Below are 54,740 nucleotides of genomic sequence, written 5' to 3'. Positions count from 1 at the left end.
CCAGGCGAAGATGCTGGAAAAATCGACCTGGGTGGGTGCCTCCTTCGCCAGCAAAGCACGCGCGATGCATCTGGGTGACGAGCCCGAAGCGCCGATCCACGGCAAGGCGACGGTCGAAGAGGCCAAGGCGCTGGTTGAGGAGGGCGTGCCGGTGGCGCCGCTGATCGTGCCGGTGGTGCCGCCCGAGGCTTGCAATTGATTTGCGCCGCGCTGGGCTTTACCAGCGACGGCGGCGTGGCCCGGTAGCTCAGCAGGATAGAGCAAGCGATTCCTAATCGAGAGGTCGGAGGTTCGAATCCTCTCCGGGTCACCACCTTCGCCTTGCCATCGCCGCGCTGCACGATAGCTTGTCGCACCGGCAAGGGCGCCGGCGGGCGCAACGGAAGGGTTTAAATGCAACAACGGCCACTGCAGTCGGCGCCGCGCTCGATGCTTCGTGGGCGCCAGAATCGACGTTTGCATGGCTCGGTCGCGCAACAGCTTGCGGTCGGCATTCTGCGCGGCGAGTTTCCCGAAGGCCATGTTTTTCCGGGCGAAATCGAATTCAGTGAGCAACTGGGCATTTCGCGCTCGGCGCTGCGCGAGGCGTTTCGCATCCTTTCCGCGAAGGGGCTGGTCGAAAGCCGGCCGAAGGCGGGAACGCGGGTGTCGGCGCGCCATTACTGGAGCCTGCTCGATCCCGATCTGCTCGCCTGGCAGTTTGAATCCGAGCCGTCGCGCAAGTTTCTGAGCGACTTGTTCGAATTGCGCATGGTGGTGGAGCCGGCCGCTGCCGCCATGGCCGCGGCGCGACGCACCCCCGCACAGGTTGCGGCGATGGAAGCTGCGCTGGACGAGATGGCGGCGCACGGTCTGGCGACCGAAACGGGGCGCACGGCCGACCAGCGCTTTCACACCATCCTGCTCGAAGCCACGGGCAATGAGGCCGTGCTGGCACTGGCCAGCTCGATTATGTCTGCCATCGCCTGGACGACGATCTTCAAGCAGCGCAACACGCCCGATCCGCGCGACCCGATGCCCGAGCATCGCGCGCTTCACGCTGCCATCGCCGCAGGCAATGCCAAGCGCGCGGAAGCGGCGATGGCCGAGCTGGTTCGGCTGGCGCTGGCCGATACCGAAATCGCCCTGCGCTGATCTGCGGCTTCAGTCCCCGGACTTTGGCACGTCGACGACGGCGCTGCGCGGCGGCGCCTCATCGAGCAGGTTGCGAACGAAATAGTCGCGGAACTTGCGCCAGAAAAAGGGCTGGAACACCCGGTGGGTGGTGTTGGGCAGGATCACCAGATCGACATCGCGATGCGCCTGGATCAGCGCATTGGCGAGGCGGTAGCTTTCGGTGACCGGCACATTGTCGTCGATATCACCATGGACCAGCAGCAGCTTGCCCTGCAGGTTCGCGGCGACCGACATATTGGCGTTGCGCTCCCACACCGACGGATCGGGCGTGCTCATCGACGTTTCCGGCCACCACGCCTTGTCGAGCCGCAGGTCGTGATTGCCCGAAGATGCCACCGCGACCTTGAAGAATTCGGGGCGGCGCAGGATGAAGCGGGCGGCATCATAGCCGCCGGCGGAGCCGCCATAGACGCCGACACGATCGGTATCGAGCTGCGGATAGCGTGCGGCCATCTGGCGGATCATGGCGATATGATCGTCGAGCCCCACCTCGCCCAGATTCTGGAAGGCCGGCATGCGGAACGCCTGGCCGCGACGCGAGGTGCCACGCCCGTCGATCATCACCACGATCGCGCCGATCTGGGCGACACTCGACGGGGTGTTGAAGACCGTGCCGCTCCAGCTGACCGGAACATCGGTGGTGGTGGGGCCGGTATAGACGGCGTCGATCACCGGATAGCGGCGTTTCGGATCGAAATGCGCCGGACGGTAGATCATGCCGTAGAGCGGTGTCTTGCCATCGGCGGCCACGCCCTGGAACGGCTCGGGCGGCGTATAGCCGGTTGCGAGCAGCGCCGACGCATCGGCACGGCCGAGTTCGCGAACGATATGGCCGTCGCGCGTGTCGCGCACCACGGTGCGCGGCAGGGTGGTGGGGCTCGACATCACATCGATCGCCCATTTGCCGTCGTGGGATGTCGTAATGTCGTGGTCGAGCGGTTCGGGGGTGAGCAGCACCGGCTGGGTGCCGTCCAGCCCGATCCGATAGAGCTGGCGCCAATAGGGATTGCGATCGTGTTCGCGACCGACGCCCGTGACCAGGATCGCGCGGCCGGGCGCATCGACATGCTCGATGCTGATGACTTCCCACGCGCCGCGAGTGAGGGGAATGCCGCCATCGGGGTCGTTCGGGCGGACCAGATAGAGCTGCGCCCAGCCGGTGCGTTCCGACACGTCCAGTTCGCCACCGAGTTCGGGAGCGGGATAGAGGCCGCTGGAGGTGGTGGTCACGACCGGCTTTCCCGTTTCGCGCGCGACGACATGCACCGCGCCGGTATCGGGATCAGCCTGATAGACGGCCAGTTGCCCATAGCCGCGCTGGACCCATAGTGCGCGGGGCTTGCCGGCCACCCAGTCCTGATCGGGATCATAGGGGTAGAGCAGTGCTTCGGCCGGGATCTGCAGCGGTACCAGCTTCGCCTTGCCCTTGCGCACCGCCTGTTCGACATCGATCGCATAGCGGGTCGCCAGCGGCAGCTTCTCGGCGCCGGCCAGCGGATAAATATAGTGGAAGCTGCGGGGGTAAAAGCTGCCGGGCGGGTTCTGCTGGGTGATGCTCAGCGGCTTCACGTCGCGTGTGTCGAGCCGCCAGGTCAGGATGTGGCGGCTGTCCGGCGACCAGCGGATCGACACCGGCATCTTCGGGTCTTCGGTCCCCTGCGCCAGAATGTCGGCGAGCTGGGGTATGCCGCGCCCATATGGCTGCTCGCGCGTGCCGTCGGTCGTCAGTGCGACTTCCCGGCCGGTCTTCACTTCGACGGCGAACAGGTTGAAATCGCGCGCGACGATGCGAAAGCGCCCGTCGGGCGACAGCGCTTCGGGTTCGGGCTGCGGCTTGGGCGTCTCGCTGAGCGTGCCGTCCGCCGTATAGCGCCAGCGCTTGTCGAGCGCGCCGAAGGCGAACGCGCCGGTGGCGGGATCGAACTCGGGCGAGTCGAACGCGAGTTGCGCGCGTTCGATCGGCTTGCCGGTTGCCCGCGACAGCAGTGCGAGCAGCGTTGCTTCGGTAGTGATGTCGCGCGCGTCGCCGGCGGCGGGATCGAACCAGCTCAGCGTTCGGGCACCGGCCTTGCCATGGCGGTAGAAGATGGCGGTGTGCTCGCCCAGGAACTGCGCGCGCAGATTATGGTCGACGATCAGCCGGTCGAGGCCGTCGGACTGGTAGAGATCGGCGCGCTGATAGCGTGCCTCGATCGGCGGTAGCGGGGCGGGGGCGGTGGTTGGTGACGGTGTCGTCTGGGCGATGGCGAGCCCGGGCGTGCCCAGCACCATCGCTGCACCGAGCAGGCCGCGACGGAATTTCGTGGCGCGATCACGCCCCGGCAGGCACGTTTTCGGACACGGCATTTGTGCTTCTCCCCACCCCGCGCGGGTAAAGCAGTGCCCTCGCGGTCGGTCAAGGATATTATACCGTATAAACTTGGGGCGAGGTCGGTTGCCCGTACCTCGCTCCCGATGTTGCGCTACCGACTTAGTGGTTGTCGCGCGGCAGGCCCTTGGTCTGGGCGATGCGCTGGAACTGCTCGGCGCCCTCCAGGATCGCGCCGGTGTTCATCTGGCCGACGACGCTGCGCTGGATTGCCTGCCACGGCGTCTGCGATTCGGGGTAGGGATAGCCGCCCGCCTCGGCCAGTGCGGCGCGGCGTTCGGCCAGTTCTTCATCCGAGATCAGAACGTCCGCCGTGCCGCGTCCCAGGTCGATCCGCACCCGGTCGCCGGTGCGCAGCAGCGCCAGGCCACCCCCCGCCGCCGCTTCGGGCGAGGCGTTGAGGATCGACGGGCTGCCCGATGTCCCCGACTGGCGACCGTCGCCGATGCAGGGCAGGGCATGGACGCCCTCGCGGATCAGATAGGCGGGCGGGCGCATGTTCACGACTTCCGCTGCACCCGGATAGCCGATCGGTCCCGCGCCGCGCATGAACAACAGTGTCTCCGGCGTGATGCCCAGCGCAGGATCGTCGATACGTTGATGATAGTCTTCCGGCCCATCAAACACGACAGCAGACCCTTCGAACGCCTCCGGATCGTTGGGGTTCGACAGGTAGCGCGCGCGGAATTCCTCCGATATCACGCTGGTCTTCATGATTGCCGCGTCGAACAGATTGCCGCACAGCACGACGAAGCCGGCATCTTCCTTCAGCGGTTGGTCATAGCGGCGAATGACCTTCTCGTCTTCGATCACGGCGTCGCGATTGTTGTCGCCAAAGGTGCGGCCGTTCACCGTCAGCGCGTCCTCGCGGATGAGGCCCTGGCGGATCAGCTCGGCCGCCACCGCCGGAACGCCGCCCGCGCGGTAGAAATCCTCGCCGAGATATTCACCGGCCGGCTGCAGATTCACCAGCAGCGGGATTTTGTGGCCATAGGTCTGCCAGTCGTCGAGCGACAGTTCCACGCCCATGTGACGGGCGATGGCAGCCAAGTGGATCGGCGCGTTGGTGGAGCCGCCGATCGCCGAGTTGACGACAATGGCGTTGAGGAACGCATCGCGCGTCATGATGTCGCTCGGCTTCACGTCCTCACGCACCAGGTCGACGATGCGCAGGCCGGTTCGATAGGCGACTTCCTGCCGGTCACGATAGGGCGCGGGAATCGCCGCAGAACCCGGCAGCGACATGCCCAGCGCTTCGGTCAGCGAGTTCATCGTCGTCGCGGTGCCCATGGTGTTGCAATAGCCGGTGGACGGAGCCGAAGAGGCGACGAGCTTGATGAAGCCATCGTCGTCGATCTCGCCGGCCGCGAGCATCTGGCGCGCCTTCCACACGATCGTACCCGACCCGGTGCGCTCGCCGCGGTGCCAGCCGTTGAGCATCGGGCCGACGGACAGAGCGATGGCGGGGATGTTCACCGTCGCCGCTGCCATAAGGCAGGCGGGGGTGGTCTTGTCACAGCCGATCGTCAGCACCACGCCGTCGAGCGGATAGCCGTAGATCAGCTCGACCAGTGCGAGATAGGAGAGGTTGCGGTCAAGCGCCGCGGTCGGACGCTTGCCGGTTTCCTGAATCGGGTGGACGGGAAATTCGATGGCGATGCCGTCAGCCTCGCGAATACCTTCGCGCACGCGCTCCGCTAGCACCATGTGATGGCGGTTGCAGGGGCTCAGATCAGACCCGGTCTGGGCAATACCGATAATCGGCTTGCCCGAACGCAGCTCCTCCAGGCTCAGCCCGAAATTCAGATAACGCTCCAGATAGAGCGCGGTCATGTCGATATTGTCGGGATTGTCGAACCAGGCACGCGAACGGAGCTTGGGGGGCTGGGCGGAATCAGTCATGGCGGTAGGCGTGCCTCAGTATTCGGGGGTGTTCAGCCGGTCGTCGACAGACGGAACACCATGCGGTGGTGGTAGGGATGTGCGGGATCGACTCGGGCCGAGCCAAACGCGGGCTGGTTGGGCGTGTCCGGGAACTTCTGCGGTTCGAGTGCGATGCCATCGCCCATGCGATACAGGTGTCCGCCCTTGCCGATCAGCGTGCCGTCTAGAAAATTGCCGGTGTATACCTGCAGGCCTGGTTCGGTGCTGAGCACTTCGAGTACGCGGCCCGAGGCGGGATCCTCCAGCCGAACCGCCAACTTGGGCTCAGCGGTCAAGCCGGCGTCGAGCACAAAATTATGGTCATAGCCGCGGCCGAACACGATCTGCGGATCGCGGCCGTCGCGGATGCCGTCCTCGATGACGCGGGGCTTGGTGAAATCGAATGCCGTGCCAGCAACCGCCTTCAGTTCGCCGGTCGGGATCAGCGCGGCGTTGACTGGCGTGTAGCGGCTGGCGGGGATCGTCATCCGATGTTGCAGAATGCCGCCGGCGGCGCCTTCGCCAGCCAGGTTGAAGATCGCATGGTTGGTCAGGTTGACGACCGTGGGCGCGTCGCTCTTCGCATCATAATCGATCGTCAGATTGCCCTTTTCGTCGAGCGAATAGGTCGCCCGAACTTCCAGCGTGCCAGGATAGCCCTGGTCGCCTGCGGGGCTGGTGAGCGCGAAAGTGACGCTAGCCACCGGCCCCTGCTTCACCGACACGATCCGCCAGTTGAGCTTGTCATAGCCCTTGGCGCCGCCATGCAGCGAGTTCGTCTTATCGTTGAGCGGGAGCTGATAAGTCTTGCCATCCAGCGTGAAGCGGCCGCCGGCGATCCGGTTGGCATAGCGGCCGACGCTTGCGCCCCAGAAATTGGGATGATCAGCATAGCTCTGGGCATCATCATAGCCGAGTTCGATATCGGCGAGGTGGCCGTGGCGATCGGGTGCCTGCAGCGATTGCAGCGTGGCGCCGAAGGTAATGATCCGGGCGCTGACACCGTTGCCTGCGCGCAGCGTTACTGCTTCGACCTGGGTGCCGTCGGTCAGGGTGCCGAAGGGCTTGCGCTCCGCATCAACCGCACGGGCCGGCATAGCGGCGCACAGAGCAGTGAGCGCCAGGCTGGCGGCGGCGCAGTACGCGCGATGGATATTCATTTCCCCTCCAATCGTTGACCATTGGCCTGTTCGTATATAGTCGGACAAGATGCAAGCATAGCCCCAGGGGCGCTTTTTTGGGAGAGGGAGCATGGCGGTCGGTCCGGTAAACAAGGCTGGAGTAATGGGGGCCGCTCCGCCGCGTCCGGGGGCATCTTATGCGCCCGCGCTGACGCTGCTGGCGAGCCTTTTCTTCATGTGGGGCTTCATCACGGTCATCAACAACACGCTGCTGCCGCATCTGCGCAGCGTGTTCGATCTTAGCTACACGCAGACTACACTCATCGAATCGGTTTGGTTCATTGCCTATTTCGTGGCTTCCATCCCTTCGGCGAAGCTGATCGAGCGGATCGGCTATCAGAAATCGCTGGTGATCGGGCTGCTCATCATGGCGGCCGGGGCGCTGGGCATGATGCTGGCGGCGAGCATTCCTTCTTATGGCGTCACGCTGGTGATGCTGTTCGTCATCGCCAGTGGCATCACGCTGCTGCAGGTGGCGGCCAACCCCTATGTCGCGGTGGTCGGCAGGCCCGAGACGGCATCGTCGCGACTCAACCTGGTGCAGGCGATGAACTCGGCGGGCACGATGCTCGCGCCGGCCTTTGGCGCCTATCTGATTCTCGGCCGCTCCAAGGGCGGCACCGTCCATGCCGGTACGGTGCTGACCCCGGCCGAGCGGCTGGCCGATGCGCATTCGGTGATTCTGCCCTATGGCCTGGTTGCCGTGGTGCTGATCGTGCTGGCAATCGTCATCGCGCGCTTCCCGCTGCCGGCGATGGGTTCGGCCACGTCGCGTGTCAGCAAGGAGGCCCGGAAGCAGCATTCGCTGTGGCGTCACCGCAACCTGGTGTTCGGCGTGCCTGCGATCTTCATCTATCTAATCGCGGAAATCGGCGTCGCGAATCTGTTCGTCAATTTCGTCAGCCAGCCCGACATCGCCAACCTGACGCATGAGCAGGCCGGCAATTATCTCACCTTCCTGTGGGGCGGCATGATGGTCGGTCGCTTCCTGGGTTCTGCGATCATGCAGAAGGTACGGGCGGAGACCGTATTGGCGGCGTTCTCGATCGGCGCATTCGTCGTCATGCTCATTACCACTTTTGCGCATGGTCCGACGGCGATGTGGTCGCTGATCCTGGTCGGTCTGTTCCACTCGATCATGTTCCCGACGATCTTCACGCTCGGCATTCGCGGGCTGGGCCCGTTGACCGAGGAAGGCTCGGGGCTGCTGATCATGGCGATCGCGGGTGGCGCGCTCGTGATTGTTCAGGGCAAGATCGCCGATAGCTATGGCCTGCAGATCTCGTTCCTGCTGACCGCGATCTGTGAACTCTACATTCTGTTCTATGCGTTGTGGGGCGCGCGCCCGACGAACGCCTTTCCGGAGGAATAATCGTAATGGTGCGTTCGCTGGTACAGTTCCGCAGCGGAGATACCGGGCAGCGTGGCGTAGCTGCGCTGCATGAGGATGGCTCGGCGCGTGTCGTGCCCGGTGCGGAAACGACGCTGGCGCTGGCGCAGCGGGCGCTCGCAGCTGGCCAGACGCTTGCCGAGGCGGTTGCTGCGGCAGGCGAGGGGGCGGGGATCGATCTCGCCACCGTCACGCTGCTGGCGCCGATCGACCATCCCGACAGCGCCCACCTGCTGATGACCGGCACCGGCCTGACGCACCTTGGTTCGGCGGAGGGGCGCGACAAGATGCACCGCTCGATGAGCGACGCTGCGCACCAGACCGATTCGATGAAGATGTTTCTGATGGGCGTCGAAGGCGGCAAGCCCGCTGCGGGCGAGACAGGCGTGCAGCCGGAATGGTTCTACAAGGGCGACGGCAGCATGCTGATCGCGCCAGGCGCGCCGCTGCCCTCGCCTGCCTTCGCCCTGGATGCGGGCGAGGAGCCGGAAATCGCCGGTATCTACCTGATCGACGCCGATGGTACGCCGGTTCGACTGGGATTTGCGCTGGCGAACGAATTTTCGGATCATGTCACCGAGCGCGGCAATTACCTCTGGCTTGCCCATTCGAAGCTTCGCCCAGCGGCGCTCGGCCCCGAATTGCTGCTCGGCGACCTGCCGCAGCATGTCGAGGGCACCAGCCGAATCCTGCGTGATGGCGCCGTGCTTTGGGAAAAGCCGTTCCTTTCCGGCGAGGCGAACATGTCGCACAGCATCGCCAATCTGGAACATCACCACTTTAAGTATCCGCTGTTCCGTCGCCCGGGCGACCTGCACGTGCATTTCTTCGGCACCGCCACGCTCTCGTTCAGCGAAGGGATACGGACCGAACCGGGCGATGTGTTCGAAATTGCCGCAGCACCATTCGCAATGCCGGTAAGCAACCCGATCGGTACTGCGCCCGAAGCGATGGTCACGATAAAGCAGCTCTGATTCTTCTGCATTATTCGGATACTCCCGCATTTTATGGAAGATGCGGATATGCTTCGGAATATGTATGTGGCGACTATCGCCCGTGTTGATATTCCGGAGGGGTAATGGGTATCGCAGTGCGCACGCTTTCGGAGCAGGTCGTCGAAATCGTGCGCGATCAGATTGTCGAAGGGCGTTTCGGGCTGCACGGCCCGATCCGCCAGGATGCGCTCGCCAATCAACTGGGCGTCAGCAAGATCCCGTTGCGAGAGGCGCTGGCAAAGCTCGAACAGGAAGGCTTTGTCGGCAGCACTGCCAATCGGGGTTTTTTTGTGCGCCGCATGTCGCTTGCAGAGGCGGAGGAGCTGTTCGCGCTCCGCCTTCAGATCGAACCGGGCGCTGCTGCGTTCGCTGCCGAACGCGCCGATGCCGCCGCGCGGCGGTCGGCGCAACTGGCCTATGAGAAGCTCGATTACGCCGTGCATCATCGCCGTAGCGATGTCGCACGGGATAATCGCGCTTTCCATTTGGCATTGGTGCGGGCAGGCGAGCGGCGGCTGACCATCGAGCTGGTCGAGCGGCTGGCGGCTCTCGCCGAGCGCTATGTCGTGGCTTATCTGGAACCTGCCGGCCGCCGGAAGCCCAGCCATCACGAACATCGCGCGATTCTGGATGCCTGGCTCGCGCATGATGCGGCGAGCGTGGAAACGCAGTTGACCAGCCATATCAGCGGCGTGCTGGAGTGTCTGCGCCGGCATCTGCCCGTCGATTAACGCGGCGACGCGCTTTCCAGACAAAAAATGGAGGCAGTCCGGCAGCGCACCATATCCCCAGAGCGGTGCCCGCCAAACTGCCTCCCAGCGTCTCTCGTTCCCCGGGGGTGAGGCGTAAGAGCGGGGAGAGAGGAAAGTATTTCCGAGCCCATTTCCGAACCCTGCCGGGCCGGCTGGCGGATGGTCAAAAGCCCTCCGCCAACGCATGTCCGTGCGTGTTCTTAGAAGCGGGTACCGACGCCGAAGCCGAACACCAGCGGGTTCAGCGTCACGCTCGCCTTGTTGATGGCGCCGCCGGTATCCAGGCGAGCGGTGGTGCTCATGTCGATATATTTGACGTCGAGGTTCAGGAAGAACTTCTTGTTGATGTCGACATCGACGCCGGCTTGCAGGGCATAGCTGAAGCTGTCCTTCAGGCTCAGCTTGGTGTTGCCCAGCGCCTTGTTGAGCGAGTCCGTCGTCTTGGTCGAGTAGAAGGTCGTGTAGTTCACGCCAGCACCGATATAGGGGCGGACTGCCGCCTTCGGCATGAAGTGATACTGAAGCGTCAGCGTCGGCGGCAGTACCCAGGTGTGGGCGACGTCGCCCAGCGCGGAAACCCCGCCGCGGCCCTGAATGTCATGGCGCGTGCTGCTGACGATCAATTCGGCACCGATATTGTCGGTCGCCATATAGGTGAAGTCGACTTCCGGCATCACGGCGTTTCCAACGCCGAGCCGGGCAGTCGGCACCGCGGGATTAATGCCGCTCGACGACTCATTCGGGGTCACGACAATACCGCGCAACCGAACCAGCCAGTCGCCTGCAGCAATGCCTGCCGTGTCCTGCGCCTGCGCAGTTGCGGTTGTGGCCAGCAGGCCGGCTGCAGCCAGACCGGCAAGTAGCGAAGTACGCATGTTTCTTTCTCCTCGTGTTCAACGAGGGTGGGATTACGACCGGCGGCGGCGGCGTTTTTTGATTCCGCGCAAGAATGACGCCTAGGTAATCTTCACAGGTCCGGTCGTTTCTGTGCTGAAAAGGCATGGGATCAATACGTAACGACTGCCCATCGCGCGCGCGGCATGCAACGCGTGAGGGAGGCTGATATGTACATGGACCGGGAACAGCCAGCATTGGGCGGAAGCGACTGGATGATGCCGTCGCGCTGTGCGGCATGTGGCGTGCGGATGGCTTCGCTCTGCGGCGGCCTGGAATCCGAGGCGCTTGAAGCGCTCAACCGTCTGGGCCGCAAGCGCGTGTTGCGCCGGGGCGAAGCGCTGATCTGGCAGGGCGATACTGCCGAGCAGGTGGGTATCCTGCACCGCGGGCTGGTCAAGTTGACCGCCTCGCTGGAGGATGGCCGCGAGCAGATGCTGGGTCTGGCCTTTCCGGCCGATTTCGTCGGCGCGATCGCCGATCGCCCTTCCAGCCACTGCGTTACCGCCCTCACCGATACCGAATTGTGCGTGTTTCCGCGCAGCGCGCTGCCGGGGCTGGTCGAGGCATATCCGCAGATCGGACAGGCTTTGCTTGAACGGGCCTATGATGAACTCGACCATATGCGTCGCTGGATGCTGTTGCTCGGTCGCAAATCGGCGGAGGAGCGCGTCGCCAGCCTGTTGCTGCAATTCGCCGCGCGCGGCGACAGAGCGCCGGGGGACCGCGTGCCGTTGCCGCTGACCCGCCAGCAAATGGCGGAGCTGCTGGGGCTGACGATCGAAACGGTGAGCCGCAAGTTGACGGCGATGAAGCGCGAAGGCGTGGTCTCTTTGCCCGACCTGCGAAGCTTTGTGATTCTCGACAAACCCGCCTTGCTTCGCATTGCTGCCGAGCATCCGTAACTAACCGCATGTCTGGCGACGATAAGGGCGCATAGCCTTTCAATATTCCCGAAGAAGTTCTGGGTGGATTGGGAGGCGATCATGAAGAATGTTCTCGTTCTGATGCATGACGACGCCGGTCAGGAGGCGCGTTTTCAAGCAGCGCTGGATCTGACACGTGGTCTTGAGGGGCATTTGCGCTGTCTCGACATCGTCATGGTGCCGACCTTTGTCGGCGATTACGCCGAAATGGGTGGCAGTGCAGCGTTGCTTGCCGACGAGCAGGTGCGCGAGGCGGCGAACCGCGAGCGCATCGAAGCGCGGTTGCGGGCCGAGGACGTGCCCTATGACTGGATCGACGTCACCGGTTTTGCCAGCCCGTGCCTGCGCGATGCCACGGCTTTGGCTGACCTGGTCGTGCTGAACCTCGAGCTTGAGGCGCAATATCCGGACATGCGCGACCTGATCGGCGACACGATTCTGAAGACCGGCAAACCGATCGTCGCGGTACCGGAATCGGCGCGCGGCTTCGACATTTACGGCCATGCCCTTGTTGCCTGGGACGGCTCGCGTGCAGCGGAGGCCGCGCTGCGGGCGGCGGTGCCGCTACTGAAGCATGCCGGCACGGTGACGATCATCACCGCGCAGGACGGATCGATCGGTACTCCGGCTGCGGAGGCGGCGGAATATCTGTCCCGCCACGGCATCAGGCCGGTGCTGAACGATGTCTCGGCGGAAAACGGGGCGGGGCGGGCGATTCTCGGCCAGGTCCGGTCGCTCCATGCCTCCTATCTGGTGATGGGCGGCTTCGGCCATGCCCGCTTCCTGGAATCGACCTTTGGCGGTGTGACGCAGCGGATGCTGGGCGAGTGCCCGGTGCCATTGTTTCTCGCGCATTGACCCGAAAGCAGCCGCCAAGACCGAATCGGGGATCGCAAAGAGCCAGGGTAACGAAGGCGAAGGATTCGCGAATCGGGGTGAAGTTGCCCGAACAAGAAGGTGTCTAACGGCACCCGGCAATAGCTGAAATGCAAGCGGGGCGGGCATGTCGACATGCCCGCCCCGTGCCATGTCCGCCCCGGTTCGGGGCGGGACGATGGTGCTTACTTGACGTGCTTGGCAAGGTGCTTGTTCATCTCGAACATGGTCACCTTGTCGGCGCCGAAGATCGGCTTCAGCGTGTCGTCGGCGAGAATTTCCCGCTTGTTTGCAGGGTTTTGGAGGTTGTGCTTCTTGATGTACTCCCAAACCTTGCTGACGATTTCGCTGCGCGGCAGGTCGGCGGTGCCGACGATCTTCGCCAGTTCGGGCGAAGGGGTGACGGGCTTGGCAATGCCGCCGCGTGCTTTGGTTTCGGCCATCTTCATTTTCTCCTGTTACTGCCCGTTCAAGGGCCTATTCCTTCGTCAGCGCCGCGGGCTTGTGAGAGGCTCCTCCCCCTTGTCGCACCGGACGATGTACTGCGGGACGCAACGCGTTGCACGTCCCTGCGCTTCTTTGATCGCGGGAAATCGCTTCTGTCCAGTCGTCTGTGCATCTTTCCGCGTCGGTGAGAGCGCGAGAGACGCCGCGGCGTTGCCGTGAGGACACGGCCGAAAGCGTGTGAGGGGTGGTTTCAGGGCTTGCGATCTGCCGGGCAGGCGCCATGGTGCCTGTGCTTTCGGTGAGCGGGGGACGTGGTGATGCGCAAGGGCGGATGGCTGGTACTGGCGCTGCTGGCGGGCGGTTGCGGGGATGGCGGGACGAGCGGCACCAACTATGCCGATCCGCCACCCATGGCAGAGATCGTCGCCACCCCTTCGCCGCGCGCAAGCGCTACGCCGGCCGACGCTGAGCCGGAAGCGCCGGACAATGCCGCCGTCGCCGAGGGAAATGGCGCGTAGCGGCTGGACATCGGCTGCCGCTTGCGCCAATGCTGGCGTTGTGAAGACCAACGCGCTCCTTTGCCTGCGACTTATCCGCCCTTAGGGGCTGGCATCGCAGGCGCGCGTCTCCCCTAAGGGCGAATTCCGGACCTTCCCGAACGCATATCGGCTGCGCTAGGCGCGGGCCGACCTTATCAGAGAGACACGGCACATGTTGCGTGACCCCAGCGTCAAATATCGTCCCTTCCCGCAGGTGAACCTGCCCGACCGGCAATGGCCGAGCCGCACCATCACCAAGGCGCCGCGTTGGCTGTCGACCGACATGCGCGACGGCAACCAGGCGCTGATCGATCCGATGGACGGCGAGAAGAAGACTCGCTTCTTCGAACTGCTGGTGAAGGTGGGGTTGAAGGAGATCGAGGTCGGCTTCCCCAGCGCGGGCGCAACCGAGTTCGACTTCATCTCCGGCCTGGTGCGCGAGGGCAAGGTTCCCGACGATGTGACGATTCAGGTGCTCACCCAGTCGCGCCGCGACCTGATCGAAACCAGCTTCCAGTCGCTGAAAGGCGCGAAGCAGGCGATCGTCCATCTCTACAACGCAGTATCGCCCGCTTGGCGCCGCATCGTGTTCAACATGGACCGCGACGAAGTGCGCCAGATCGCCGTCGAAGGCGCCAAGGTGCTGCGCGACGAAGCTGCCAAACAGCCCGATACCGACTGGCATTTCGAATATAGCCCGGAGACATTCTCCACCGCGGAACTCGATTTCTCGGTCGAGGTGTGCGAGGCGGTGATGGAAATATTGTACCCCACGCCGGAAAAGCCGCTGATCCTCAACCTGCCGGCGACGGTCGAGGCGGCGACGCCCAATATCTATGCCGACCAGATCGAATGGTTTTGCCGCAACATTCGCAACCGCGACAGTGTCGTCATTAGCCTGCACACGCACAACGACCGCGGTACCGGGGTCGCCGCGTCGGAACTGGGGCTGCTGGCGGGCGCCGACCGCGTCGAAGGCTGCCTGTTCGGCAATGGCGAGCGCACCGGCAATGTCGATCTGGTGACGCTGGCGCTCAACATGTACACGCAGGGCCTCGACCCGGGGCTCGACTTCTCGGATATCGACGAGGTCATCCAGACCGTCGAATATTGCAATCAGCTGCCGGTACACCCGCGCCATCCTTACGCGGGCGACCTGGTGTTCACGGCGTTCTCGGGCAGCCACCAGGACGCGATCAAAAAGGGCTTCGCATCGCAGGCAGCGCGCAACGACCAGATCTGGGACGTGCCCTATCTGCCGATCGACCCCAAGGATCTCGGCCGCGATTACGAGGCAGTGATCCGCGTCAATTCGCAGTCGGGCAAGGGCGGCGTCGCCTGGGTGCTCGAGCAGGACAAGGGGCTGAAGTTGCCCAAGCGGATGCAGGCCGAATTCTCCAAGCACGTCCAGGCGCTGGCCGACGAGACCAGCCGCGAACTCAATGCCGCGGACATCTGGGGCCTGTTCGAGCGTGTCTATCTGCCGGGCGAGAAGGACCGGATCGCGCTTGTCGATTATGAAGAGACGGGCAGCGCCGGTAGCCGCGTGTTCGTCGGCCATATCGCGATCGACGGCGCGACCCAGTCGATCTCGGGCCGCGGCAATGGCCTGATTTCGGGCGTGATCGATGCGCTGGCGGGTTCTACCGGGCCGCGGCTCGACGTGGTCGACTATAGCGAGCACGCGATCGGCATCGGTGCCGATGCGCAGGCGGCGGCCTATGTCGAATGCCGCACCGAAGACGGGCGGACGGTGTTCGGTGTCGGCATCGATGCCGACATCGCGACGGCGTCGGTGCGGGCGGTATTGAGCGCCGCCAACCGCGCGTGAGCCTTTAGCACCTTCCCGAGCGAGGTTCGGGAAGGCGTTGCACTCAATGCACGGTCGCGCCGGCGCGCACGCGGCGTGTGGTTGCTGTCGGCGCGACCACAGTCCGTTCGAACCGGAACGCGCCCGCACGCTCGGCGAGCGCAGTGACTTCGCCCGACAGGTTGCGGATCGCGGCCGAAGTTTCCTCGACCATCGCCGCATTCTGCTGAGTCACAAGGTCCATGGCCTTCATCGCCGTAGAGACCTGCGTGACAGCCGCGGACTGGGCGTGGTTGTCATGGTCGATCGCGGCGATCAGATCATGCACGGCCTCAACGTCGCCCGAAATCGTGTCGAGCGCATGGTCGGTGGCATGGACCGCATCGGCAGCCTGAAGAATGTCGGCCTGCGTTTCGCTGAGCATGTCGCGAGCCTGCTTGGCCTGGTCCTCGGCGCGCAGGGCCAGCGCTGCCACCAGATCGGCAACGACCATGAAGCCGCGCCCGGACTCGCCGGCGCGGCCGGCCTCGACGGCGGCATTCATCGCCAGAACGCGGGTCTGGAACGCGATCTTGTCGAGCCCCTCGATAACGCCGTCGATGTTCTTGGCGCTGCCGCTGGCGCGGTCCATCGCTTCCACGGCGCGCTCGGTGGTGCCACGGCCTTCCCGCAGCGCGGTGGTCGCTTCGCCCGCGCGCTTCACGGTGTTGTCGGCAGCGATCATCGTCGCGCGCAGCCGCTCCTCGATCTTGCTCAGTGCTTCCGTGGCCTGCGCCAGATTGGCGGCGCTGCTCTCGGTGCGATGCGCAAGATCTTCGGAGCCATGCGCGACCTCCTGCGAGGTGGTGCGGATATTCTCGGCGCTGTCGCTAACCAGCTGCACCTTGCCGCGCAGTGCCGCGATGGCATCGTTGATGTTGTGCCGCAGGACTTCATATTCCTCAGGGAACTGCCGGTCGATGGTGCGCGTCAGATCGCCTTCGCGCAGGGCGAGCAGACCCTGGCCAAGCACTTCGGTGACCGTCCGCTGTTCCTCGAGCTTGCGCGCATCGGCCTCGCTTCGCGCAGCGGCTGCGGCGCGATAATGTTCGAGCCCGGTTGCGATATGGCCGATCTCGTCCTTGTGGTCCTGATAGGGCACGGTTTCGTTGGCGCCCGTCGCGAGCCGGTCGGTGAGGTCGGACAGCTTGCCCAGCGGGTTCAGCACGCGGCGATACATGGTGATGTAGAAGTGGAGCGCCTGCGCAGCCACGATCAACGCCAGCAACACGACGATGCCAATCGCGAACCAGAACTCGTTTGAACCGGCCGATTCGATCGCGGACTGGTGATCGGTCGCCATCCGGACGAGCTTGTCGATTTCCCCGCGGTGCTCCGCATAGGCCTGCGACAGGCGCGCGTAGCTCGCATCCACTGCGGCGCGATCGCCGCTGCGGATCGCGGGCAGCAACTTCTGTTCCAGCTCATCCCAGAAGCGTTGGGCGGCCGGGTGGGCATGCGCCAGCAGCTGGTTGCGCAGCGCTTCGTCCACCCGTGCGGTGTGCCAATATTGGTTGCGCGCCAGATAGTCCTTGTGCAGCGCCTCCAGACGTCCCTCATGCGCGCCCAGGGCGCCCGGGTCGCGCGCGAGCAGCGTCGCTTCCAGATAGGGTTCGATGATATATTCTGGCGGCGGCAGAATGTCGGCGATCAGTTCTGCATTCACTTGCTGGCGCAGCTGCATTTCGCCGCCCATGCGAATGCGATCCAGCCGCCACGCAGCAAACAAGCCGCCGGCGATCAGTATCGCCATCATGGCGAGCGCACTGTTTCGCACGAACTGGGCAATCGACATCGGGATCCTTCCGGGTACGCATCTTCGTTCCCGGGCAAGGCGGTCCTGCAATCCGGGAGCACTTTCCGAATTATAGGGCGAAGTGCGGGCAAAGCGGACTGCGTCTAGGCACTATTCCTGATGTCCGCAGTGCCGTCACGGACGGTCGAGATGCATGAAATCGCGTTCGAAAGCAACGAAGTGTGCGCCGGCGTCGACATGGATCACCTGACCCGTCACCGCCTCGGCGCGGGCCAGGTACAGCACCGCTTCGGCGATATCGGCGGCACCCGGCAGGCGACGCAGCGGCATCCGGTCGGCAAGCCTCGCCATTTGCGGCTTGCTATAGTCGGCGGTGGCGATGGTGAGGCCGGGCGCCACCGCATTCACCCGGATATGTGGCGCCAACACCCGCGCCGTGGTTTCGGTCAGGCCGGCCAGCGCCTGTTTTGACAAGGTATAGGCGAACTGGTCCGCATGCGGATTGCGGATCCGCTGGTCGAGAATGTTGACGATCGCGCGTCCGCTCGGACCGTTGGCCGAAAACGCCTGGGTAAGCAGGGCAGGGGCCGCGCAGTTGACCGAGAAATGGGCGATCAGTGCATCGGCATCCACGTCTTCCAGCCTGTCCTGCCCGAAGATTGCGGCGTTATTCACCAATAGATCGGGCGCGCGGCCGAAGCGGGCAGTGACTTCGCGCATCAGCCGCGCTGGTGTGGCAAGATCGGCAAAATCGGCGGCGAATGCCTCCCATTCGCAACCGGCCTGCGTCAGCGCTTCAGCGAGGCCCGGTTCCAGCTGGTTGCGGCTGGAATGCAGCGCCAGGGCATAGCCGGCCTCCGCCAGCCGCGCTGCGATGGCGGCACCCAGCCGACGCTGTCCGCCAGTGATCAGCGCCAGCGGTTTGCTCACGCCCGGCCCATCAGGCGCAGCACTTCCTCGCGGCTGCGCTTGTCGTCGCGGAACACACCCATCATCCGGCTGGTCACCATGCCCACGCCGGGTGTCCGCACGCCGCGGGCCGTCATGCAGCCATGCTGCGCCTCGATCACCACCGCCACGCCATAGGGCCGGAGATGCTCCCAGATACAGTCGGCCACTTCTGCCGTGAGCCGTTCCTGCACCTGCAGGCGACGGGCGAAGGCGTGGAGCACGCGGGCGAGCTTGGAGATACCGACAACATGGTTCCGTGGCAGATAGGCAATCGAGGCCTTGCCGGTAATCGGCGCCATATGGTGCTCGCAATGCGATTGGAAGGGAATGTCGTTCAGCAGCACGATTTCGTCATAGCCGCCGACTTCCTCGAATACCCGGTGGAGATGCCGCGCCGGATCTTCGGCATAGCCGGAGCAATATTCCTTCCATGCCCGCGCCACGCGCTCGGGCGTGTCGAGCAGGCCTTCGCGCGAGGGATCATCGCCGGCCCAGCGGATAAGGGTGCGGACCGCTTCCGATACTTCCGCGGGCACAGGGATTTTAGGGGGCGGAGCAACGATGTCGCCGTCTTCCGGCCCGTCGTGAAAATCATCCGCGTGCGACATCGTTCTTCATCCCGTACATTTGACGCTACGGCATTGGCCGCCCGCCGCTCCAACAGTTTTCCCGATCGATCGTCAAGCAGCCTGAAACCGCGAAAATCCGGGACTTTCCGGCTGGGCTACGGTTGACGCGAACGGAAATCCAGCGTTAGTTTCGCAGACAAGATAAACAAAGTCGCGGCGGGGTACAGACCGGCGCGATATACAGGAGAGAGGGGCAGACCCATGAGCAAGCTCGAGCTGCTGAGTGCGACTGCGATGGCGTTGATGGTCGCAACGCCCGCCTTTGCACAGTCCACCGCACTCGCCGGACAAAATACCACGACGCAGGCGCAGGACGATCAATACCAGTCCGCCAACGAGATCATCGTCACCGCCACCCGCCGTAACGAAACCGTGCAAGACGTGCCGCTGGCGATCACCGCGATCGGGCCGGCGCTCTTGGAAAATGCCGGTGTGGGCAACGTCCGTGACCTGGAGCAGCTCGCGCCGTCGCTCCAGTCTTCCACCGGTCAGTCTTCGGCCACCGGCACCACCATCTATATTCGCGGCATCACCACCGGGGGCGACAATCCCGGTTTCGAACCCGCGGTCGGCGTGTTCATCGACGGCGTGTTCCGCGCCCGCGCCGGTGTGGCGATTTCGGAACTGCCGGAACTGGAGCGCGTCGAAATTCTGCGCGGGCCGCAGGGCACGTTGTTCGGCCGCAATACTTCGGCAGGTGCGCTCAGCATCTATACCGCCCAGCCGCAGTTCACGACCGGCGGCTATGCCGAGGCAAGCTATGGCAATTACAACGCCTATGAGGCGCGGGGGGCGATCACCGGCCCGGTGAGTCAGAGCATCGCGCTGCGGCTCGACGGCAGCTATCGCAAGCGCGACGGTTATATCAAGGATGCGAATAGCGATCGTTACATCAACAATCTCGACCGCTGGCAGGTGCGTGGCCAGGCGTTGTACGACAGCAGCGACCTGACCTTCCGGCTGATCGGCGATTACTACCAGACGAACGAGCAGTGCTGCGGCGCAGTTTCGGCCGTGCGCGGTTCGCTGGCCCCCGTCATCCAGGGCATCGCTGCCTCGCAGGGGCTGATCGGGCTGTACACCGGGTCGCCCAGCGACCGCATTCAGGCAATGTCCCCGGGGCGCGATTATGGGGAAAAGATCCGCGACTGGGGTTTTTCCGGCGAACTCAACTATAATCTGGGCGATGTGAAGCTCACCTCGATCACCGCCTATCGCGACTGGCAGGTGACGCGCGGGCAGGACATCGATTTCTCCGGCATCGATCGCGCCTATCGCGACGGGTACAAGAACCAGTTGCAGGACTTCACGCAGGAAGTCCGCTTTCAGGGATCGGCGTTTGGCGGCAAGCTCGACTGGCTGGTTGGCGGTTTCTACCTCAACGAGACTAACAGCCTGCACGACACGGTGCGCGTCGGCAAGGACGCCAACAGCTATGTCGATTCTATCTTCTCGGGCTTGCTGCGGCCCAGCTTCGGAACGCCGGTGCAGTTCTACGGCTCGCTGGGACCGACGGTGCCGACAATGGGGCAGGTGCTGCTGAATCCGGCCGCGCCGCCGGCGGCCTATGGTCCGCTGGCGCCGCTGGTAACGCTGTTCCGCGCACAGGCCGGTACGGCGCCGATTCCCGGTATTCCGGTGGTGCCGGGGCTGGCTGCGCTCGCACTGGGGCCGCTACCGGCGGCGGCATCGGGCCAGGGCAATAACAACGACTATCGCGTCAAGACCAATGCATGGGCGCTGTTCACCCACAATATTATCAACGTCACCGACAAACTGTCGCTGACGCTGGGCGCCCGCTACAATCACGAAACCAAGGATCTGGATACCACGATCCGCAACAATACCGGCAGCTGCGGATTCTTCGATCAGGTTCGCGCGGGCAATCCGGCGGCCACGGCCTATGCCAATATCCTTCGCAACATCCCCGGCTTGTTCAACAACCTGTTCCTGCTGAGCTGCAATCCGGCCGTGAACAATGAATTCAACGGCAACTACCAAAACAGCCGCAGCGAGGACCAGCTGACCGGCACCGCAAAGATTGCGTACAAGTTCTCGCCGCGCATTCTGGGCTATGCCAGCTATGACCATGGCTACAAGTCCGGCGGTTATAATCTCGACCAGGCGACGTTCGACTCCGTGCTGCTGGGCGGGAACGGACCGCAGGCAAGCGACCTCGCGTTCGGGAAGGAGACGGTCGACGCCTTCGAGCTGGGCCTGAAGACCGAACTGAGCCGCCAGTTCACCCTGAACCTCGCGGGCTTCTATCAGAAGTTCTACAACCTTCAGAGCCTGGTGTTCAGCGGCAACAACTTCGTGGTCCAGAATGTGCCGAAGACGACCAGCAAGGGCGTCGAAGCCGAAGCAACGATCCAGCCGGTACGCGACCTGATCTTCCAGCTCGGCTATAGCTATATCGACGCGCGCTATGACGATGACGGCAAGAATTTTGCCGGCACGCCGCTGCAGGGCAAAGCGGGGCTGCAGGTCGACAATCAGCCGCGGCACACGGTGACGGTCGCCACCACCTGGACGCCGCGCCTGTCGGGCGAGTGGCACGGCCTGTTCCATGTCGACATGCGCTACAACAGCGAAGTCAACATTCCGTCCAGCGCGCCCGATGCGAACGGCCGCAACGTGCTGCGCAACCCGGGCTATCCGCTGATTTCCGCGAGTGTCGGTATCCAGACCGAAGACCGCAAGAAGCGGCTGGAGTTTTTCGTCGAGAACCTGACTAACCAGTTCTACTACATCACCGGGTTCGCCGTACCGGAGCAGAATGGCAATTATGCCGGCTATCCGGGCTTGCCGCGCTTCTATGGTGTGCGCGCGCATTTCGGCTTCTGAACGCAAAAGAATAAACGGAGGAACGGGCGGCCGGGGCGGATGCTTCGGCCGTTTCCGTGCGTGGTTTCAGTCGCCGAAAAGCCGGTCGATCGGGCTGTCGGCCAGACACCAGAGCACGGCTACGATAGCGGCACAGGCGAGCCCCAGCGCAGGTGTGATCAGCGCCAGCGAAATGCCGGCGGCATAAACGAGTGTTGCTGCTGTCCCCTTGCGGATCGTGCGGCGGTGATAGGCTCGGGCGATGTCGGTATCGGCACCGGTGCGGCGGATGATCCGCTGCAGCCAGCTATAGGCGAAGGACGGCAGCAGCATCACGGCCATATAAAGGATCGTCGCCTCGCGGCTGAAATGCTGCCCGCCCAGATAGGCAGTGGCGAACGGGACCAGCGAGAGCGCGAACAGCAGGGCGATATTGGCCCAGAGCAGCGCGTTGCTCACCTGCGTGGCGAAATGGAACAACCGGTGGTGGTTGACCCAGTAGATCGCGACATAGGCGTAGCTGAGCAGATAGGCGAGGAAGACGGGCCATAGCGGCAGCAGATGCGCCAGACCGGGGGCCTCGGGAGCGTGCATTTCCAGCACCATGATGGTGATGATGATGGCGATGACGCCATCCGAAAACGCCTCGACGCGCTTGGCGCCTTCGCGGCCTTCCTGCTCCTGCATTTCCCGTCCCCTCGCTCGCGCCATCGTGACGCAAGCGAGAGGTGCAGGCAATCGGGACTTACTTGGCCGAGAAGGCCGCGTTGATGTGCAGCTTCACTTCGTCCGAGACGAAGGGGACATATTTGTCCATGCCGAAGTCGCTGCGCTTGATTGTGGTGGTCGCCTCGAAGCCGAAGTTCAGCTTCTTCATCATCGGGTTGGTCCCTGCGCCGACCAGATTGGTGTCGAGCGTGACCGGCCTGGTAACGCCGTGCAGCGTCAGGTCTCCGGTGATCAGCGCGTGCGTGCCGGTCACTTCCACCTTGGTGGAGACGAAGCGGATCGACGGATACTTGGCGCTATCGAAGAAGTCGGGGGAGGCCAGGTGCTTGTCGAGCGCGGCCACGGTGGTGACGATGCCGCTGGTCGGGATGGTGATTTCCAGCTTGGCGTCGTTCGGCTTGGCCGGATCGATCGTCAGCGAGCCGGTTGCGCCGCCGGCCTGGCCGGTGAACTGGCTGAAGCCGAAGTGGTTGACGGTGAAATCGACCTGAGTGTGGCCCGTGTCGACGACATAGGTGCCGGCCGGCACGCGGCTGGCGTCGGCCTGGCCGGGGAGCTGCGCCTGCTGGGCAAAGGCCGGCGTGGCGACGAGTAGGGCGAGGGCATAGAGTGCGCGCATGACGGTTCCCTTGATTGTTGCGTCATGTCCGTAATGCGGCTGCCGGCCCCGCAAATCCAGTGCGGAGCCGGCAACTTATGGTTTCCCGAACTGATCAGTTCTTTGTCTGGTCGACCAGCTTGTTGGCGGTGATCCACGGCATCATCGCGCGCAGCTCGCTGCCGACCTGCTCGATCTGGTGGCGCTTGGCCGCGATACGGCTGGCCTTCAGCTCGGGCTGGCCGGCGCGGTTGTCGAGTACGAAGTCCTTGACGAAGCGGCCGGACTGGATGTCGGCCAGCACGCGCTTCATTTCCTTCTTGGTCTCTTCGGTGATGATGCGCGGGCCGGTCTTGATGTCACCATATTCGGCGGTGTTCGAGATCGAGTAGCGCATGTTGGCGATGCCGCCTTCATACATCAGGTCGACGATCAGCTTCAGTTCGTGCAGGCACTCGAAATAGGCCATTTCGGGGGCGTAGCCCGCCTCGACCAGCGTCTCGAACCCGGCCTGGACCAGCGCGGTGGTGCCGCCGCACAGCACGGCCTGTTCGCCGAACAGATCGGTCTCGCACTCTTCGCGGAAGTTGGTTTCGATGATGCCCGAACGGCCGCCGCCGACACCCGACGCGTACGCAAGCGCCACGTCATGCGCGTTGCCCGAGGCGTCCTGATGGATCGCGATCAGGCAGGGCACGCCGCCGCCGCGCACATATTCGCTGCGCACGGTGTGGCCGGGGCCCTTCGGCGCGATCATGATCACGTCGATGTCCGCCGGCGGCTCGATCAGGCCGAAATGGATGTTGAGGCCGTGGGCGAAGGCGAGCGCCGAGCCGGGCTTCATATTGCCCTTCAGGTCCGCTTCGTAGATCGCCGCCTGATGCTCGTCGGGCGCGAGGATCATCAGGATGTCGGCCCAGGCAGCCGCTTCCTTGTTCGGCAGCACCTTGAAGCCGGCAGCTTCCGCCTTGGCGGCCGAGGCCGAACCCGGGCGAAGCGCGATCGCGACTTCCTTGACGCCCGAATCGCGCAGGTTCTGCGCATGGGCATGCCCCTGGCTGCCATAGCCGAGAATGGCGATCTTCTTGTCGGTGATCAGGTTCAGATCGGCGTCGCGATCGTAATAGACACGCATTTCTAATTTCCCTTTCTGCTCCTCTCCCTGTGGGAGAGGATACGGAGACTTGCCGGCCGGCGTCAGCCGGTTGGCTAGTCGAAGTTGGTGAGGGTGGCGGGGCACGAGGGCATTCACCCTCACCCTCCCATGCTGCGCATGGGCCCCTCCCTCTCCCAAGGGGAGAGGGGTTGAAATTCAGGCCGGGTCGCGGCCGCGTGAAATGGCGACGATACCGGTGCGGGCCACTTCGACCAGCCCCACTTCGCGCATCAGCTCGACGAACTTGTCGATCTTGTCGATTGTCCCGGTCACTTCGAACACGAAGCTGGCGATCGTCGCGTCGACCACGCGGGCGCGATAGACTTCGGCAAGGCGCAGCGCCTCGATGCGGTGGTCGCCGGTGCCGACCACCTTCACCAGCGCCAGTTCGCGCTCGACATGCTCGCCCTTGGTGGTGAGGTCGACCACCTTGTGCACCGGCACCAGCCGTTCGAGCTGAGCGATGATCTGCTCCATCACCGGCGCCGAGGCGAAGGTGACGATGGTGATCCGGCTGATCAGATCGTCGTCGCTGATCTCCGACACGGTGAGCGACGAGATATTGTAGCCGCGCGCCGTGAACAGGCCGGCGATCCGCGCGAGGATGCCCGGTTCGTTATCGACGATGACCGCCAGCGTGTGGCGCTCGATGGCTTCTTCCTTGATGTGCATTTCTACCCCTTCGATCCTTGCCCCTGGGGGAGGATCCAAAATCCGGTCAAACCAGCGCCTTGGCCTCGTCGTCCATCTCGCCGGACACTTCGCTCGCCTGGAGCAGCATCTCGGTATGGGCGGCGCCCGACGGGATCATCGGGAAGCAATTGGCCAGCTTTGCCACGCGGCAGTCGACCAGAACCGGGCCATCATGGTCGAGCATCGCCTGGATGCCGTCGTCCAGATCGGAGCGCTGCTCGATGCGGATGCCCTTCCAGCCATAGGCTTCGGCCAGCTTCACGAAATCGGGCAGCGCGTCCGAATAGCTCTCCGAATAGCGCGACTGATAGGTCAGTTCCTGCCACTGGCGGACCATGCCCATATACTCATTGTTGAGAATGAATATCTTCACCGGCAGGCGATATTGCGTAGCGGTCGCAAGTTCCTGAATGTTCATCTGGATCGACGCCTCGCCAGCAATATCAATGACAAGCGCGTCTGGGTTGCCAAGCTGTGCGCCGATCGCCGCAGGCAGACCATAGCCCATGGTGCCCAGCCCGCCGCTGGTCAGCCACTTGTTCGGCGCCTCGAAGCCGAAATGCTGGGCCGCCCACATCTGGTGCTGGCCGACCTCGGTGGTGATGATCGGGGCGCGAGCCTTGGTCGCCTCGTACAGCGCACGGATCGCCCGCTGCGGCATGATGACGTCGCCATTCTCCCGGAAGTCGAGGCACGCGGCTGCGCGCCAGCCCTGGATGCGGCTGAACCAGTCGCGCAGGTCCGGCTTGGGATGGCCGCGCTTCTTCCAGCTTTCGACCATCGCCGCCAGCGCCCGGCCGCAATCGGCGATGATGGGCAGATCAACGCGAACATTCTTGTTCACGCTCGAACGATCGATGTCGATATGCACCTTGCGGCTGTTCGGCGCGAAGGCGTCCAGCCTCCCGGTGACGCGATCGTCGAACCGGGCGCCGACGGCGAGGATCAGGTCGGCCTGGTTCATCGCCCAATTGGCTTCGTAGGTGCCGTGCATGCCCAGCATGCCCAGCCACTGATCGGACGAGGCTGGGAAGGCGCCCAGACCCATCAGCGTCGAGGTGACCGGTGCGCCGGTCAGTGCCGCCAGTTCGCGCAGCAGCCGGGTTGCCTCCGGGCCCGAATTGATGACGCCGCCGCCGGTGTAGAAGACCGGACGTTCGGCGGCCGCCAGCATGTCGACTGCTTCCTGGATCTTCGCGAGATCGGGCTCGGTCTGCGGGCGATAGGTCTTGTGCTGGATCGGGCCGGGCGCCTCATAGGGCGCCGTTGCGACCTGCACGTCCTTCGGAATGTCGATCACGACCGGGCCGGGGCGGCCCGAGGTGGCGATGTGGAACGCCTCGTGGATCGTCGCGCCCAGCATTTCCGGCCGCTTCACCAGATAATTGTGCTTGGTGCAGTGGCGGGTGATGCCAACCGTGTCGGCCTCCTGAAAGGCGTCGGTGCCGATCAGCGCCGTCGGCACCTGACCGGTGATGACGACCATCGGGATCGAATCCATCAGCGCATCGGTGATGCCGGTGATCGCATTGGTCGCGCCCGGGCCCGAGGTGACGAGCACGACGCCGGGCTTGCCGGTGGAGCGCGCATAGCCCTCCGCCGCATGGGTCGCCGCCTGTTCGTGGCGGACCAGAATGTGCTTGATCCGGTCCTGCTTGAACAGCGCATCGTAGATCGGAAGCACTGCGCCGCCCGGATAGCCGAACACGACCTCCACCCCGAGGTCGGTCAACGCCTCGATCAGGATGTCTGCGCCGCTCTTCTCGGTCACTTTGGCCTCCACTCTTCAAACACGCGGGATCGGCAACACGGATCCACGCCGGGACCGCGCTGCTAACGGTACGAAAATGATACGTCAACCTCTAATTGAACAATTTTCTTTCAATCTTTACGAGATTAGCGATCGTATCTGTCTCCGTTGTTCGCTCCCAGCTCTCCGGGGGCTGACGACGGAACCAAGTGTATTGCCGTTTGGCATATTGTCGCGTCGCGAGCGAGCCCGCGCGCGACGCTTCGGCCATATTCCAGGCGCCGGACAGAAGCTTTGCCGTTTCGGCGACACCTATCGCACGCAGAACCGGGGCGTCGGCGGGAACATCAGCGCGGGCGAGCAGCGCACTTGCCTCGTTGCGGCCCGCGTCCAGCATCGTCGCAAAGCGCCGGTCGATCCGCTCACCCAGCCAGGCGCGATCGGGTAGCAGAATCAGCGCGGCGAGGCGGATGCGGTCGCCGATCCCGCCCTCCCGCTGCGCCTGCCACTCTGCCAGTGGCCTGCCGGTTGAGCGCACGACTTCCAGCGCGCGGGCGGTGCGGCTTGTATCGGCGGGCTTCAGGCGGGTGGCGGCTTCCGGGTCCAGCGCGGCCAGCGCAGCATGGGCCTCTGCAACCGGCAGCGCGCGGACCTCGGCGCGAATGGCAGGATCGATTTCCGGCACGGGTGCGATGCCTTCGATCAGCGTGCGCAGATAGAGTCCGGTGCCACCGACCAGAATGGGCAGACGGCTGCCTTCATGCGCTTCATCGATCGCGGCGCGCGCTTCCGCTGCCCAGCGCGCCGCCGAGCAGGCTTCCGCGCCGTCGATATGGCCGAACAGCCGGTGCGGCACGCGCGCTTCCTCCTCCATGCTTGGCCGTGCGGTTAGAATGCGCAGATCGGCATAGACCTGCATGGAGTCGGCGTTGATCACCGTGCCGCGATGTTTTTCCGCCAGCGCGAGTGCCAGCGCGGACTTGCCGCTTGCCGTCGGCCCTGCAATGAGCGCGACGCGCGGTAATCCTGGGGAAGTCATGTTCATTGCGACGCTGATAGCAGAAGGTCTCACGGCTGGGCAGCTGAACGAAGCCGCCGATCGGCTGGCATCGGTGCATTGCGCCCCCGGCGGGTGGCGCTGGATCGACGAGGGCATTGCGGCGGACCTGTCCTTTGCCCATCATCCCGATGCGGCGCGAGCGGCGCTGGAAGGCAGCGTTGCCGGGGCCGATGTGATCGTGCAGCCCGAGGCAGGGCGCGCCAAGGCGCTGCTGGTGGCCGACATGGATTCCACGATGATCACCGTCGAGTGCATCGACGAGCTGGCCGATTATGCCGGCATCAAGCCGCAGATCGCCGAAGTGACGGAGCGTGCGATGCGCGGCGAGCTCGACTTCGCCGCGGCGCTTGATGCACGTGTTGCGCTGCTCAAGGGCCTGTCTGAAAGCGCGATCGACCGCTGCCTTGATGAGCGGGTGCGACTGATGCCCGGTGCCGTGGCGCTGGTGCAGACGATGCGGGCGCGGGGGGCGCATTGCATTCTTGTTTCGGGCGGCTTCACCCGCTTTGCTGAGCCCGTGGGCGCGCGGATCGGGTTCAACCGGGTGATCGCCAACCGGCTGGAGATTGCCGATGGAGCGCTGACCGGCACCGTCACCAAGCCGATCGTCGACAGCAACACCAAGGAAGTCACGCTGCTCGGCGTGATGGCTGAGCTGGGCCTCTCACCGGAGCAGACCATGGCGGTGGGCGACGGCGCCAACGACCTGGCGATGATCCGCAAGGCAGGGCTGGGCGTTGCGTATCACGCCAAGCCAATAGTCGCAGCGGCTGCCGGTGCGCGTGTGGACCATGGCGACCTGACTGGCTTGCTGTATGCGCAGGGCATTGCGCGGGCGGACTGGGTGACTGGCGCCTAGCGCACGCCCTTGCCGAAGGTGACGCTGAGCGCCACGCCGCCCCATAGCTGGTTGCGTGAGCCATAGCGGCGCACCAGCGGCGAATCGGCAGCATCGCCCACCAGTCGCTTGGCGGCGGCATAGCTGTAGATTCCGAAGCGCGGCGTGAGCTGGTAAAGAATCGTGGTGGCAACCCCCACGCCGTGCAGCGGATCGCCGCCGGCTAAATAGGTAGGCAGCCCGGTGGCGGCCGCCGCACGCGCTGACACGCCGAAATAGGCGCGGCGATACTGGGCATCCGACAGGGCAAAGCGTGGGCCGATCGAAACCAGCCAGCGGTCCCCGTCGCGCATTACATAGTCCAGCCCGATGTCGCTGATCAGCCCGTCATGGCCGTTCACGCCTCGGCGCAGCTCGGCATAGGCGCGAAACTGGGGGGCAACCCAGTAGCCGACCGAGCCGCCCAGCTCGACGGTCGGGACGACTTCGTCGATATTGGCGTGGACGTCGTTGCGGCGGCGGCTGCCCTGGATGTTGAACACCGGGCCGATCTCCAGCCCGGCCCGGGAGTAGAGCGCGAAGCCGGTGCTTTCGTCGGCCGGCTCGAATGGAAACGGATCGTCGCCGTGCGCGGTCGCTACGTCGATCAGCGGGCGGACCCGCTCGAAGTCCGCACCCGGAAATTTGGGCGCGAGCTGGGCGCCGAGCGATATGCGCGTGCGGCGCGGGGCGTCGCTGTCGTCATCGCTCTGGGCGAGTGCGGGTACGGCGCTGAACAAAAGTAACAGCGAAGTGGAAGCGCGAGCGAAGATCGACATTCCCGTGCGTTACACCATCAAGGTGCGACAGGCACGCAGGGATTAAACCCATTGCACGCCTTCGTTGCCTCCGCCTTGCTCGCATAGGGGCCGACCAGCAGGCGGGTGAGCCGGCCCGCCTTCACATAGTAAGGCTGACGACCCGGGAAGCGGCCGCGCACCTGCGTCCAGAGGCGGTTGGCGTTGCCCGCTTCGGCAAAGGCGCCGAGCTGAATGCGCCAGTTCCCGCTCGCGATCGGTGCAGGCGCGGGCGCAGGACGCGGTGTCGCCGCAACCGGTCGCGCCGGCTCAGCTGGCCTTGGGCGCGGAGCGGGGGCCGGCGCCGGGCCTCTTGCCATTGCCACGGCTGGAGGCGTCGTGGCTACCGGTGCCGGTAGAGGCAGAGTGGGGCGGTTGTTCGCATCCGCCTCGTATTTCCGGGCCAGCGTCTGGGCTGCCTGGCGATCGGCCAGGGGGATATATTTGTCCATTTCGGTGAGCGACCGGGTGGCCGGTGCGAGGCCGGTCGAGGCGGCGCGCGTCATCAGCGCATAGGCACGGATCCAGTCCTTGGCGACGGCATCGCCATTGAACAGCATGATGCCGAGAATGTACTGGACGCGCGGGTCGCCGTGCGCCGCGCCACGTTCCAGCCAGGGCAGCGCCTCGGCACGCTTGCCGTTCTCGAACAGGGCAAGGCCGTAATTGTCGGCGGCCTGGTCATGCCCCTGCCGTGCCGCGAGGCCGTACCATTTCTCCGCCTCGCGCAGGTCGACGGGAACGCCGTTGCCGGATTTGTAGGCCTGCCCCAGGTTGAACTGCGCATCGGGATCGTTGTGCGCGGCGGCGGCGCGCCAGCGGGCGACGGCAGTCTTGTAGTCGCCGCGCTGATAGGCCTCCACGCCTGCCTTTACCGGATCGTCGGCGCCCGGCTGCCCTTGCGCCGGTGTCGCCTGCTGAGTCCCGGTCGCTGCCGGCGTGCCGAAAAGCAGCGCGCCCCCCGCAATCGCCAAGGTGAGTACCTGCATTCCCCCGCGTCTCCTTCGTCCCGAATATCCCCAATGCCAGTTAACCAAAGGTTGGGGAAGATTCCCCTCTGCGTGCGGCGGCGGCATTCAGTGGCGCCGGTGCCGTTAACCTCTTCTTATCGGCCGGCATGGCATCCCGCACATTGCAGTAACCGGAGGTTCGAGGGGGTTCATGCGCGTACTGGCGATGGCATCGCAGAAAGGCGGGTCCGGCAAGACCACGCTTTCCGGACATCTGGCCGTGCAGGCGCAGCTGTCGGGGCAAGGGCCGGTCGTGCTGATCGACATCGATCCGCAGGGCTCGCTGTCCGATTGGTGGAACGAGCGTGATACCGATTTCCCGGCCTTTGCACAGACGACGGTAGCGCGGCTTGCCTCCGATCTGGAGGTGCTGCGCCAGCAGGGCTTCCGCCTGGCGGTGATCGATACGCCGCCCGCCATTACGATGGCGATCCAGAGCGTGATCCAGGTGGCGGAGCTGATCGTCATCCCGACGCGGCCGAGCCCGCACGATCTGCGCGCCGTGGGGGCGACGGTCGATCTTTGCGAACGCGCCGGCAAGCCGCTGATCTTCGTCGTCAATGCTGCGACGCCCAAGGCACGAATCACCTCGGAGGCAGCCGTGGCGCTTTCGCAGCACGGTACCGTCGCGCCGGTCACGTTGCACCACCGGACTGACTTCGCAGCATCGATGATCGACGGCCGGACGGTGATGGAAGTCGATCCGAAGGGCAAATCCGCCGCCGAGGTCGCGGCGCTGTGGAATTACATCTCGGACCGGCTGGAAAAGAACTTTCGCCGTACTGTCTTCGCGGCGCCCGCCGCGACCGCCGCGTTCGGAGGCGCACGCCCGGCAAGCGGCTTCGGCCGTCGCGTCGTGAGCTGAGGAGCGGGCGATGATCGGCACTCCCAAGCCCACCGCTTCGCTGTCCTCCAGCCTGCTGGCCCGCAAGGGTCAGGCGCGCCCGGCCATGCGACCCCAGGGCTTCCTGAATTTGTCGGGCAGCGCGCCGGAAGATCTTGGCTGGAACGACATGGGGTTCGATGTGCCCGCGCTGCCGCCGGTCGCGCCGGCGCCCGCTCAGTCCGCCACTCCCGCGTCCCGGCCCATGGTGCTGCGCCAGCGCGAGGTGCTGGATCGCACGCTCGCCCAGTCCGCGCCCGACCCGGAGTCTGTGGAAACTACGCTGGTTGCCGAACGCGCAGCGCCGGCCCCGACGATATCCAAACAGATCGTCGAGCGCGTGGTCCGCGAAGTGCGGGCCAAGAAGAGCAAGGCCGCCTTCACGCTGCGGCTCGACACGGATCGCCATCTTCGCCTGCGTCTGGCTTCGGCGGTGACCAACCGCTCGGCGCAGCAGCTCGTGACCGAAGCACTCGATGCGTTCCTCAAAACCATCGCCGAAGTGGACGCGCTGGCGCGTCAGGTCGGCAAGGATCATGGGTAAGGAAGTGACGATGAACCGCCATATCATGCTCTGGGCCGGCGCGGGCATTCTCGCGCTGGGCGGGACTGCCGCCACCGGAGTTGCGCTGCAGGGCCATGCCTTTGCCGCCGTGGCTCCCAATGCGAAGAAAGCCGCGGAGGCAGCCAGGCAGGCGCGCAAGGCACTCGCCAAGCACAAGGGCGCGCAGGCTGTTGCGCAGGCCGAAGTGGCGGTGGCGAACGATCCGCAGAACCCGGATTATCGCGCGCTGCTCGGCCAGTCCTATCTGCTTGCCGGTCGCTTTACCGCGGCGGGACAGGCGCTGACCGATGCCCTGACCCTCAGCCCGGAAGATGGCCGCGTCGCGCTCAATCTGACGCTGGCGAAGATCGCCCAGGGCGACTGGGCGGGTGCGCGGACGATGCTGCAAAGCCATGCCGAGCGCATTCCGGCGAGCGATCGCGGGCTGGCGCTGGCGCTGGCCGGCGATCCCGTCGGCGCCGTCGAGATTTTGACTCAGGCCGCCCGCGATCCGAGCGCGACCGCCAAGACTCGGCAGAACCTCGCTCTTGCTCTGGCGCTGTCCGGGCGCTGGCCGGAAGCCAAGGCCGTCGCCGCGACCGATGTGCCGCCCGATCAGTTGCAAGCGCGGCTGATGCAATGGGCAAGCTTCGCACAGCCGACCAATGCTTATGACCAGGTTGCCGCGTTGCTTGGCGTACGGGCCGTGCAGGACCCCGGTCAGCCCGTCGCACTAGCGCTGGCGAGCCAGCCCAATGTCGGCGTTGCCGCCAACCAGCCGGTGCCGACGCCGGCGGCACAGCCTGCCGAAACGCTGCTTGCTGACGCTGCACCGGCGCCGCAGGCTACTCCCGCCGCTGAAACCACGCCGGCGCCCGTTGCGGTTGCTTCGGCAGCCACGCCCGCGCCGGTAGATTTCGCACCGCGCCGCGAAGTGGTGGAGCAGGTTCGGGTTCGCGCTGCGGCACGGCCGGTCCCGGCCAAGCCGGCAGCCCTTGCCAGCACCCCGTCGCCGGACAAGCCCACGCGCCTCGCTGCCGGCAATTTCTTCGTGCAGCTCGGCGCCTATCAGAACGCTGCGGTCGCTCGCGATTCGTGGCGCCGTCTGGCGCAGCGCGTGCCGGCGCTGGGCGGGCACGCCCCGCAAGGCGCCGCGGTTTCGACCAAGGCCGGCAGCTTCTATCGCCTGTCCGTCGGCGGCTTTGCCCGCAACGACGCCGTCGCGCTGTGCCAGAAGGTGCGCAGCGGCGGCGGCACCTGCTTTGTGCGTGTGCAGGCCGGCGATGCGGTCGCCCGCTGGTTCAAGCAGGGCGGCGCGCAACTCGCCTCGCGCTGAGTTCTCCCTGCCCCCCCGGCTTCGGTCGGGGGTGGTTCACCCGACCAGCGAACCACCCTTGTAGAGCTGCAATACCCGGCCTTGCGTCGGCAGACGGTCGAACGGGGTGTTGCCGGCCCGGGCATTCATGCGCCGCGCGTCGATAACCCAGGGCGTTTCCGGATCGAGCAGGATCAGGTCGGCGGGCATGCCGGCCTGCAGCACGCCGCTTTCCAGCCCCAGAATCCTGGCCGGATTGCCGGCTAGCAGCGTGAACAGCCGGTCGAGCGTCACATGCCCGTCGCGCACCAGCGTGAGCGAAAGGGCCAGCAGCGTTTCCGCACCGGCCATGCCGGGCTCGGCATCCGCGAAGGGCAGGCGCTTGGCTTCGGGGCCGCGCGGATCGTGGCCCGAGGCGATGACATCCACCGTTCCGTCGGCCACCGCCGCCAGCGCTGCCTGCCGGTCACTCTCGTCGCGCAGTGGCGGAGAGAGGCGGGCAAAGGTACGGAAATCGCTGACCGCAATGTCCGACAGCAGCAGATGCGCAGGGGTAATGCCGCACGTCACCTTCACGCCCCGGCGCTTCGCCGCGCGTATCAGGTCGAAACCCGCCGCGGTCGTCACCTGGCGGAAATGCAGTCGAGCGCCGGTTTCCTCCGCCAGCATCAGGTCGCGGCCGATCGCCAGTGCCTCGGCAATGGCGGGGGCGCTGGGCAGACCCAGCCGCGCCGCGGTCTCGCCCGCCGTCGCCACCGTGCCGTCGGCCAGCCCGCCATCCTCGGCATGGGCGACGACGGTCAGGTTCAGGTCGCGGGCGTAGAGCAGCACCTTTCGCATCGTGCCGGTATTGGCGATCCAGCGTCGCCCGGTCGCCACCGCACGGGCGCCAGCCGAAGCATTGATCGCGATTTCGCCCAGATCCTCGCCCGCCAGCCCGCGCGTGGCGGCGGCCAGCGGATGCACCCACAGCTCCGGCTTGCCCGACAGCGCGGCGCGGCGGACGATGCCGGGATCGTCGAGCACCGGCGACTGATCGGGCATCAGGCCGACGCGGGCGATGCCGCCGAACCGGCACGCCGCCTTGTCGACAGCGAACACGCCCAGATCGATTAGGGCAGGGGCAAGCACGCGCCCGCCGGCGTCGATCACCTCGGCATCGGCCGGGGCATCCACTGCGCCCACGGCAGCGATGGTTTCGCCCTGGACCAGCAGGTCGCCTTCGGAGATGCCGCCCTGCGGACAGACCAGCCGGGCATTGCGGAACAGGATGTTGCTCATGCCCAGCCCTCCACACCGCGTGCTCGTCGGGTCAGCACGTCGAGGCAGGCCATGCGCACCGCCACGCCCATTTCCACCTGCTCGGTAATCGCGCTGCGTTCCTTGTGATCGGCGACGATCGAGTCGATCTCGACCCCGCGGTTCATCGGGCCGGGGTGCATCACCAGCGCATCGGGCTTGGCGCGGGCGAGGCGCTCAGTGGTGAGGCCGTAGCGCATGTGGAACTCGCGGGTGGAGGGGATATAGCCGCCGGCCATCCGCTCGTTCTGGACGCGCAGCATCATCACCACATCGGCGCCCTCCAGTGCGGCGTCGAAGTCGGTGAAAGGCGTGACGAACATCCGGTCCATCGCCGGCGGCATCAGCGTGGAAGGCGCCACCACCCGCACCTCGGCCGCCAGCGCCGTCAGCGCCAGGATGTTCGAGCGCGCCACCCGGCTGTGCAGAATATCGCCGCAGATCACCACGCGCTGCCCCGCCACCGATCCGCGACGTCTCCGGATGGTGAGCGCGTCGAGCAGTGCCTGGGTGGGGTGTTCGTGCCAGCCGTCGCCGGCGTTGAGCACCGGGCAATCGACCTTGTCGGCAATCAGCCGTACCGCACCCGAGCTGGCGTGGCGGATCACGATCACGTCCGCCCGCATCGCATTCAGGGTGACGGCCGTGTCGATCAGCGTCTCGCCCTTCTTCACGCTGCTCTGGGCGGCATGCATGTTGACGACATCGGCGCCCAGCCGCTTGCCGGCGATCTCGAACGACAGGAGCGTCCGCGTCGAGTTCTCGAAAAAGGCGTTGATCTGGGTGAGCCCCTCCAGCCTTTTGTCGCTCTTGGCGCGGCTGCGGTTTGCCTCGACCCATTGTTCCGCCTCGTCGAGCAGGAACATGATCTCGTGCGGCTGGAGTCCCGAAATGCCGGTGAGGTGCCGGTGCGGGAAAACGGCGCTGCCCTGTATCTGGGCACCGGGGCGATGATCGGAGGTGTGCATTAAAGCCGTCGCCTAGACCCCGGCGCGGCCGGGCGCAAGGTCAGGCGTTGACCAGACCGTCGATCGCACCCTGAAGGATATAGGCGGCGGCCATCTTGTCGATCAGCTCGGCCCGTTTGGCGCGGCTGGCGTCCTGCTCGATCAGCGTGCGCTCGACCGCGACGGTGGACCATCGTTCGTCCCACATCAGGATCGGCAGGCCCATATCGGCGACATTGCGGGCGAAGGCGCGCGTCGACTGGGTGCGCGGGCTGTCGGTGCCGTCCAGATTGAGCGGCAGGCCGATCACCATGCCGCGCACCGCCTGCGCGGCGATCAGTTCGGCGAGCGCCGCCTTGTCCTTGGTGAACTTGGTGCGGCGAATCAGCAGGGCGGGGCTGGCGAAGCTCCAGCCGGCATCGCACAGCGCGGTGCCGATCGTCTTGGTGCCGACATCAAGGCCGATCAGGCGCCCGCCTTCGGGCAGCGCGGCGCGGAACTCGCTGGGAACGGTGGTGATCACCCGGCCGCTATACGGTGCGTGGCGGCGCGGTGCGAGCGTTCAGATCGGCAATTCGGTGGTCGACTTGATCTCCGACAGCGCGACGATCGAGTTGATTTCCTGCACGCCGGGCAATTTGCTAAGCTTTTCAAAGAAGAAGCGCTCATAGGCGTCAATGTCCTGAGCAACGATGCGCAGCATGAAGTCGACCGTCCCCATCAGCACATAGGCATCGAGCACTTCGGGAAAGCCGCGAATCGCCGCGCTGAACTCGTCGAGATTGGCGCGGCCATGCGCGTTGAGCTTCACCTGGGCGAAGATATGGGCGTTCAGCCCCACCTGCCGCCGGTCGACCAGCGCCACCCGCTTGCGGATCACCCCTTCGCGCTCGAGCCGGTCGACGCGGCGCCAGCAGGGGGAGGGGGACAAGCCGATCCGCTCGGCCAGCTCGGCGGTGGTCAGGCTCGCGTTGCGCTGCAATTCGCGAAGAATTTTGCGCTCCTGCGCATCGAGATCGATCATATTTTTCCACTTATCGCGAAAGAGTGGAAAATTTAACCCATAATCGTCGGGAGTTCCGGACAATCAGGCAAGCATCACCCCGTTACCCCTGCCACATTGCCCGCATCGCTGATGGAGGAATCGAAAATGGTGGTGCGGGTGCAGGGCGACAGCCCGGTCGACGAGGTGCTGGTGCTCAACGATGCGGAGGCGGGCCTCGACGGGGTGATCGCGATTCACTCGACCGTGCTGGGGCCGGGCGCCGGCGGTTGCCGGCTGTGGCACTATGCCGATGGCCAGGCGGCATTCGCAGACGCCGCGCGGCTGGCCGAGGGCATGAGCTACAAGAACGCGATGGCCGGCCTGCCGCTGGGCGGGGCCAAGGCAGTGCTGCGGCGGCCGGCGGGAAATTTCGACCGGGTGAAGCTGTTCCGCGCCTTTGGCCGCGCCGTTGCCCGGCTGGAGGGGCGCTATGTCACTGCCGAGGATGTCGGCACCAGCGTCGCCGACATGGAAGTGGTGGCGGGGGAAACGCGCCATGTCGCCGGGCTGGCGCAGCGCAGCGGGCGTCCGGGGGGCGATCCGTCGCCGCATACGGCGCGCGGCGTGTTCGTGGCGATGGCCCATGCCGCCCGCCGTCAGCTCGGCCGCGAACTGGGCGAATGCACCGTGGCGATCCAGGGCGTCGGCCATGTCGGCGAGGCGCTGGCGCATCTGCTCCACGCGGCCGGTGCCCGGCTGATCGTTGCCGATGTCGATTCGGACCGGGTGGCACATGTCGCCGTGGCGACCGGCGCCGAAGTCGCCTCGACCAGTCAGGTGCTGGCGGCCCGCGCTGACATCCTGGCGCCCTGCGCGCTGGGCGGGGTGTTCCACGCCGGCTCGGTCGATGCCGTGCGGGCGGCCATAGTGTGCGGCGCCGCCAACAACCAGCTTGCGACGCCCGAGGATGGCGAGCGGCTGGCGCGGCGCGGCATTCTCTATGCGCCCGACTATGTCGTGAATGCGGGCGGGATCATCAACGTCGCCGGGGAGTATCTCGGCTGGGCGTCGGACGAGGTAGCGGCCCGGGTCGAGGCGACGGGCGAGCGGCTGGCGGCGGTGCTCGACCATGCCGAGGCGCACGGCCTGGCACCCCATGCCGCCGCCGACAGCCTGGCCCGGCAGGCCATTGCCGCCGGCCGGGTCCGCACCCCGATCGCGGCGTGAGGGCGTATCTGCACGATCTCCAAAGTTTAGGAAGTTTAGGCTCGCGCGCAGTGAATCGCATTCCGCCTGTAACTCCCCTCCCTGCAAGGGAGGGGGCGGGGGTGGGTGCGCGCGTCTGCGCGCTACGAAGCTCTACATGCCTGGTCGACAGCAAGTCCCGCCGCCGATGGCGGCGGACCCACCCCCAGCCCCTCCCTGCAAGGCAGGGAGGGGAGTGATAGAGCCGAATGCGAGTGCCTTTTGGCGGGAAGTTGCGACGGTGCGGGTAGGTGAAGTTTAGGAAGTTTAGGCTCGCGCGCGTGTTTCGCCGCGTGGGGGCGGTGGTCGGGTGCGCCGGGCTTGGGACAGCCTCTCTCGATCCTCCCCCGCCGGGGGGAGGTGTCAGGCTCAGCCTGACGGAGGGGGAGGAAGCACATGGCTGGTTGGTCGCAGACCGCCCCCTCCGTCGCCTTCGGCGCCACCTCCCCCTGGCGGGGGAGGATTGTTGTCCCTGCGCGATTCGTGAAGTTCAGGAAGTTCAGGCTCGCGCGCGTGCGCGCTAGGATGCTGGTTCTCACGGGTTCAAAGAGCGTGCTCCCAAACGGAGAGATTCCGAACATATGGGGAACATTTTGCTATCTGCAAGGTGCCGGCTCTCGCTGCCCTTACCCCTTCCGCGCCTCGAACGCCGCCAGCCGCCGCGCGGCATCCATGCGGATATTGGCCCAGAACAGGCTGTAGTCGAACACATGATAGTTGTTCCCCGGCAGCACATATTGGCCGAAATCGGGGGGCGAGGTGCCGATGGTCAGGATGCCGCGGCCTTCGCAGCGCGCCGGGATGCGCCCGGCCTCCAGATGCGCCGATTGCAGGTTCAGGTCCGGGATCAGCGCACCCAGATTGGCGCTGGCGGGCGCGCTGTCGTCGGGCTTGCCGGTGATCGGGTTGGTGCACAGCATCTTCGTGCCGGCGCGCGGCTTGCCGGTGAAGCCGGTGGTCGCGTCGAACGTGTCGACGATCAGTGCCGGATCGGCTGGCTCGGCGAAGCTTTGCCACGACAGGATACAGCCGGGCTGGTCGGGGCGAGTGCAGGCGGGCAGGCCCATTTTCGGCAGGTCGGCGGTCAGCGAGACCGGCCAGCCGACGACATAGGCGGCAACCACGCGCTGCTGGAGCGGGGTGCCCGCGACTCGCTCGGCCAGCAGCCGCGCGAGATGGAGCGCGCCCTGGCTGTGGCCGGCCAGGATGATCGGCCGGTCGCCGGCTTCGTGCAGAAACTCCTCGAACGCCGCCAGCACGTCGCGATAGGCGAAGTCGAGCGCCTGTTGCGCCTGCGTCTTGCTGGTCAGGAAGGCGCCGAAGGTCGCCTGCCGATAGCGCGGCGCCCAGATAGCCGCCACGTCGTTGAACGCGCTCGCCTGGCCGCGCAGGAACAGCGCGGCGCGGTTATTGGCATCGACATTGTCGAGCGGCGCGTTCCAGCGCTGGTTGTCGAGGAACGAAGTGGGGTGGATGAAGAACAGCGCGGCCTTGGGCGCCGTCGCCGGGCTGTGGCCGGCGGGAGTCCAGAGCGCGGGGTTGCCGGGCTTGTCGGGCCGGGCAATCCACATGTCGGCGCGGGCATAGCTGCGCGGCGAGGCGGGCGGCAGATCGACCACCGCCGCCGAAGGCACCATGAACTGGCGCAACAGCTGCACGCCGTAGAGCCGGTAGGCAAACATGGAAGCAACGCCGAGCATGATCAGGATCGCAACCGCATAGAGGAATTTCCGGGCCAATCGGCCTCTCCATTGTGCATTGCAGCATAAACAGGCGGGGACGCAATCGCGTTCCGGTCAGTGTTGCGTGCGAAGGATGCAACCGCAAGCACCTTGATGCGCGATCTGCAACCGCAGGCGCTTGAAGGGGCGCGGCGCGGCTGATAGGCGCAGGCCATGTCCGTAGATACCGCAACCGTGAAGAAAGTGGCGAATCTGGCGCGCATCGCGATCAGCGACGCCGAAGCCGAGCGCCTCGCGCCCGAACTCAACAACATCCTCGGCTGGATCGAGCAGCTTGGCGAAGTCGACACGCACGATGTCGCGCCGATGACTGCGGTGATCCCGAACACGCTGCGCCTGCGCGCCGACGTGATCACGGATGGCAACCAGCGCGATGCGGTGCTGGCGAATGCGCCGCAGGGCGAACATGGCTTCTTCACGGTTCCGAAGGTGGTGGAATGAGCGCGCTGACTGATCTGGGCGTCGCCGCCATTCGCAACGGCGTGCGCGACGGCGAATTTTCGGCGCGCGAAGTGGCCGAGGCGTTCAATGCGGCGGTTGCCGGTGCCAAGGCGCTCAACGCCTTCATCGTCGAGACGCCCGAGCATGCGCTCGCCGCCGCCGATGCCGCCGACAAGGCGCGCGCCGCGGGCGAGACGCTGAAGCCGCTGGCCGGCGTGCCGATCGGCATGAAGGATCTGTTCGCCACCAAGGGCGTGCAGACCACCGCCGCCAGCCACATCCTCGAAGGCTTCACCCCGGTCTATGAATCGACCGTCTCGCACAAATTGTGGGAAGCGGGCGCGGGCATGCTCGGCAAGCTCAATCTCGACCAGTTCGCGATGGGCTCGTCGAACGAGACCAGCTATTTCGGCAATGTGATCTCGCCGTGGCGGCGGGGCGAGGGCGATACCACGCCGCTCGCGCCCGGCGGCTCCTCGGGCGGCAGCTCGGCGGCCATCGCCGCCCGCCTGTGCCCGGCGGCGACCGGCACCGACACCGGCGGCTCGATCCGCCAGCCGGCGGCGTTCACTGGCATTTCGGGTATCAAGCCGACCTATGGCCGCTGCTCGCGCTGGGGCGTGGTGGCGTTTGCCTCCTCGCTCGACCAGCCGGGGCCGATGGCGCACGACGTGCGTGACTGCGCGATCCTGCTCGAGGCGATGGCGGGCTTCGATCCCAAGGATTCGACCTCGCTCGACATGGCGGTGCCGCACTGGGAGGCCGGGCTTTCCGCCGATCTGCGCGGCAAGCGCGTCGGCATTCCGGCCGAATACCGCATGGATGGCACGCCGGCCGAGATCGAGGCGCTGTGGCAGCAGGGCATCGCCTGGCTGAAGGATGCCGGCGCCGAGATCGTCGAGGTCAGCCTGCCGCATACCAAATATGCGCTGCCGGCCTATTACATCATCGCGCCGGCCGAGGCTTCGTCGAACCTCTCGCGCTATGACGGCGTGCGTTATGGTCTGCGCGAGCTGGCCGAGGGCCAGAACCTGCACGAAATGTACGCTGCCACCCGCGCCGCCGGCTTCGGTGACGAAGTGAAGCGGCGTATCCTGATCGGCACCTATGTGCTGTCGGCCGGCTTTTACGATGCCTATTACACCCAGGCGCAGAAGGTCCGCACGCTGATCGCGCGCGACTTCGACAATGCCTGGAGCCAGTGCGACCTGCTGCTGACCCCGACTGCGCCGAGCGCGGCGTTCGGGCTGGGCGAGAAGGTCGATCCGCTGGCGATGTACCTCAACGACGTGTTCACGGTGCCGGCGAGCCTGGCAGGCGTGCCGGCGATGAGCGTGCCGGGCGGGCTCGACGCGGCGGGCCTGCCGCTGGGGCTGCAGATCATCGGCAAGCCGTTCGACGAGCAGGGCGTGCTCAACGCCGGCCTGGCGATCGAGCAGCGCGCGGGCTTCACGGCGCGGCCGAAGGTGTGGTGGTGAGATAGTTCCCCTCCCTGCAAGGGAGGGGTTAGGGGTGGGTCCGCCGCCTTCGGGCGGCGGGTCTCGCTTTCCCCGAGCAAACGAGTCTTCGAAGCGCGCGGACGCGCGCACCCACCCCCGGCCCCTCCCTTCCAGGGAGGGGAGCGAGACAGCGCGTTGTAATCATGGTGCCCCTCCCCGTGCCGGGGAGGATTTATCCTTGCACGATCGGCACGGCCAGATAGGCCAGCCGCCGCACTTCGCGCCGGCCGCGCACCACCGTGTCGAGGATCAGCCCGGTAAAGACGCTCAGCGTCGCGACGATCGCCAGCCCCGTCACCAGCACCGCCGTCGGCAGGCGCGGCACCTGGCCGGTGTGCCAGTAGGTTACGGCCAGCGGCACCGCGAGCAGGAGCGCGAGCAGCGCCAATACGCCGCCGATGCTGCCGAAGAACAGGATCGGCCGCTCGATCCGGAACAGGTTCACAATCGTGCGCAGGATGCGCCAGCCGTCGCGATAGGTGGACAGCTTCGAGGTCGAACCCTCGGGCCGGGCGGCATAGGCAGTCACAACCTCGGCCACCGGCATGCGCAGTTCCAGCGCGTGGATGCTGATCTCGGTCTCGATCTCGAACCCCGAGGACAGCACCGGGAAGCTCTTCACGAACCGGCGCGAGAAGACGCGGTAGCCGGAGAGAATGTCGCTGAAGCTGCGGCCGAACAGCCGCGCCAGCATGCCGGTGAGCATCCGGTTGCCGAACCGGTGGCCGCGTCGATAGGCCAGTTCCACTTCGGACTTGCGCGCGCCCACCACCATGTCGAGCTGTTCGTCGAGCAGCCGCTCGATCAGGAGCGGCGCGGCGGCGGCGTCATAGGTCAGGTCGCCGTCGGAGAGCACATACACGTCCGCCTCGATATCGGCGAACATGCGGCGCACGACATTGCCCTTGCCCTGCATTCGCTCGCTGCGGACCACCGCCCCGGCGGCGCGGGCGACCTCTATCGTGCGGTCGGCGCTGTTGTTGTCGTACACATAGACGGTCGCGCCCGGCAGGCTGGCGCGGAACGCCTCGACCGTGCGGGCGATCGCCACCTCTTCGTTGTAGCAGGGGAGCAGCACCGCCACGCGCAGGCCCGCAAGCCGATCCCCAAATCCAGCCGTCACTGCCATTCCCCGACCCTAACCGATGCGCGGCGCCTAATCGACTCCGTGCGGGTGCGCAATTGGGCGCTGGACGTTCCGGCGTCGACGCGCGATAGGCAAAGCCACGATATTCCCTTTACCTTGTGAAGAGCACATGGCGACCAAGACTGCATCGAGCTACCGAATTCAGGGCGATACCGGCGAATGGGAGGTCGTGATCGGCCTTGAAGTCCATGCGCAGATCACCTCGCACGCCAAGCTGTTCTCCGGCGCGGCGACGGCATTCGGAGCCGAGCCGAACAGTCAGGTCAGCCTGGTCGACGCGGCGATGCCGGGGATGCTGCCGGTGCTCAACCGCGAGTGCATCCGCCAGGCGGTGCGCAGCGGCATGGCGATCGGCGCGGTGATCAACAAATGGTCGCGGTTCGACCGCAAGAACTATTTCTACGCCGACAACCCTCAGGGCTATCAGATCAGCCAGCTCTACCACCCGCTGGTGGGCGAGGGGCAGATCACGATCAGCCTGGACGAGAAGGACCCCGAGGCCGAGGTGAAGACCATCGGCGTCGAGCGCATCCATGTCGAGCAGGACGCCGGCAAGCTGATGCACGACCAGCATCCGACGCGCTCCTATGTCGACCTCAACCGCGCCGGCGTGGCGCTGATGGAGATCGTGTCCAAGCCCGACATGCGCTCGCCGGCCGAGGCGGGGGCGTATCTCAGCAAGCTGCGCGCGATCCTGCGCTATGTCGGCTCGTGCGACGGCAATATGGACCAGGGCTCGATGCGCGCCGACGTCAACGTCTCGGTCCGCAAACCGGGCGACCCGTTCGGCACCCGCACCGAGACGAAGAACGTCAACTCGGTCCGCTTCGTGATGCAGGCGATCGAATATGAGGCGCGCCGCCAGGTCGAGGTGATCGAGAGCGGTGGCCGCGTCGTCCAGGAAACCCGCCTGTTCGATCCCGACAAGGGCGAGACGCGGTCGATGCGCTCGAAGGAAGATGCGCAGGACTATCGCTACTTCCCCGATCCCGACCTGCTGCCGCTGGAACTGGACGATGCGTTCCTCGAGGAATGCCGCGCCAGCCTGCCCGAGCTGCCCGACGCCAAGCGCCGCCGCTACGAGGAATCGCTGGGCCTCAGCGCCTATAACGCCGCGGTGCTGACCGCCGAGGCGGAAACGGCGCGCTGGTTCGAGGCGCTGCTGGCCGAAAGCGCGCGGATCCAGAAGAAGGGCGAACAGGAAGTGGCGCGCGCCGCGGCCAACTGGCTGCTCTCGGACCTGTACGGGGCGCTCAATCGCCTCGGCAAGGGTATCGACGAGAGCCCGGTGAGCCCCGAACAGGGCGCCGAACTGCTCGCGCTGGTCGCCGACGGCACCATTTCGAACACGCTGGGCAAGCAGGTGTTCGAGATCATGCTGGAAACCGGCGACGCGCCGGGCAAGATCGTCGAAGAGCGGGGCATGAAGCAGACCAGCGACACCGGCGCGATCGAAGCAGTGATCGCCGAGGTGCTGGCCAAGAACCCCAACCAGCTGGAGCAGTATCGCGGCGGCAAGGAAGCGCTGTTCGGCTTCTTCGTCGGCCAGACGATGAAGGCGATGGGCGGCAAGGCCAACCCCGCCGTGGTCAACGAGCTGCTGAAGAAGGCGCTGAGCTAAAGGGGGTGAGGGGATGCTGCGTCGGTTGTTGATACTGGCCCTGTGCCTGTTCCTGCTGGCGGCGTCCGCGCAGACCGCGCCGGGGCCGGCAGCCCCTGCCGCCAATCCGCGCGTCGCCATCGAAACCAGCGCCGGGCGGATGGTGGTTGAGGTGTATCTCGACAAGGCGCCGGTGAGTGCCCGCAACTTCCTGCGCTATGTCGATGCCAGGCGGCTGGACGGCGTGGTGTTCTATCGGGTCGCCAAGGTCGCGGACCATTTCGGGTTCGTGCAGTTCGGCGTGCAGAATGCGCCGGCGAAGATGTTTCCGCCGATCAAGCATGAACCGACCAGCGAGACCGGGATCAAGCACCTCGACGGCACGCTTTCCATGCCGCGGCTGAAGCCCGGCAGCGCGCGGGGCGAGTTTACGATCATGGTGGGCGACCAGCCCTCGTTCGATGCCGACCCGTCGAAGCCCGGCGACAATCTGGGTTATGCCGCGTTCGGCCGGGTGATCGAGGGCAGCGAGGCGCTGATGAAGATTTTTGACGCACCCGTCTCGCCGACCAAGACGGTGCAGGGCACGTTCAAGGGCGAAGTGCCCGAGGCGCCGGTGAAGATCCTCAGCGCGCGGCGGATCGCGGGCTGAGGCGTCAGCGGGGGCGGGTTTCGAGGTAGAGATAGGCGGGGTCGAACTCCGCCAGTTGCTGCAGTGCCTCGAAATCCTGCAGCGTTACGCGGCCGCCGCGAAACTCGACCAGCCCGCGTTCGCGCAGCTCGCGCAGTACCCGATTCACGTGGACGGGGGTGAGCCCCAGGCATTCGGCCAGTTCGGCCTGGCTGATCGGCAGATCGTAGCCGCGCGGATTGGAAAGGCCGACCACGCCGAGCCGCACCTGCAACTCGCAGAACAGATGCGCCGCGCGCTGGATGGCCGATCGGCGGCCGAGCGATACTTCCCATTCGCGGTGGATGCACGCATCGACATTGGTCGAAAACCACATGACGCGGGTGAGGTGGGGGAGCCTTTCGGTAATCTCGGTCAGCCGCGCATGGGGCGCCCGTGCGACGACGCAATTGGTGAGCGCCATCACCGAGTGATCGAGTCGTTTCAGCGTGAAGCCGTGCAGATCGGCGAAATCGCCGGCGACATGGATATGCGTGATCTGGCGCTGGCCCTCGCTCAGATCCTTGTAGCGGGCGAGCAGCCCGTCGAGGAGAAGCGTGGAATGCTCGATCTCGACTCCGGCGCGCACCAGCACTTGCCCGGCCGGGTGCGAGCGGGTGTCGACGATTGCGCCGCGCAGCGCCTCTTCCTCCTCGGCGCTGATCGCGTCACGCAGACGAAGCTTCATCAGGTGCTTTTCTAGCATCTATCTCCGCCTTCTGTTCAGGACGCGGTCACCCTCACCCTTCCGGCGCTTCGCGCCTCCTTCCCTCTCCCATTGGGAGAGGGAAGGGGCCCGCCGCCGCAGGCGATGGGAAGGGTGAGGGCGACCCCGCTATTCCTGATTCTTCACAATCCCGTCCGCCCCGCCTTCACCGGCGATATCGGCTCCGGCATCGGCAAGCGGTGAAGTCTCGGCACCGCCCTTGGCGGCATCGGCGGCATCGGCGCGCGCTTCTACGGCCTGCTGGATGTCGGGGCGGGGATCGTCGCGGTCACGTTCTTCTGCATCTTTGGCCATGGCGCTTTTCCTTATCCGTCAGGCGATCGGCTGCCCGGGCGCGGTGCCCGGGTCGCCGGCGGGCTGCGGGGCCGGCACGTCGATGTCCGGCGCGGGCGGCACGATTTCGGGCGATGCCGGGTCGGGCGTGCCCGGCGCCGGTACCGGCGGAAACTCGGGTTCGGGCTGGGTGGGTTGGACGGGGGGCTCTACGGGCAAAACGGCTCTCCTTTTGCCGATCCCAACGCGGTACGATCGCGAACGTTGCTTCCGCGCTTGCCCACAGCCCCATGACTGCTATAGAGCCCGCCGACCGGCGGTGTCCCCTGCGGGCGTGGCGGAACTGGTAGACGCGCTGGATTTAGGTTCCAGTATCGAAAGATGTGGGGGTTCGACTCCCTTCGCCCGCACCAGTCCTTCGCGGCTGTGTGTGGTACACCGCAATTCCGATTCCTTTGAGAAAGCGTGAGAATGCAGACTGTCGAGACGTTGAACGAGGGCCTGAAGCGCGCCTACACGCTGAAGATCACGGCGCAGGATATCGACTCGAAGGTCGATGCCGAAGTGAAGCGCGTCGCGCCGCAGGTGCGTATGCCCGGCTTCCGCCCCGGCAAGGTGCCGACCAACTTGGTCCGCAAGATGCACGGCGAAGCGCTGGCGCAGGACGCGCTCAACAGCTCGATCCAGGAAGGCATCCAGCAGCTGATCGCCGAGCACAAGCTGCGTCCGGCGATGCAGCCGTCGGTAAGCCTGGAGGGCGAGTACGCCCCCGGCGCCGACGCCGAGATCAAGGTCGAGCTGGAAGTGCTGCCCGACGTCCCGACTCCGTCGATCGAAGGCCTGAAGCTCGAGCGGCTGACCGTGCCGGTCAGCGACTCGGAACTGCAGGAGCAGCTCGAACAGCTCGCCAGCAACCAGAAGCGCTGGGAAGACGCCCCCGAAGGCCATGCCGCGGCGACGGGCGACCAGGTCGTCATGGACTTCGTCGGCAAGGTCGACGGCGTTGCCTTTGAAGGCGGCACCGGCGAGGGCATGGCGGTCGAGCTCGGCTCGGGCCGTCTGATCCCGGGCTTTGAAGAGCAGCTGACCGGCGTGAAGGTTGGCGAAGAGAAGGTGCTGAACGTCACCTTCCCGGAAGATTACGGCGCCAAGAACCTGGCCGGCAAGCCGGCGACGTTCGAGGTCAAGGTCACTGCGGTGCAGACCGCGGGCGAGACCGTGATCGACGACGAAATGGCCAAGGCGTTCGGCCTGCAGGATCTGGAGCAGCTCAAGGGCCTGCTCAAGGGCCAGATCGAGCAGCAGCTCAACGGCCTGACCCGCACCCATATGAAGCGCAAGCTGCTCGACCAGCTCGCCGCCGGCCATGACTTCCCGGTCCCGCCGTCGATGGTCGAGGCCGAGTTCGACCAGATCTGGCATCAGCTGGTCCACGAGACCGAGCATGAGGAAGATCCGGCCGCAGCGCTGGCCGAGCTGGAGAATGAGCGGGAAGATTACCGCGCGATCGCCGAGCGTCGCGTCCGCCTGGGTCTGCTGCTCAGCGAAATCGGCACCGCCAATGGCGTTGAAGTCACCGCGCAGGAAATGAACCGCCTGATCGCGCAGGCCGCGCAGCAGTACGGCCCGCAGGATCGCCAGCGCTTCATCCAGTATATCCAGCAGGAGCCGATGGCGGCTGCCCAGCTGCGCGCGCCGTTGTTCGAGGACAAGGTCGTCGACTTCCTGTTCGAAAAGGCCGAGATCAGCGACCGCGAAGTGACTCGCGAGGAGCTGGAAGCGGCGATCGAGAGCGAAGACGGCTTCGCGTCGGGCACCCATGTGCACGACCATGACCACGATCACGATCACAAGCCGGCCAAGAAGAAGGCTGCCAAGAAGGCAGATGCCGAGGGCGATGCGCCGGCGGCCGAGGAAGCCAAGCCCGCGAAGAAGCCGGCCGCCAAGAAGGCCGCTGCCAAGGATGCAGCGGAAGCTGCCCCTGCCGAGGCGGAAGCGGCTGCCGAGCCGGTGAAGAAGGCGCCGGCCAAGAAGGCTGCGCCGAAGAAGGCCGAAGCGGCCGAGGGCGAGGAAGCCCCGGCCAAGCCGAAAAAGGCACCGGCCAAGAAGAAGGCCGACGCGGAATAAGACAGAAGGGGCCGGGACGAAAGTTCCGGCCCTTTTTGCTTCTGTGGCGCGCCAGGGGCGGGGGCGTCGGCGCGGTGCGGCCGGGATGGATTGTTTCCCGCCGCCAAACCCCTATCTAGCGCTCCGAACCCCAAAGCTGCGTTCGCCCCGGAACGCGCGGAGTCTCTCGACTTCTCGCGGCCCCCGGCGAATTGCCGGAGACGTACCGTGACCAACCCCGTTCCCGCCGCCGATCTCGATCGCGTGACCGGCTTTGCCATTCCCGACCGCCATGTCCGCGGCCGCGTCGCGCGGCTGGGGCCGGTGCTGAACGAGATTCTTTCGGCCCATGCCTATCCGGCGCCGATCGAAAAGCTGCTGGCCGAGGCGCTGACGCTGACCGCGCTGCTCGGCAGCACGCTGAAGGATGCCGAAGGGCAGATGACGCTGCAGGCGCAGACCCAGCGCGGCATCGTCAGCCTGATGGTGTGCGATTACCAGAACGGCGCGCTGCGCGGCTATGTGCAGTTCGACGCCGTGCGGCTGAGCCAGCTCGGCAAGAACCCGTCGCTCAAGTCGCTGTTCAACGGCGGCTCTCTGGCGGTGACGTTCGACCAGGCGCTGACCAAGGAGCGCTATCAGGGCATCGTGCCGCTCGAAGGCGCTTCGATTGCCGAGGCGGCGCAAAGCTACTTCCTCCAGTCGGAACAGATCCCCACGCTGGTGCGGCTGGGCGTGCGGAAGGACAAGGCCACCGGTCAGATGATCGCCGGCGGCCTGTTCCTCCAGCATCTGCCGGAAGGCGAGGTGGGGCGCGAGCGGCTGCATGTGCGGCTCGACCATCCCGAATGGCAGCATGTCGAGGCGCTGGGCAGCACCATGGGCGCCGACGAACTGGCCGATCCGGCGATCTCGCTGGAAGGGCTGGTGTGGCGGCTGTTCAACGAGGAAGAGGAAGTGCGGCTACTGGCCGGCAACGACCTGTCGCGCGGCTGCCGCTGCGGCGCGGACTATATCCAGCAGGTGCTCGCGAAGTTCCCTGAAGAGGAGCGGGCGGCGATGGCAGACGAGGGAGGCGTGATCAAGGTGAACTGTGCCTTTTGCTCCAAACAGTTCCCGGTCGCTCTTGCGGATTTCATTCCACCAGCGTTGTAAAGCTGTAATTCACCTATGATATGATGCGTAACGGAACGGCACCGCGCGAGCGGTGCCGCGCTCGAGTGGAGTGAATGCGGGTGAGCAAGAGTAAGCTATGGGTAAGCCTGGCGGCCATGGCCGGACTGGCGCTGGGAACAGGCATTGCCATTGCCGGGCAGGCGGCGCAGTCCGCGGCGAAGCGCAGCATCGATCTGCCGGCCGTCAACATGGTCCAGAAGGGCAAATGGGTGCTGCGCAATTCCGAAGGCAAGGAGCAGACCCTGTGCGTGCGCGATTCCTATCAGCTCCTGCGCCTCAACCATAGCGAACTGGCGTGTCAGCCGCTGGTGCTGGAAAGCGCGGCCAGCCGCGCCACCGTGCGGCAGAGCTGCGCCGGCCATGGCACGGTGCTCACCCGGCTGGTGGTGGATACGCCCCGCTCGCTCTCGATCGACACGCAGGGCGTGATCGACGGGCTGCCTTTCTCCGAAACCTTCGACGCGCGGCGGGTCGGCGATTGCGCCTAGTGGCGCTTACCTGGTCTTAACCCTGTTGCGGTAGAGGTAGCTTGCTCTTGCGAGAGCGGATTTCCTCTCTGGCATTGGTTTTCCCATCCTGACTCAGGGCCGCTCTCTCCGGGGGCGGCCCATTTTGCTTTGCAGCAAAAACGGGTAGATGCGCGCGATGAGCAATAGTGTGGCAATCGCCCTGATTTCGGGCGGACTGGATTCGATGGTGTCGGCGGCGCGTGCCCGGGAAGACGGGCACCGGCTGTTCGCGCTTTCGATCGATTACAACCAGCGGCATCAGGTCGAACTGGCCGCGGCGCGGCGAATCGCCGCGACGCTGGGCGCCGAACGCCATGTCGTGATGCCGCTCGACCTGCGCGCTTTCGGCGGATCGGCGCTGACCGACGAGATCGCCGTGCCGAAGACCGGGGTGGGCGAGGACATACCTGTCACCTATGTGCCGGCGCGTAACACGATCTTCCTCAGCCTGGCGCTGGGCTGGGCCGAGGCGGCGGGGGCCCGCGACCTCTATATCGGCGTCAACGCGCTCGATTATTCGGGCTACCCCGATTGCCGGCCGGAATTCATCGCCGAGTTCGAGAAGCTGGCCGAAGTGGCGACCAAGGCCGGGGTGGAAGGCGCGCCGTTCCGCATTCGCGCGCCGCTCCAGCACATGAGCAAGGCCGATATCGTCCGCGAGGCGGCGCGGCTGGGGCTCGATGCCGGGATGAGCTGGTCCTGCTACGATCCGGCGCCCGGCGGGGTGCATTGCGGCCTGTGCGACAGCTGCCGGCTGCGGATGCGCGGTTTCGAGGAAGCGGGGCTGCCCGATCCCACCCGTTACGCCACCCGGCCATGAGCTACGCGGTCAAGGAAATCTTCCTGACGCTGCAGGGCGAAGGCGTGAATGCCGGCGCGCGGGCGGTGTTCGTCCGCTTCGCCGGCTGCAATCTCTGGTCGGGGCGCGAGCAGGACCGGGCGAGCGCGATTTGCCGGTTCTGCGACACCGACTTTGTGGGCGTCGACGGCGCCGGCGGCGGCCGGTTTGCCGATGCGGCGGCGCTGGCGGATATGGTGGCGGAGCATTGGGGGCCGGGCGGCGACCGGCGCTTCGTCGTGCTGACCGGCGGCGAACCCATGCTGCAGGTCGATGATGCACTGGTCGCGGCACTGCATGCGCGGGGCTTCCGCATTGCGATCGAGACCAACGGCACGCTGGCAGTGCATCCCGGCATCGACTGGGTCTGCGTCAGCCCCAAGGCGGGCAGCACGGTGGTCCAGCAGCAAGGCGATGAACTGAAGCTGGTATGGCCGCAGGCGGGCGTCGATCCCGCTGCGCTGGAGGCATGGGACTTCGCCCATTTCCTGGTGCAGCCGATGGACGATGCGGCGGCGGCGGCGAATGCGCGGGCCGCGATCGATCTTGCGCTGGCGCGGCCGCGCTGGCGGCTGACGCTTCAGAACCACAAGACGCTGGGGCTGCGCTGATCGGGCGCAGCCCCGGCGGGGTTATTGGGGCAGGGGGCCGCACTTGCGCGGCTGATATTCCTCACGCCGCCAGCAGCGCTCATTGCCGAAGGGCGGCAGCGGGCGCATGCCGGGCATGATGATCGCGGTGCGACGGCTGCGGAAATATTGCTCGCCCCAGGCGGCGAGGCTGGCGCGCAGCTCGCGCATCCGGGCGGCCGCTACGTCGCCCAATTTGCCGCGCGGCGCGAACACTGCGTCCTGGCCGATTGCGGCGGCAGTCTGGCAAAAAGAGAGCTGTCCTGAGACAGTCGAGAAACCGGAATAAACCCGCGTCCCGAAACGATCAAATTCCGTATCGGCGACCTTTTTATTCTTGTTTGTTCTTGTGAAATATTTTTGGACCGTTTCGAGTGAATTGGCCAGTTCTACTTTGTGATCGCGCAATACGGCCTGATAGTTTTCCAGGCTGAGCAGCGATGGCGAAAAAGCGCATTGCAGTGCAGCAACGTTGAGTGCCGCGCGGAGATTCCACACCAGCGCCGCGCGCAATTCCGCCGGCGTTGCACCGGGCAGCGCGGGGCCGGTCATCCCGGGTTCCTCGCCGGTCACCGGCGCGGCCGAAAGGTCGACAGGTTTCAGGAAGAACTGCGCCGAGGCGGGCGTGGAAAAGCAGAAAACAGCCGCGATTGCGGCGGTGAAGGCAATAGGCCGAACGAGCATTCCGCCCCTCATAATTGTCATGAAACCGCTCGTAGGGCGTTTCGATTCGTCGCCCAAGCCCCTTTTTTCAGGCAGGATTCGAATATGCGGTGAAATGTGGATTTTGTGCCGTGCCCAGGCCGGAGCCGCAGCCGCTGCAAATGGAAAGAGGCCGTCCGGTCGCCCGGACGGCCCCTTCGAAACACGCTTTCGCGCGATGATTACATCGCGTTGCCAGCGACGTTGGCAGTGCCGTTGTCGGCGGCGTTGTCAGCCGGGGTCTCAACGTTGCCAACCATCGCGTCGGTCGCGCCATTGTCCGGAGCAACGACTTCGGTGGTGTTGTTGACAGCCGTGGTCTCGTTGTTGGTGCACGCCGAGGCCAGGAGGGCCGCACCGGCGATCATCGAACCAGCAACGATCTTCGAAAGGACTGCACGCATTTAGATAGCTCCCTAGATAGTGGATTTGGACGACGGTTTACGCCGTTAATACCCAAACCGGACTGGACATTAGACGGTTCGGGGCACACCCTCAAGACTCGATTTCACTCGGTGCAAGCCAGACCGTCTAAAAATGGCAAAAATGTGGCCTCCAACGCGGCGTCGAATCGATCCGCCGAAATCGGGCGCCCCAGAGCCACAGTGCTCGTAACGGGATATTCGGCGATCCCGCAAGGGACGATTCCCGCGAAATGGGTAAGATCGGGATCGAGGTTCACGGCAAAGCCATGCAGCGTCACCCATTGGCGGATGCGCACGCCGATCGCGCCGATCTTCGCCTCCTGGCCCCGATCGAGTGTCCAGATGCCGATCCTGCCCGGCGCGCGGAACGCCTCGATGCCGCATTCCCCCAGCGCCGCGATCACCCAGCCTTCGATGGCATGGACATAGTTGCGCACATCGCGCCGCCGCTTGCGCAGGTCGAGCACGACATAGCCGATCCGCTGGCCGGGGCCGTGATAGGTGTAGCGCCCGCCGCGGCCGGCGCGGTGAACGGGAAAACGCGGGTCAAGCATCTCGACCGGATCGGCACTGGTGCCGGCGGTATAGACTGCGGGATGTTCGAGCAGCCATACCAGTTCGCGCGCGGCGCCCGCCGTTACCGCGGCGGCGCGTGCCTCCATGGTCTGCAGAGCCTCACCATAGTCCACCTGCTGCGGCTCGACCCGCCATTCGATATCCTGTTGCATCACATGTTGCATCACAAGGGGCCGATTGCGCCGATCCGTCGCCCAGCGCAAGCATTGGCAAGCCCGGCGGCGGGGGCTAACAGGCAGGAAGCCGACAAGGGGTGCAGGCATATGGTGAAGATGGGAACCGTCTGGGATCGGACGGTCGAGTTTCTGGGCGACAACCTCGGTACGATCCTGCCGACGGCGCTGCTCGCCTTCTTCGTGCCCGCCTCGATCACGATCAATCTGGATGTGGTGATCCGTACGGCATCGCCCATGCTGGCGGCGCAACTGACGCTCCTCGAGCTGCTTTTCGCATTCGTCTCGATCTGGGGAACGTTGACGATTACCGGTCAGGCGGTCGGCACGCAGGGGCAGCGCGCCGGAGCGGTTGCACGGCAGCGCCTGTTTCCGGCGCTGGCGCAAAGCATATTGCTGGGCGTGGGCATTGCCCTGCTGGCGCTGCCGGCAGTCGTCATCCTCGCCATAAGCGGCGTCGATTTCGCTGCGGTCGGGCGGGGTATGGCGCCGCAGATCGCGCCTTCCGCCGCCCTGGCCGTCAGCCTCTACTCGGTCCTGGCCCTCGTCATCGGCATCTGGCTGGTTTCGCGTTTCTCGATCGCGCAGGCGGTTCTGGTGCAGGAAGGCGGGGCGCTGCGCTCGCTGGTGCGCGCCTGGGCGCTGACGCGCGGTTATGCGCTGCGTATCGCCGGCGTGCTGATCCTGCTCGGCGTACTGGCGGCGGTGTGTCGGCTGGCGGCATCCACGGTCTTTGGCAGCGTGTTTGCGTTGCTGATCGGCAACGATTCGGAGGGCCTTTCGTTGGCGAGCGTTCTGACGTCGATCGTGACGGCAGCGGTACAGGCGAGTTTCATGACGGTTTTCGCAGTTTTTCTGGCCAAGCTGTATGTCGCGCTGGCCGCCCGGGCGCCGCTGGAAGACGAGGTGCTTGCCGCGTGACCTTGCGATTTGCGGAACTGTTTGCCGAAGCCGGTGCATTGTGGCGTGCGGAGCGCCAGTTGCTGCTCCGGATCGCCGGCGTGTTCTTCGTGCTGCCGATGCTGGGGATCATTCTGCTGATCGCCAATGCCGGCATTCCCAACAATGTGCCGGCAGAGCAACTGAGCGAAGCCTTCAACGCCTTTTATGCGCGGTTCACTCAGGCTAATCTGGTGCCGCTCGCGCTATCCAATTTCGCCATGGATTACGGCATATTCGCCGTACTGACCCTCTATCTGCAACGGGATGGACGCACGCTCGGCGCGGTCCTCGCCGATAGTCTGCGCCGCTTGTTTCCGTTTCTGGTGCTCGATCTGCTGATCGGGCTGGCCCTTTCGCTCGGCCTGTCGCTGTTCGTGCTGCCGGGGCTGTTCCTGTTCGCGCGCACCTGGCTGGCCGCACCTGCCTATGCCGCCGATCCGCAAGCGGGGCTGGTGTCGGCGGTGCGGGAGGGGTGGCGCCGCAGCGCAGGCATGGGCTGGCTGGTGATTCTGTTCGCGACCGGGGCGGTTCTGATCGCCGGAGTCGCGGCATTGGCGCTTGCCAGCGTCGTCACCGGGCTGGTCGGTGCGGCAATCGGCGGCGGGCAGGTGGCGGAAGCGATCAGCTTTGTCGCGCTGTCGATCGTCGCAGGGCTCGTCTGGGCGGCGCTCACCGTGCTGCGCGCTGCCGCCTATCGGGTAACGGGGCCCAGACAGGGAATGTGAGGCGCCGTGTCGGGCGGCAGCACCCCGGCGATGCGCGGATCGACGAACGTCTCGATGGTCCGCTTGTACGGCACGAAACCATGGCGCCGGTAAAAGCCGAGCGCGCCGGGATGGTCGAGCGTGCAGGTGTGCACCCATACGCGCGTCACTTCCTTGCGCCAGGCAAAGGCGAGCGCCTGCGCCATCAGCCAGTTGCCATGGCCCTTGCCGGCAAGTTCGGGCACCAGCCCGAAGAAGGAAAGCTCGCAGGTGTTGGCGACCCGAAAATCCAGTTCCAGCAGCCCCAGCTCGATGCCCGCCCGATCGACCACCGCATAGATGGCGATGGCGGGATCATCGAGAATCCGGCGCAGTGCCGCCTCCTCCATCACCAGCCGCGAGAACCAAAGCCAGGGCGCGCCGACGCGGCGAAACAGGGCGCGATATTTGTCGTTTGCGGGTGCGGACCAGTGGACGAGGCGGAAGGGCGCGGTC

At 65.6% G+C, this 54,740-nt stretch carries 55 protein-coding genes and 2 tRNA genes (2 of these 57 only partly in view); 28 read left to right on the top strand and 29 right to left on the bottom strand.

Translation table 11 applies throughout. The features are described from left to right. From ACT53K_RS16610 to ACT53K_RS16600, 3 genes are all read left to right on the top strand, one after another. A protein-coding gene (locus ACT53K_RS16610; RefSeq protein WP_476229829.1) for a DUF1178 family protein crosses the window boundary here: on the top strand, positions 1–199 show its 3' end. It extends 239 nt beyond the left edge of the window; only the last 199 of its 438 coding nucleotides appear in the window; its start codon lies off the left edge, out of view; its stop codon occupies positions 197–199. 37 nt (positions 200–236) lie between these two features. Continuing rightward, positions 237–313 (top strand) — tRNA-Arg (locus ACT53K_RS16605). Between the two features lie 80 nt (positions 314–393). Continuing rightward, entirely contained in the window at positions 394–1,134 is a 741-nt protein-coding gene (locus ACT53K_RS16600) for a FadR/GntR family transcriptional regulator (protein ID WP_476229828.1), read from the top strand. Between the two features lie 9 nt (positions 1,135–1,143). Here the strand turns inward: ACT53K_RS16600 and ACT53K_RS16595 are convergent, their stop codons facing one another. The 3 genes from ACT53K_RS16595 to ACT53K_RS16585 all read right to left on the bottom strand — a co-directional run bounded on the left by ACT53K_RS16595 (position 1,144) and on the right by ACT53K_RS16585 (position 6,627). After that, complete coding sequence (locus tag ACT53K_RS16595; RefSeq protein ID WP_476229827.1) at positions 1,144–3,522, bottom strand: S9 family peptidase; 2,379 nt, start codon at positions 3,520–3,522, stop codon at positions 1,144–1,146. Positions 3,523–3,646: 124 nt separating this feature from the next. Beyond that, complete coding sequence (locus ACT53K_RS16590; RefSeq protein ID WP_476229826.1) at positions 3,647–5,446, bottom strand: IlvD/Edd family dehydratase; 1,800 nt, start codon at positions 5,444–5,446, stop codon at positions 3,647–3,649. 32 nt (positions 5,447–5,478) lie between these two features. Further along, positions 5,479–6,627 carry an aldose epimerase family protein gene (locus tag ACT53K_RS16585; RefSeq protein WP_476229825.1) on the bottom strand — a complete coding sequence of 383 codons (1,149 nt, stop codon included), beginning with the start codon at positions 6,625–6,627 and terminating at the stop codon, positions 5,479–5,481. A 124-nt stretch (positions 6,628–6,751) separates the two neighbouring features. Here ACT53K_RS16585 and ACT53K_RS16580 point away from each other — a divergent pair, with 124 nt between their 5' ends. The 3 genes from ACT53K_RS16580 to ACT53K_RS16570 all read left to right on the top strand — a co-directional run bounded on the left by ACT53K_RS16580 (position 6,752) and on the right by ACT53K_RS16570 (position 9,764). After that, positions 6,752–8,020 (top strand): sugar MFS transporter, encoded by a 1,269-nt coding sequence (locus tag ACT53K_RS16580; RefSeq protein WP_476229824.1) that lies wholly within the window; start codon positions 6,752–6,754, stop codon positions 8,018–8,020. Positions 8,021–8,025: 5 nt separating this feature from the next. Continuing rightward, on the top strand, positions 8,026–9,012 hold the full coding sequence (araD1, locus tag ACT53K_RS16575) for an AraD1 family protein (RefSeq protein ID WP_476229823.1): 987 nt from the start codon (positions 8,026–8,028) through the stop codon (positions 9,010–9,012). A gap of 104 nt (positions 9,013–9,116) precedes the next feature. Continuing rightward, on the top strand, positions 9,117–9,764 hold the full coding sequence (locus ACT53K_RS16570; protein ID WP_476229822.1) for a GntR family transcriptional regulator: 648 nt from the start codon (positions 9,117–9,119) through the stop codon (positions 9,762–9,764). A 221-nt stretch (positions 9,765–9,985) separates the two neighbouring features. Here the strand turns inward: ACT53K_RS16570 and ACT53K_RS16565 are convergent, their stop codons facing one another. Then, positions 9,986–10,660: an OmpW/AlkL family protein gene (locus ACT53K_RS16565; RefSeq protein ID WP_476229821.1), complete on the bottom strand. Its 675-nt coding sequence runs from the start codon at positions 10,658–10,660 to the stop codon at positions 9,986–9,988. Between the two features lie 189 nt (positions 10,661–10,849). On the opposite strand from ACT53K_RS16565, the gene ACT53K_RS16560 reads away from it, so the two are divergent. Both ACT53K_RS16560 and ACT53K_RS16555 read left to right on the top strand, forming a co-directional pair. Beyond that, positions 10,850–11,584, top strand: coding sequence for a Crp/Fnr family transcriptional regulator (locus ACT53K_RS16560; RefSeq protein WP_476229820.1), 735 nt, complete (start codon positions 10,850–10,852; stop codon positions 11,582–11,584). An 81-nt stretch (positions 11,585–11,665) separates the two neighbouring features. Beyond that, entirely contained in the window at positions 11,666–12,463 is a 798-nt protein-coding gene (locus tag ACT53K_RS16555) for a universal stress protein (RefSeq protein ID WP_476229819.1), read from the top strand. Between the two features lie 203 nt (positions 12,464–12,666). On the opposite strand, the gene ACT53K_RS16550 is transcribed toward ACT53K_RS16555, so the two are convergent. Continuing rightward, the gene (locus tag ACT53K_RS16550) at positions 12,667–12,924 is read right to left on the bottom strand and encodes an SWIB/MDM2 domain-containing protein (RefSeq protein WP_476229818.1); all 258 of its coding nucleotides are present in this window, start codon (positions 12,922–12,924) and stop codon (positions 12,667–12,669) included. Between the two features lie 321 nt (positions 12,925–13,245). On the opposite strand from ACT53K_RS16550, the gene ACT53K_RS16545 reads away from it, so the two are divergent. Beyond that, positions 13,246–13,446, top strand: a complete 201-nt coding sequence (locus tag ACT53K_RS16545) for a hypothetical protein (protein ID WP_476229817.1) — start codon at positions 13,246–13,248, stop codon at positions 13,444–13,446. 193 nt (positions 13,447–13,639) lie between these two features. Next, entirely contained in the window at positions 13,640–15,298 is a 1,659-nt protein-coding gene (gene leuA, locus ACT53K_RS16540; protein WP_476229816.1) for a 2-isopropylmalate synthase, read from the top strand. A 43-nt stretch (positions 15,299–15,341) separates the two neighbouring features. Here the strand turns inward: leuA and ACT53K_RS16535 are convergent, their stop codons facing one another. From ACT53K_RS16535 to folE, 3 genes are all read right to left on the bottom strand, one after another. Then, complete coding sequence (locus tag ACT53K_RS16535; RefSeq protein WP_476229815.1) at positions 15,342–17,111, bottom strand: methyl-accepting chemotaxis protein; 1,770 nt, start codon at positions 17,109–17,111, stop codon at positions 15,342–15,344. Positions 17,112–17,246: 135 nt separating this feature from the next. After that, positions 17,247–18,002, bottom strand: coding sequence for an SDR family oxidoreductase (locus ACT53K_RS16530; protein WP_476229814.1), 756 nt, complete (start codon positions 18,000–18,002; stop codon positions 17,247–17,249). Further along, complete coding sequence (gene folE / locus ACT53K_RS16525) at positions 17,999–18,631, bottom strand: GTP cyclohydrolase I FolE (protein ID WP_476229813.1); 633 nt, start codon at positions 18,629–18,631, stop codon at positions 17,999–18,001. The genes ACT53K_RS16530 and folE overlap by 4 nt, the downstream gene beginning before the upstream one ends. 222 nt (positions 18,632–18,853) lie before the next feature. Here folE and ACT53K_RS16520 point away from each other — a divergent pair, with 222 nt between their 5' ends. Continuing rightward, on the top strand, positions 18,854–21,499 hold the full coding sequence (locus ACT53K_RS16520; protein ID WP_476229812.1) for a TonB-dependent receptor: 2,646 nt from the start codon (positions 18,854–18,856) through the stop codon (positions 21,497–21,499). 66 nt (positions 21,500–21,565) lie between these two features. Here the strand turns inward: ACT53K_RS16520 and ACT53K_RS16515 are convergent, their stop codons facing one another. The 6 genes from ACT53K_RS16515 to miaA all read right to left on the bottom strand — a co-directional run bounded on the left by ACT53K_RS16515 (position 21,566) and on the right by miaA (position 27,443). Next, the gene (locus ACT53K_RS16515) at positions 21,566–22,165 is read right to left on the bottom strand and encodes a TMEM175 family protein (RefSeq protein WP_476229811.1); all 600 of its coding nucleotides are present in this window, start codon (positions 22,163–22,165) and stop codon (positions 21,566–21,568) included. Positions 22,166–22,223: 58 nt separating this feature from the next. Next, on the bottom strand, positions 22,224–22,826 hold the full coding sequence (locus tag ACT53K_RS16510; RefSeq protein ID WP_476229810.1) for a YceI family protein: 603 nt from the start codon (positions 22,824–22,826) through the stop codon (positions 22,224–22,226). Between the two features lie 94 nt (positions 22,827–22,920). Further along, entirely contained in the window at positions 22,921–23,940 is a 1,020-nt protein-coding gene (gene ilvC / locus ACT53K_RS16505; protein WP_476229809.1) for a ketol-acid reductoisomerase, read from the bottom strand. Positions 23,941–24,117: 177 nt separating this feature from the next. Continuing rightward, complete coding sequence (ilvN, locus tag ACT53K_RS16500) at positions 24,118–24,633, bottom strand: acetolactate synthase small subunit (RefSeq protein WP_476229808.1); 516 nt, start codon at positions 24,631–24,633, stop codon at positions 24,118–24,120. A 46-nt stretch (positions 24,634–24,679) separates the two neighbouring features. Beyond that, positions 24,680–26,425 (bottom strand): acetolactate synthase 3 large subunit, encoded by a 1,746-nt coding sequence (locus ACT53K_RS16495; protein WP_476229807.1) that lies wholly within the window; start codon positions 26,423–26,425, stop codon positions 24,680–24,682. A 91-nt stretch (positions 26,426–26,516) separates the two neighbouring features. Further along, a complete protein-coding gene (miaA, locus tag ACT53K_RS16490) occupies positions 26,517–27,443 on the bottom strand; it encodes a tRNA (adenosine(37)-N6)-dimethylallyltransferase MiaA (RefSeq protein ID WP_476229868.1) in 927 nt (308 codons plus the stop codon). On the opposite strand from miaA, the gene serB reads away from it, so the two are divergent. Continuing rightward, complete coding sequence (gene serB / locus ACT53K_RS16485; RefSeq protein WP_476229806.1) at positions 27,442–28,323, top strand: phosphoserine phosphatase SerB; 882 nt, start codon at positions 27,442–27,444, stop codon at positions 28,321–28,323. The two genes, miaA and serB, sit on opposite strands and share 2 nt — an antisense overlap. On the opposite strand, the gene ACT53K_RS16480 is transcribed toward serB, so the two are convergent. Then, complete coding sequence (locus ACT53K_RS16480) at positions 28,320–29,120, bottom strand: MipA/OmpV family protein (protein ID WP_476229805.1); 801 nt, start codon at positions 29,118–29,120, stop codon at positions 28,320–28,322. The two genes, serB and ACT53K_RS16480, sit on opposite strands and share 4 nt — an antisense overlap. 17 nt (positions 29,121–29,137) lie before the next feature. After that, entirely contained in the window at positions 29,138–30,127 is a 990-nt protein-coding gene (locus tag ACT53K_RS16475; protein WP_476229804.1) for an SPOR domain-containing protein, read from the bottom strand. A 172-nt stretch (positions 30,128–30,299) separates the two neighbouring features. Between ACT53K_RS16475 and ACT53K_RS16470 the strand changes: the two genes are divergently transcribed. The 3 genes from ACT53K_RS16470 to ACT53K_RS16460 are packed head-to-tail and all read left to right on the top strand — an operon-like array spanning position 30,300 to position 32,911. Next, a complete protein-coding gene (locus ACT53K_RS16470; protein WP_476229803.1) occupies positions 30,300–31,013 on the top strand; it encodes an AAA family ATPase in 714 nt (237 codons plus the stop codon). Positions 31,014–31,026: 13 nt separating this feature from the next. After that, positions 31,027–31,575, top strand: coding sequence for a hypothetical protein (locus ACT53K_RS16465; RefSeq protein ID WP_476229867.1), 549 nt, complete (start codon positions 31,027–31,029; stop codon positions 31,573–31,575). A 10-nt stretch (positions 31,576–31,585) separates the two neighbouring features. After that, the gene (locus tag ACT53K_RS16460) at positions 31,586–32,911 is read left to right on the top strand and encodes an SPOR domain-containing protein (protein WP_476229802.1); all 1,326 of its coding nucleotides are present in this window, start codon (positions 31,586–31,588) and stop codon (positions 32,909–32,911) included. A 36-nt stretch (positions 32,912–32,947) separates the two neighbouring features. Here the strand turns inward: ACT53K_RS16460 and ACT53K_RS16455 are convergent, their stop codons facing one another. The 4 genes from ACT53K_RS16455 to ACT53K_RS16440 are packed head-to-tail and all read right to left on the bottom strand — an operon-like array spanning position 32,948 to position 36,160. Further along, complete coding sequence (locus tag ACT53K_RS16455) at positions 32,948–34,171, bottom strand: dihydroorotase (RefSeq protein ID WP_476229801.1); 1,224 nt, start codon at positions 34,169–34,171, stop codon at positions 32,948–32,950. After that, on the bottom strand, positions 34,168–35,157 hold the full coding sequence (locus tag ACT53K_RS16450) for an aspartate carbamoyltransferase catalytic subunit (protein ID WP_476229800.1): 990 nt from the start codon (positions 35,155–35,157) through the stop codon (positions 34,168–34,170). Before ACT53K_RS16450 ends, ACT53K_RS16455 begins: the two co-directional genes overlap by 4 nt. Before the next feature lie 40 nt (positions 35,158–35,197). After that, positions 35,198–35,659 (bottom strand): Holliday junction resolvase RuvX, encoded by a 462-nt coding sequence (ruvX, locus tag ACT53K_RS16445; protein WP_476229799.1) that lies wholly within the window; start codon positions 35,657–35,659, stop codon positions 35,198–35,200. 39 nt (positions 35,660–35,698) lie between these two features. After that, positions 35,699–36,160: an Lrp/AsnC family transcriptional regulator gene (locus ACT53K_RS16440; RefSeq protein ID WP_476229798.1), complete on the bottom strand. Its 462-nt coding sequence runs from the start codon at positions 36,158–36,160 to the stop codon at positions 35,699–35,701. 126 nt (positions 36,161–36,286) lie between these two features. Between ACT53K_RS16440 and ACT53K_RS16435 the strand changes: the two genes are divergently transcribed. Further along, the gene (locus ACT53K_RS16435; RefSeq protein WP_476229797.1) at positions 36,287–37,348 is read left to right on the top strand and encodes a Glu/Leu/Phe/Val family dehydrogenase; all 1,062 of its coding nucleotides are present in this window, start codon (positions 36,287–36,289) and stop codon (positions 37,346–37,348) included. A 644-nt stretch (positions 37,349–37,992) separates the two neighbouring features. On the opposite strand, the gene ACT53K_RS16430 is transcribed toward ACT53K_RS16435, so the two are convergent. Then, on the bottom strand, positions 37,993–39,105 hold the full coding sequence (locus ACT53K_RS16430) for a DUF3089 domain-containing protein (protein ID WP_476229796.1): 1,113 nt from the start codon (positions 39,103–39,105) through the stop codon (positions 37,993–37,995). A 156-nt stretch (positions 39,106–39,261) separates the two neighbouring features. On the opposite strand from ACT53K_RS16430, the gene gatC reads away from it, so the two are divergent. Both gatC and gatA read left to right on the top strand, forming a co-directional pair. Further along, entirely contained in the window at positions 39,262–39,549 is a 288-nt protein-coding gene (gene gatC / locus ACT53K_RS16425; RefSeq protein WP_476229795.1) for an Asp-tRNA(Asn)/Glu-tRNA(Gln) amidotransferase subunit GatC, read from the top strand. Continuing rightward, positions 39,546–41,027, top strand: a complete 1,482-nt coding sequence (gene gatA, locus ACT53K_RS16420) for an Asp-tRNA(Asn)/Glu-tRNA(Gln) amidotransferase subunit GatA (protein WP_476229794.1) — start codon at positions 39,546–39,548, stop codon at positions 41,025–41,027. Before gatC ends, gatA begins: the two co-directional genes overlap by 4 nt. 193 nt (positions 41,028–41,220) lie before the next feature. Here gatA and ACT53K_RS16415 read toward each other — a convergent pair whose 3' ends face one another. Beyond that, on the bottom strand, positions 41,221–42,177 hold the full coding sequence (locus ACT53K_RS16415) for a glycosyltransferase family 2 protein (RefSeq protein ID WP_476229793.1): 957 nt from the start codon (positions 42,175–42,177) through the stop codon (positions 41,221–41,223). A 127-nt stretch (positions 42,178–42,304) separates the two neighbouring features. Between ACT53K_RS16415 and gatB the strand changes: the two genes are divergently transcribed. Together gatB and ACT53K_RS16405 are read left to right on the top strand one after the other, a co-directional pair. Continuing rightward, the gene (gatB, locus tag ACT53K_RS16410; RefSeq protein WP_476229792.1) at positions 42,305–43,816 is read left to right on the top strand and encodes an Asp-tRNA(Asn)/Glu-tRNA(Gln) amidotransferase subunit GatB; all 1,512 of its coding nucleotides are present in this window, start codon (positions 42,305–42,307) and stop codon (positions 43,814–43,816) included. A gap of 13 nt (positions 43,817–43,829) precedes the next feature. Continuing rightward, entirely contained in the window at positions 43,830–44,447 is a 618-nt protein-coding gene (locus ACT53K_RS16405; RefSeq protein ID WP_476229791.1) for a peptidylprolyl isomerase, read from the top strand. 4 nt (positions 44,448–44,451) lie between these two features. On the opposite strand, the gene ACT53K_RS16400 is transcribed toward ACT53K_RS16405, so the two are convergent. The 3 genes from ACT53K_RS16400 to ACT53K_RS16390 form a co-directional block, all read right to left on the bottom strand. After that, positions 44,452–45,153: a Crp/Fnr family transcriptional regulator gene (locus ACT53K_RS16400; RefSeq protein ID WP_476229790.1), complete on the bottom strand. Its 702-nt coding sequence runs from the start codon at positions 45,151–45,153 to the stop codon at positions 44,452–44,454. 147 nt (positions 45,154–45,300) lie between these two features. After that, the gene (locus ACT53K_RS16395) at positions 45,301–45,486 is read right to left on the bottom strand and encodes a hypothetical protein (RefSeq protein WP_476229789.1); all 186 of its coding nucleotides are present in this window, start codon (positions 45,484–45,486) and stop codon (positions 45,301–45,303) included. A gap of 18 nt (positions 45,487–45,504) precedes the next feature. Beyond that, the gene (locus tag ACT53K_RS16390; RefSeq protein ID WP_476229788.1) at positions 45,505–45,684 is read right to left on the bottom strand and encodes a hypothetical protein; all 180 of its coding nucleotides are present in this window, start codon (positions 45,682–45,684) and stop codon (positions 45,505–45,507) included. Between the two features lie 109 nt (positions 45,685–45,793). Between ACT53K_RS16390 and ACT53K_RS16385 the strand changes: the two genes are divergently transcribed. The 6 genes from ACT53K_RS16385 (at position 45,794) to queE (ending at position 50,705) form a co-directional block, all read left to right on the top strand. After that, positions 45,794–45,878 (top strand) — tRNA-Leu (locus ACT53K_RS16385). Positions 45,879–45,936: 58 nt separating this feature from the next. Continuing rightward, positions 45,937–47,592 (top strand): trigger factor, encoded by a 1,656-nt coding sequence (gene tig, locus ACT53K_RS16380; protein WP_476229787.1) that lies wholly within the window; start codon positions 45,937–45,939, stop codon positions 47,590–47,592. A gap of 207 nt (positions 47,593–47,799) precedes the next feature. Beyond that, on the top strand, positions 47,800–48,726 hold the full coding sequence (locus tag ACT53K_RS16375) for an Hsp33 family molecular chaperone HslO (RefSeq protein WP_476229786.1): 927 nt from the start codon (positions 47,800–47,802) through the stop codon (positions 48,724–48,726). 80 nt (positions 48,727–48,806) lie between these two features. Beyond that, a complete protein-coding gene (locus tag ACT53K_RS16370; protein ID WP_476229785.1) occupies positions 48,807–49,235 on the top strand; it encodes a hypothetical protein in 429 nt (142 codons plus the stop codon). Positions 49,236–49,392: 157 nt separating this feature from the next. Next, positions 49,393–50,076: a 7-cyano-7-deazaguanine synthase QueC gene (gene queC / locus ACT53K_RS16365; protein WP_476229784.1), complete on the top strand. Its 684-nt coding sequence runs from the start codon at positions 49,393–49,395 to the stop codon at positions 50,074–50,076. Continuing rightward, complete coding sequence (queE, locus tag ACT53K_RS16360) at positions 50,073–50,705, top strand: 7-carboxy-7-deazaguanine synthase (RefSeq protein WP_476229783.1); 633 nt, start codon at positions 50,073–50,075, stop codon at positions 50,703–50,705. The genes queC and queE overlap by 4 nt, the downstream gene beginning before the upstream one ends. 21 nt (positions 50,706–50,726) lie before the next feature. On the opposite strand, the gene ACT53K_RS16355 is transcribed toward queE, so the two are convergent. The 3 genes from ACT53K_RS16355 to lipB form a co-directional block, all read right to left on the bottom strand. Further along, a complete protein-coding gene (locus ACT53K_RS16355) occupies positions 50,727–51,464 on the bottom strand; it encodes a hypothetical protein (RefSeq protein ID WP_476229782.1) in 738 nt (245 codons plus the stop codon). Between the two features lie 143 nt (positions 51,465–51,607). Beyond that, positions 51,608–51,829, bottom strand: coding sequence for a hypothetical protein (locus ACT53K_RS16350; protein WP_476229781.1), 222 nt, complete (start codon positions 51,827–51,829; stop codon positions 51,608–51,610). Positions 51,830–51,933: 104 nt separating this feature from the next. After that, a complete protein-coding gene (gene lipB / locus ACT53K_RS16345) occupies positions 51,934–52,578 on the bottom strand; it encodes a lipoyl(octanoyl) transferase LipB (protein ID WP_476229780.1) in 645 nt (214 codons plus the stop codon). Positions 52,579–52,689: 111 nt separating this feature from the next. On the opposite strand from lipB, the gene ACT53K_RS16340 reads away from it, so the two are divergent. Both ACT53K_RS16340 and ACT53K_RS16335 read left to right on the top strand, forming a co-directional pair. After that, complete coding sequence (locus tag ACT53K_RS16340; protein WP_476229779.1) at positions 52,690–53,520, top strand: hypothetical protein; 831 nt, start codon at positions 52,690–52,692, stop codon at positions 53,518–53,520. After that, positions 53,517–54,266, top strand: a complete 750-nt coding sequence (locus tag ACT53K_RS16335) for a hypothetical protein (RefSeq protein WP_476229778.1) — start codon at positions 53,517–53,519, stop codon at positions 54,264–54,266. Before ACT53K_RS16340 ends, ACT53K_RS16335 begins: the two co-directional genes overlap by 4 nt. On the opposite strand, the gene ACT53K_RS16330 is transcribed toward ACT53K_RS16335, so the two are convergent. Continuing rightward, on the bottom strand, positions 54,233–54,740 hold the 3' portion of the coding sequence (locus tag ACT53K_RS16330; RefSeq protein WP_476229777.1) for a GNAT family N-acetyltransferase. It continues 89 nt past the right edge of the window; only the last 508 of its 597 coding nucleotides appear in the window; its start codon lies beyond the right edge, outside the window — the gene reads right to left on this strand; it ends in the stop codon at positions 54,233–54,235. The genes ACT53K_RS16335 and ACT53K_RS16330 overlap by 34 nt on opposite strands.

It is taken from the genome of Sphingomonas sp. DMC8, assembly GCF_056314185.1.
The sequence above is the reverse complement of the archived record's forward strand: the minus strand, read 5'-3'. Positions and strand labels throughout refer to the sequence as shown.

Bases quoted from the DNA above. Each gene is read 5' to 3' on its own strand.
- ACT53K_RS16560 (WP_476229820.1), top strand. From the start codon at position 10,850: ATGTACATGGACCGGGAACAGCCAGCATTGGGCGGAAGCGACTGGATG.
- ACT53K_RS16415 (WP_476229793.1), bottom strand. From the start codon at position 42,177: ATGGCAGTGACGGCTGGATTTGGGGATCGGCTTGCGGGCCTGCGCGTG.
- ilvN (WP_476229808.1), bottom strand. From the start codon at position 24,633: ATGCACATCAAGGAAGAAGCCATCGAGCGCCACACGCTGGCGGTCATC.
- ACT53K_RS16340 (WP_476229779.1), top strand. From the start codon at position 52,690: ATGGTGAAGATGGGAACCGTCTGGGATCGGACGGTCGAGTTTCTGGGC.
- ACT53K_RS16515 (WP_476229811.1), bottom strand. From the start codon at position 22,165: ATGCAGGAGCAGGAAGGCCGCGAAGGCGCCAAGCGCGTCGAGGCGTTT.
- serB (WP_476229806.1), top strand. From the start codon at position 27,442: ATGTTCATTGCGACGCTGATAGCAGAAGGTCTCACGGCTGGGCAGCTG.
- ACT53K_RS16475 (WP_476229804.1), bottom strand. From the start codon at position 30,127: ATGCAGGTACTCACCTTGGCGATTGCGGGGGGCGCGCTGCTTTTCGGC.
- ACT53K_RS16350 (WP_476229781.1), bottom strand. From the start codon at position 51,829: ATGCGTGCAGTCCTTTCGAAGATCGTTGCTGGTTCGATGATCGCCGGT.
- ACT53K_RS16450 (WP_476229800.1), bottom strand. From the start codon at position 35,157: ATGCACACCTCCGATCATCGCCCCGGTGCCCAGATACAGGGCAGCGCC.
- ACT53K_RS16455 (WP_476229801.1), bottom strand. From the start codon at position 34,171: ATGAGCAACATCCTGTTCCGCAATGCCCGGCTGGTCTGTCCGCAGGGC.
- ACT53K_RS16570 (WP_476229822.1), top strand. From the start codon at position 9,117: ATGGGTATCGCAGTGCGCACGCTTTCGGAGCAGGTCGTCGAAATCGTG.
- ACT53K_RS16565 (WP_476229821.1), bottom strand. From the start codon at position 10,660: ATGCGTACTTCGCTACTTGCCGGTCTGGCTGCAGCCGGCCTGCTGGCC.
- gatB (WP_476229792.1), top strand. From the start codon at position 42,305: ATGGCGACCAAGACTGCATCGAGCTACCGAATTCAGGGCGATACCGGC.
- queE (WP_476229783.1), top strand. From the start codon at position 50,073: ATGAGCTACGCGGTCAAGGAAATCTTCCTGACGCTGCAGGGCGAAGGC.
- ACT53K_RS16460 (WP_476229802.1), top strand. From the start codon at position 31,586: ATGAACCGCCATATCATGCTCTGGGCCGGCGCGGGCATTCTCGCGCTG.
- miaA (WP_476229868.1), bottom strand. From the start codon at position 27,443: ATGACTTCCCCAGGATTACCGCGCGTCGCGCTCATTGCAGGGCCGACG.
- queC (WP_476229784.1), top strand. From the start codon at position 49,393: ATGAGCAATAGTGTGGCAATCGCCCTGATTTCGGGCGGACTGGATTCG.
- ACT53K_RS16470 (WP_476229803.1), top strand. From the start codon at position 30,300: ATGCGCGTACTGGCGATGGCATCGCAGAAAGGCGGGTCCGGCAAGACC.
- gatC (WP_476229795.1), top strand. From the start codon at position 39,262: ATGTCCGTAGATACCGCAACCGTGAAGAAAGTGGCGAATCTGGCGCGC.
- ACT53K_RS16405 (WP_476229791.1), top strand. From the start codon at position 43,830: ATGCTGCGTCGGTTGTTGATACTGGCCCTGTGCCTGTTCCTGCTGGCG.
- ACT53K_RS16510 (WP_476229810.1), bottom strand. From the start codon at position 22,826: ATGCGCGCACTCTATGCCCTCGCCCTACTCGTCGCCACGCCGGCCTTT.
- ACT53K_RS16400 (WP_476229790.1), bottom strand. From the start codon at position 45,153: ATGAAGCTTCGTCTGCGTGACGCGATCAGCGCCGAGGAGGAAGAGGCG.
- ACT53K_RS16555 (WP_476229819.1), top strand. From the start codon at position 11,666: ATGAAGAATGTTCTCGTTCTGATGCATGACGACGCCGGTCAGGAGGCG.
- leuA (WP_476229816.1), top strand. From the start codon at position 13,640: ATGTTGCGTGACCCCAGCGTCAAATATCGTCCCTTCCCGCAGGTGAAC.
- folE (WP_476229813.1), bottom strand. From the start codon at position 18,631: ATGTCGCACGCGGATGATTTTCACGACGGGCCGGAAGACGGCGACATC.
- ACT53K_RS16580 (WP_476229824.1), top strand. From the start codon at position 6,752: ATGGGGGCCGCTCCGCCGCGTCCGGGGGCATCTTATGCGCCCGCGCTG.
- ACT53K_RS16595 (WP_476229827.1), bottom strand. From the start codon at position 3,522: ATGCCGTGTCCGAAAACGTGCCTGCCGGGGCGTGATCGCGCCACGAAA.
- ACT53K_RS16440 (WP_476229798.1), bottom strand. From the start codon at position 36,160: ATGATCGATCTCGATGCGCAGGAGCGCAAAATTCTTCGCGAATTGCAG.
- araD1 (WP_476229823.1), top strand. From the start codon at position 8,026: ATGGTGCGTTCGCTGGTACAGTTCCGCAGCGGAGATACCGGGCAGCGT.
- ACT53K_RS16520 (WP_476229812.1), top strand. From the start codon at position 18,854: ATGAGCAAGCTCGAGCTGCTGAGTGCGACTGCGATGGCGTTGATGGTC.
- ACT53K_RS16600 (WP_476229828.1), top strand. From the start codon at position 394: ATGCAACAACGGCCACTGCAGTCGGCGCCGCGCTCGATGCTTCGTGGG.
- ACT53K_RS16585 (WP_476229825.1), bottom strand. From the start codon at position 6,627: ATGAATATCCATCGCGCGTACTGCGCCGCCGCCAGCCTGGCGCTCACT.
- ilvC (WP_476229809.1), bottom strand. From the start codon at position 23,940: ATGCGTGTCTATTACGATCGCGACGCCGATCTGAACCTGATCACCGAC.
- ACT53K_RS16480 (WP_476229805.1), bottom strand. From the start codon at position 29,120: ATGTCGATCTTCGCTCGCGCTTCCACTTCGCTGTTACTTTTGTTCAGC.
- ACT53K_RS16535 (WP_476229815.1), bottom strand. From the start codon at position 17,111: ATGTCGATTGCCCAGTTCGTGCGAAACAGTGCGCTCGCCATGATGGCG.
- ACT53K_RS16590 (WP_476229826.1), bottom strand. From the start codon at position 5,446: ATGACTGATTCCGCCCAGCCCCCCAAGCTCCGTTCGCGTGCCTGGTTC.
- ACT53K_RS16395 (WP_476229789.1), bottom strand. From the start codon at position 45,486: ATGGCCAAAGATGCAGAAGAACGTGACCGCGACGATCCCCGCCCCGAC.
- ACT53K_RS16435 (WP_476229797.1), top strand. From the start codon at position 36,287: ATGGTGGTGCGGGTGCAGGGCGACAGCCCGGTCGACGAGGTGCTGGTG.
- ACT53K_RS16545 (WP_476229817.1), top strand. From the start codon at position 13,246: ATGCGCAAGGGCGGATGGCTGGTACTGGCGCTGCTGGCGGGCGGTTGC.
- tig (WP_476229787.1), top strand. From the start codon at position 45,937: ATGCAGACTGTCGAGACGTTGAACGAGGGCCTGAAGCGCGCCTACACG.
- gatA (WP_476229794.1), top strand. From the start codon at position 39,546: ATGAGCGCGCTGACTGATCTGGGCGTCGCCGCCATTCGCAACGGCGTG.
- ACT53K_RS16550 (WP_476229818.1), bottom strand. From the start codon at position 12,924: ATGGCCGAAACCAAAGCACGCGGCGGCATTGCCAAGCCCGTCACCCCT.
- lipB (WP_476229780.1), bottom strand. From the start codon at position 52,578: ATGCAACAGGATATCGAATGGCGGGTCGAGCCGCAGCAGGTGGACTAT.